At 63.9% G+C, this 57,671-nt stretch carries 49 protein-coding genes and 2 tRNA genes (1 of these 51 running past the window's edge); 25 read left to right on the top strand and 26 right to left on the bottom strand.

Translation table 11 applies throughout. From position 1 onward, the window contains the following. The 6 genes from JNM03_RS08530 to JNM03_RS08505 all read left to right on the top strand — a co-directional run. On the top strand, positions 1-630 hold the 3' portion of the coding sequence (locus JNM03_RS08530; protein WP_294036030.1) for a tetratricopeptide repeat protein. Its footprint begins 357 nt before the window's first position; only the last 630 of its 987 coding nucleotides appear in the window; its start codon lies off the left edge, out of view; its stop codon occupies positions 628-630. Next, complete coding sequence (gene tilS, locus JNM03_RS08525; protein ID WP_294036029.1) at positions 584-1,582, top strand: tRNA lysidine(34) synthetase TilS; 999 nt, start codon at positions 584-586, stop codon at positions 1,580-1,582. Before JNM03_RS08530 ends, tilS begins: the two co-directional genes overlap by 47 nt. 85 nt (positions 1,583-1,667) lie before the next feature. Continuing rightward, a complete protein-coding gene (ftsH, locus tag JNM03_RS08520) occupies positions 1,668-3,611 on the top strand; it encodes an ATP-dependent zinc metalloprotease FtsH (RefSeq protein WP_294036028.1) in 1,944 nt (647 codons plus the stop codon). 40 nt (positions 3,612-3,651) lie between these two features. After that, a complete protein-coding gene (locus JNM03_RS08515; RefSeq protein ID WP_294036027.1) occupies positions 3,652-4,044 on the top strand; it encodes a hypothetical protein in 393 nt (130 codons plus the stop codon). Between the two features lie 25 nt (positions 4,045-4,069). Then, positions 4,070-4,555 (top strand): hypothetical protein, encoded by a 486-nt coding sequence (locus JNM03_RS08510; RefSeq protein ID WP_294036026.1) that lies wholly within the window; start codon positions 4,070-4,072, stop codon positions 4,553-4,555. Positions 4,556-4,577: 22 nt separating this feature from the next. After that, positions 4,578-5,183 (top strand): DUF3800 domain-containing protein, encoded by a 606-nt coding sequence (locus JNM03_RS08505; RefSeq protein ID WP_294036025.1) that lies wholly within the window; start codon positions 4,578-4,580, stop codon positions 5,181-5,183. A gap of 52 nt (positions 5,184-5,235) precedes the next feature. Here JNM03_RS08505 and rpoZ read toward each other — a convergent pair whose 3' ends face one another. Beyond that, positions 5,236-5,580, bottom strand: coding sequence for a DNA-directed RNA polymerase subunit omega (gene rpoZ, locus JNM03_RS08500; RefSeq protein WP_294036024.1), 345 nt, complete (start codon positions 5,578-5,580; stop codon positions 5,236-5,238). A 76-nt stretch (positions 5,581-5,656) separates the two neighbouring features. Between rpoZ and JNM03_RS08495 the strand changes: the two genes are divergently transcribed. Then, on the top strand, positions 5,657-6,910 hold the full coding sequence (locus tag JNM03_RS08495; RefSeq protein WP_294036023.1) for a phosphatidylserine/phosphatidylglycerophosphate/cardiolipin synthase family protein: 1,254 nt from the start codon (positions 5,657-5,659) through the stop codon (positions 6,908-6,910). Here JNM03_RS08495 and JNM03_RS08490 read toward each other — a convergent pair. Beyond that, the gene (locus JNM03_RS08490) at positions 6,907-7,542 is read right to left on the bottom strand and encodes a methyltransferase domain-containing protein (RefSeq protein WP_294036022.1); all 636 of its coding nucleotides are present in this window, start codon (positions 7,540-7,542) and stop codon (positions 6,907-6,909) included. The genes JNM03_RS08495 and JNM03_RS08490 overlap by 4 nt on opposite strands. 154 nt (positions 7,543-7,696) lie before the next feature. Between JNM03_RS08490 and JNM03_RS08485 the strand changes: the two genes are divergently transcribed. Continuing rightward, entirely contained in the window at positions 7,697-8,995 is a 1,299-nt protein-coding gene (locus JNM03_RS08485; RefSeq protein WP_294036021.1) for an MFS transporter, read from the top strand. 10 nt (positions 8,996-9,005) lie between these two features. Here JNM03_RS08485 and JNM03_RS08480 read toward each other — a convergent pair whose 3' ends face one another. Then, the gene (locus tag JNM03_RS08480; RefSeq protein ID WP_294036020.1) at positions 9,006-11,330 is read right to left on the bottom strand and encodes a CDC48 family AAA ATPase; all 2,325 of its coding nucleotides are present in this window, start codon (positions 11,328-11,330) and stop codon (positions 9,006-9,008) included. 173 nt (positions 11,331-11,503) lie between these two features. On the opposite strand from JNM03_RS08480, the gene JNM03_RS08475 reads away from it, so the two are divergent. Next, complete coding sequence (locus JNM03_RS08475; RefSeq protein ID WP_294036019.1) at positions 11,504-12,382, top strand: LysR substrate-binding domain-containing protein; 879 nt, start codon at positions 11,504-11,506, stop codon at positions 12,380-12,382. A gap of 21 nt (positions 12,383-12,403) precedes the next feature. Here JNM03_RS08475 and JNM03_RS08470 read toward each other — a convergent pair whose 3' ends face one another. Further along, positions 12,404-13,498, bottom strand: a complete 1,095-nt coding sequence (locus JNM03_RS08470) for an AI-2E family transporter (protein WP_294036018.1) — start codon at positions 13,496-13,498, stop codon at positions 12,404-12,406. A gap of 92 nt (positions 13,499-13,590) precedes the next feature. After that, a tRNA-Thr gene (locus tag JNM03_RS08465) sits at positions 13,591-13,665 on the bottom strand. On the opposite strand from JNM03_RS08465, the gene JNM03_RS08460 reads away from it, so the two are divergent. Then, positions 13,635-13,910 carry a hypothetical protein gene (locus JNM03_RS08460; RefSeq protein ID WP_294036017.1) on the top strand — a complete coding sequence of 92 codons (276 nt, stop codon included), beginning with the start codon at positions 13,635-13,637 and terminating at the stop codon, positions 13,908-13,910. The two genes, JNM03_RS08465 and JNM03_RS08460, sit on opposite strands and share 31 nt — an antisense overlap. Here JNM03_RS08460 and JNM03_RS08455 read toward each other — a convergent pair. Beyond that, positions 13,900-14,214: a DUF1905 domain-containing protein gene (locus JNM03_RS08455; protein ID WP_294036016.1), complete on the bottom strand. Its 315-nt coding sequence runs from the start codon at positions 14,212-14,214 to the stop codon at positions 13,900-13,902. The two genes, JNM03_RS08460 and JNM03_RS08455, sit on opposite strands and share 11 nt — an antisense overlap. A 6-nt stretch (positions 14,215-14,220) precedes the next feature. Beyond that, on the bottom strand, positions 14,221-15,246 hold the full coding sequence (locus JNM03_RS08450; protein WP_294036015.1) for a peptidylprolyl isomerase: 1,026 nt from the start codon (positions 15,244-15,246) through the stop codon (positions 14,221-14,223). A gap of 73 nt (positions 15,247-15,319) precedes the next feature. Between JNM03_RS08450 and JNM03_RS08445 the strand changes: the two genes are divergently transcribed. Next, positions 15,320-15,410: transfer RNA gene (locus JNM03_RS08445), tRNA-Ser, on the top strand. A gap of 83 nt (positions 15,411-15,493) precedes the next feature. Here JNM03_RS08445 and JNM03_RS08440 read toward each other — a convergent pair. Next, positions 15,494-16,537 carry a rod shape-determining protein gene (locus tag JNM03_RS08440; RefSeq protein ID WP_294036014.1) on the bottom strand — a complete coding sequence of 348 codons (1,044 nt, stop codon included), beginning with the start codon at positions 16,535-16,537 and terminating at the stop codon, positions 15,494-15,496. Positions 16,538-16,693: 156 nt separating this feature from the next. Next, a complete protein-coding gene (locus JNM03_RS08435; RefSeq protein ID WP_294036013.1) occupies positions 16,694-17,920 on the bottom strand; it encodes an alpha/beta fold hydrolase in 1,227 nt (408 codons plus the stop codon). Between the two features lie 277 nt (positions 17,921-18,197). Between JNM03_RS08435 and JNM03_RS08430 the strand changes: the two genes are divergently transcribed. Continuing rightward, a complete protein-coding gene (locus JNM03_RS08430; protein ID WP_294036012.1) occupies positions 18,198-19,370 on the top strand; it encodes an acyl-CoA dehydrogenase family protein in 1,173 nt (390 codons plus the stop codon). Between the two features lie 26 nt (positions 19,371-19,396). Here JNM03_RS08430 and hutC read toward each other — a convergent pair whose 3' ends face one another. Next, on the bottom strand, positions 19,397-20,101 hold the full coding sequence (gene hutC / locus JNM03_RS08425) for a histidine utilization repressor (protein ID WP_294036011.1): 705 nt from the start codon (positions 20,099-20,101) through the stop codon (positions 19,397-19,399). Further along, on the bottom strand, positions 20,098-21,453 hold the full coding sequence (locus tag JNM03_RS08420) for a formimidoylglutamate deiminase (protein ID WP_294036010.1): 1,356 nt from the start codon (positions 21,451-21,453) through the stop codon (positions 20,098-20,100). The genes hutC and JNM03_RS08420 overlap by 4 nt, the downstream gene beginning before the upstream one ends. Before the next feature lie 85 nt (positions 21,454-21,538). Between JNM03_RS08420 and hutI the strand changes: the two genes are divergently transcribed. The 5 genes from hutI to JNM03_RS08395 are packed head-to-tail and all read left to right on the top strand — an operon-like array spanning position 21,539 to position 27,291. Beyond that, a complete protein-coding gene (gene hutI, locus JNM03_RS08415) occupies positions 21,539-22,738 on the top strand; it encodes an imidazolonepropionase (protein WP_294036009.1) in 1,200 nt (399 codons plus the stop codon). Then, positions 22,735-24,264, top strand: coding sequence for a histidine ammonia-lyase (hutH, locus tag JNM03_RS08410; protein ID WP_294036008.1), 1,530 nt, complete (start codon positions 22,735-22,737; stop codon positions 24,262-24,264). The genes hutI and hutH overlap by 4 nt, the downstream gene beginning before the upstream one ends. Then, positions 24,264-25,067, top strand: coding sequence for an N-formylglutamate deformylase (gene hutG / locus JNM03_RS08405; protein ID WP_294036007.1), 804 nt, complete (start codon positions 24,264-24,266; stop codon positions 25,065-25,067). Before hutH ends, hutG begins: the two co-directional genes overlap by 1 nt. Continuing rightward, positions 25,064-26,731 (top strand): urocanate hydratase, encoded by a 1,668-nt coding sequence (gene hutU, locus JNM03_RS08400; protein WP_294036006.1) that lies wholly within the window; start codon positions 25,064-25,066, stop codon positions 26,729-26,731. Before hutG ends, hutU begins: the two co-directional genes overlap by 4 nt. Continuing rightward, complete coding sequence (locus JNM03_RS08395; protein WP_294036005.1) at positions 26,728-27,291, top strand: HutD family protein; 564 nt, start codon at positions 26,728-26,730, stop codon at positions 27,289-27,291. The genes hutU and JNM03_RS08395 overlap by 4 nt, the downstream gene beginning before the upstream one ends. On the opposite strand, the gene JNM03_RS08390 is transcribed toward JNM03_RS08395, so the two are convergent. The 6 genes from JNM03_RS08390 to JNM03_RS08365 form a co-directional block, all read right to left on the bottom strand. Further along, positions 27,276-28,520, bottom strand: coding sequence for a sugar MFS transporter (locus JNM03_RS08390; protein ID WP_294036004.1), 1,245 nt, complete (start codon positions 28,518-28,520; stop codon positions 27,276-27,278). The genes JNM03_RS08395 and JNM03_RS08390 overlap by 16 nt on opposite strands. A 97-nt stretch (positions 28,521-28,617) precedes the next feature. Further along, positions 28,618-30,981 (bottom strand): TonB-dependent siderophore receptor, encoded by a 2,364-nt coding sequence (locus JNM03_RS08385; protein WP_294036003.1) that lies wholly within the window; start codon positions 30,979-30,981, stop codon positions 28,618-28,620. Continuing rightward, a complete protein-coding gene (gene pgmB / locus JNM03_RS08380) occupies positions 30,975-33,905 on the bottom strand; it encodes a beta-phosphoglucomutase (RefSeq protein ID WP_294036002.1) in 2,931 nt (976 codons plus the stop codon). Before pgmB ends, JNM03_RS08385 begins: the two co-directional genes overlap by 7 nt. A 168-nt stretch (positions 33,906-34,073) precedes the next feature. Beyond that, the gene (locus tag JNM03_RS08375; protein WP_294036001.1) at positions 34,074-35,078 is read right to left on the bottom strand and encodes a LacI family DNA-binding transcriptional regulator; all 1,005 of its coding nucleotides are present in this window, start codon (positions 35,076-35,078) and stop codon (positions 34,074-34,076) included. A gap of 40 nt (positions 35,079-35,118) precedes the next feature. Next, positions 35,119-36,765 (bottom strand): sulfatase-like hydrolase/transferase, encoded by a 1,647-nt coding sequence (locus JNM03_RS08370; protein ID WP_294036000.1) that lies wholly within the window; start codon positions 36,763-36,765, stop codon positions 35,119-35,121. Next, positions 36,762-37,421 carry a hypothetical protein gene (locus tag JNM03_RS08365; RefSeq protein WP_294035999.1) on the bottom strand — a complete coding sequence of 220 codons (660 nt, stop codon included), beginning with the start codon at positions 37,419-37,421 and terminating at the stop codon, positions 36,762-36,764. Before JNM03_RS08365 ends, JNM03_RS08370 begins: the two co-directional genes overlap by 4 nt. A gap of 404 nt (positions 37,422-37,825) precedes the next feature. Between JNM03_RS08365 and JNM03_RS08360 the strand changes: the two genes are divergently transcribed. Together JNM03_RS08360 and JNM03_RS08355 are read left to right on the top strand one after the other, a co-directional pair. After that, complete coding sequence (locus JNM03_RS08360; protein WP_294035998.1) at positions 37,826-38,443, top strand: TetR/AcrR family transcriptional regulator; 618 nt, start codon at positions 37,826-37,828, stop codon at positions 38,441-38,443. Then, on the top strand, positions 38,440-39,393 hold the full coding sequence (locus tag JNM03_RS08355; RefSeq protein ID WP_294035997.1) for a formylglycine-generating enzyme family protein: 954 nt from the start codon (positions 38,440-38,442) through the stop codon (positions 39,391-39,393). The genes JNM03_RS08360 and JNM03_RS08355 overlap by 4 nt, the downstream gene beginning before the upstream one ends. Here JNM03_RS08355 and JNM03_RS08350 read toward each other — a convergent pair. Continuing rightward, positions 39,310-41,175 (bottom strand): arylsulfatase, encoded by a 1,866-nt coding sequence (locus JNM03_RS08350; RefSeq protein ID WP_294035996.1) that lies wholly within the window; start codon positions 41,173-41,175, stop codon positions 39,310-39,312. The two genes, JNM03_RS08355 and JNM03_RS08350, sit on opposite strands and share 84 nt — an antisense overlap. 118 nt (positions 41,176-41,293) lie before the next feature. On the opposite strand from JNM03_RS08350, the gene JNM03_RS08345 reads away from it, so the two are divergent. Further along, positions 41,294-42,022, top strand: a complete 729-nt coding sequence (locus tag JNM03_RS08345) for an enoyl-CoA hydratase-related protein (protein ID WP_294035995.1) — start codon at positions 41,294-41,296, stop codon at positions 42,020-42,022. Positions 42,023-42,039: 17 nt separating this feature from the next. Here the strand turns inward: JNM03_RS08345 and JNM03_RS08340 are convergent, their stop codons facing one another. From JNM03_RS08340 to JNM03_RS08330, 3 genes are read right to left on the bottom strand one after another with little or no spacing between them, the layout of a single operon-like run. Next, entirely contained in the window at positions 42,040-42,798 is a 759-nt protein-coding gene (locus JNM03_RS08340) for an N-acyl homoserine lactonase family protein (RefSeq protein ID WP_294035994.1), read from the bottom strand. Further along, entirely contained in the window at positions 42,795-43,586 is a 792-nt protein-coding gene (locus tag JNM03_RS08335) for an enoyl-CoA hydratase-related protein (protein ID WP_294035993.1), read from the bottom strand. The genes JNM03_RS08340 and JNM03_RS08335 overlap by 4 nt, the downstream gene beginning before the upstream one ends. Further along, the gene (locus JNM03_RS08330) at positions 43,583-44,359 is read right to left on the bottom strand and encodes an SDR family NAD(P)-dependent oxidoreductase (protein ID WP_294035992.1); all 777 of its coding nucleotides are present in this window, start codon (positions 44,357-44,359) and stop codon (positions 43,583-43,585) included. The genes JNM03_RS08335 and JNM03_RS08330 overlap by 4 nt, the downstream gene beginning before the upstream one ends. Before the next feature lie 314 nt (positions 44,360-44,673). On the opposite strand from JNM03_RS08330, the gene JNM03_RS08325 reads away from it, so the two are divergent. Then, on the top strand, positions 44,674-46,257 hold the full coding sequence (locus tag JNM03_RS08325; RefSeq protein ID WP_294035991.1) for a Na+/H+ antiporter: 1,584 nt from the start codon (positions 44,674-44,676) through the stop codon (positions 46,255-46,257). A gap of 691 nt (positions 46,258-46,948) precedes the next feature. Continuing rightward, on the top strand, positions 46,949-47,434 hold the full coding sequence (locus JNM03_RS08320) for a hypothetical protein (RefSeq protein WP_234181336.1): 486 nt from the start codon (positions 46,949-46,951) through the stop codon (positions 47,432-47,434). 186 nt (positions 47,435-47,620) lie between these two features. On the opposite strand, the gene JNM03_RS08315 is transcribed toward JNM03_RS08320, so the two are convergent. The 5 genes from JNM03_RS08315 to JNM03_RS08295 form a co-directional block, all read right to left on the bottom strand. Further along, positions 47,621-47,893: a hypothetical protein gene (locus JNM03_RS08315; RefSeq protein WP_234181335.1), complete on the bottom strand. Its 273-nt coding sequence runs from the start codon at positions 47,891-47,893 to the stop codon at positions 47,621-47,623. A gap of 161 nt (positions 47,894-48,054) precedes the next feature. Beyond that, the gene (locus tag JNM03_RS08310; RefSeq protein ID WP_234181333.1) at positions 48,055-48,699 is read right to left on the bottom strand and encodes a MobA/MobL family protein; all 645 of its coding nucleotides are present in this window, start codon (positions 48,697-48,699) and stop codon (positions 48,055-48,057) included. 280 nt (positions 48,700-48,979) lie between these two features. Then, positions 48,980-49,744 carry a hypothetical protein gene (locus tag JNM03_RS08305; protein WP_234181332.1) on the bottom strand — a complete coding sequence of 255 codons (765 nt, stop codon included), beginning with the start codon at positions 49,742-49,744 and terminating at the stop codon, positions 48,980-48,982. Positions 49,745-50,239: 495 nt separating this feature from the next. Further along, positions 50,240-51,358: a DNA N-6-adenine-methyltransferase gene (locus JNM03_RS08300; protein WP_294035990.1), complete on the bottom strand. Its 1,119-nt coding sequence runs from the start codon at positions 51,356-51,358 to the stop codon at positions 50,240-50,242. A 376-nt stretch (positions 51,359-51,734) separates the two neighbouring features. Then, positions 51,735-55,139 (bottom strand): hypothetical protein, encoded by a 3,405-nt coding sequence (locus tag JNM03_RS08295; protein ID WP_294035989.1) that lies wholly within the window; start codon positions 55,137-55,139, stop codon positions 51,735-51,737. 478 nt (positions 55,140-55,617) lie between these two features. Between JNM03_RS08295 and JNM03_RS08290 the strand changes: the two genes are divergently transcribed. The 3 genes from JNM03_RS08290 to JNM03_RS08280 all read left to right on the top strand — a co-directional run. Then, positions 55,618-56,634 carry a hypothetical protein gene (locus tag JNM03_RS08290; protein ID WP_234181435.1) on the top strand — a complete coding sequence of 339 codons (1,017 nt, stop codon included), beginning with the start codon at positions 55,618-55,620 and terminating at the stop codon, positions 56,632-56,634. 75 nt (positions 56,635-56,709) lie between these two features. Then, the gene (locus tag JNM03_RS08285; protein ID WP_234181434.1) at positions 56,710-57,429 is read left to right on the top strand and encodes a hypothetical protein; all 720 of its coding nucleotides are present in this window, start codon (positions 56,710-56,712) and stop codon (positions 57,427-57,429) included. Then, on the top strand, positions 57,429-57,671 hold a 243-nt coding region (locus JNM03_RS08280), incomplete at its 3' end, for a hypothetical protein (RefSeq protein WP_294035988.1). The genes JNM03_RS08285 and JNM03_RS08280, both read left to right, overlap by 1 nt.

Here is a 57,671-nt window from a genome sequence, read left to right as displayed (position 1 = left end):
CAGTTTACTGCCTACAAGGCCGAGATGGAAAAGCGCCTCGCGCCGCCGACGGCCGGACCCGATGCTGTGGCGACGCCCGCGAGCCTGCCTGTCGCGACCACGCCCAAACCTGCCCCGACGCCTGCCCCGACCACGGCATCGGCGACGCCGACGAAGAAGCCGACAGCACCCGCCGCCGCCCCGGGCAAACCCGACGCGGCGCGCCTTGCGCTCGTCAAGAAGGTGGAAATCCCCTCGTCGGGGAACGAAACCAAGGACGCCTATGATTATGGCTACCGCTTGTGGGAAGCGAAGCTCTATCCCGAGGCTCAGGCCCAGTTGAAGCAGGTCGTCACCAAATGGCCTACCAGCAGCCAGGCGAGCTTCGCGCAGAATCTGCTCGGCCGCGCCTATCTCGACGAAGGCAAGCCCAGCCTTGCTGCGGTTGCGTTCTACAACAATTACAAGGATCGTCCGAGCGGCGCGCGAGCGCCGCATAGCCTGATGTACATGGGGGTCGCGCTCGACAAACTCGGGCGCAAAGCCGACGCTTGCAAGGCCTTCCGCGAACTCGAAGAAGTCTATGGGGACAAGGCCCCGCAGGATGTCCGCACCGATGCTGCCGCCGCAAAAGCAAAAGCAGGCTGTTGATACCGACGCCGTCGGGCGGTTAGGGCGCGACCTCGCCGCGCTCGCCGGGCCCGGCTGGCACCGGCTTCACTATGGCGTCGCCGTATCGGGCGGTCCCGACAGCATGGCCTTGCTGTGGCTGATGGCTTCGTTGCTGCCGGGGCAGGTCCGCGCGGCAACGGTCGATCATGGCCTGCGCCGTGGTTCCGACGACGAGGCACGAATGGTCGCGGGCTTTTGCGGACGCGAAATGATCCCGCACCGGACGCTTTGCCCGCCGACGCCGATCACCGGATCGCAACAGGCGGCGGCGCGCGCCGAGCGATACCGGCTTCTTGAGGAATGGCGCCAAAGCGACGAATTGTCGTATATCCTGACCGCACATCACGCCGACGATCAGCTCGAAACGATCGTGATGCGCCTCAATCGGTCGAGCGGCGTCGGCGGCCTCGCCGCGATTCGGGCGACCAACGGCGTCATCCTTCGGCCGCTGCTCCACTGGCGCCGCGCCGATCTGGTACGCCTCGCGCTCGATGAGGATCTACCCTTCGTCGATGACCCTTCGAACAGCGACAGCCGGTTCGACCGCGCGCGCCTTCGTCGCGGCCTTCAATCGCAGACCGTCCTCGACGCAGAGGCCGCGGCGCGCTCTGCGGCCTGGCTCGCCGAGGCGGACGAGGCGATCGACTGGGCGGTCGAGCGGCTGATCGCATCCTGGCCGGATGCCTCCGACATCGCCGTGATCCGTGACGATGCCTATCCACCCGAGATTTTCCGGCGGGTGGTCACCCAGCGACTCCGCGCCAACGACAGCCAGCTCCGGGTGCGCGGCGCCTCGCTCGATGGCGTCATCGCGGCGATGAAAAGCGGGCGCCGCGCGATGGTCGGCGCCCTCCTGATCGATGCCGTTCCCGGTCTGGCACGCACGATCTGGCGCATTTCCGCCGCGCCGCGCCGAAAAGCGGGAAAATAGGGCCTTTTGGCTCATTGTCATTTAACCCAATTATCCTACATTATCGGGATTGAGCGCGATATGCGCGCGTTTTGGAAAGATTCCGATGCAGGATGACAAGGAACCGCAGGGCAATCCCTGGATGAAGAGCGTGATGATCTGGAGCGGCATCTTGCTTGCCATGCTCCTCGTCGCCTCGGTGTTCGGCGGCGCTTCGCAGCCTACCGGCAATTCCCTTGCCTATTCCGAGTTCCGGCAAAAGGTTCAGGAGGGCGCCGTCAAGGACGTCGTTCTTTCGGAAGATCGCGTGACCGGCACATTGTCGAACGGCGACCGCTTCTCCGCCAACGTCGTGCGCGACCCCGAACTGCTCAAGATGCTCAACGACAATGGCGTCAAATATGACGGCAAGGCCGTCGAAACCGGCAATGTCTGGATGTATCTGCTGATTCAGTCGCTTCCCTTCCTGCTGATCCTCGGCATCGCCTTCTTCGTCTTCCGGCAGGTGCAGAAGAACAATGGCTCCGGCGCGATGGGCTTTGGCAAGTCGCGCGCCAAGATGCTCACCGAAAAGCAAGGTCGCGTTACCTTCGACGACGTCGCAGGCATCGATGAAGCGCGCGAGGAACTGGAAGAAATCGTCGAGTTCCTGAAGGATCCCAGCAAATTCTCCAAACTTGGTGGCCAGATTCCGAAGGGCGCGCTGCTCGTCGGCTCGCCGGGCACCGGCAAGACGCTGCTCGCCCGCGCCATCGCGGGTGAGGCGGGCGTGCCCTTTTTCACCATTTCGGGTTCGGACTTCGTCGAAATGTTCGTCGGCGTCGGCGCCTCGCGCGTCCGTGACATGTTCGAACAAGCCAAGCGCAATGCGCCGTGCATCGTCTTCATCGACGAAATCGACGCGGTCGGCCGCCATCGCGGCGCCGGGCTGGGCAATGGCAATGACGAGCGCGAACAGACGCTGAACCAGCTTCTCGTCGAAATGGACGGGTTCGAGGCGAACGAAGGGATCATCATCGTCGCGGCGACCAACCGCCCCGACGTGCTGGACCCTGCACTCCTCCGTCCCGGCCGCTTCGACCGCCAGGTCGTCGTGCCGCGGCCCGACATCGAGGGCCGCCAGAAGATCCTCGAGGTCCACACGCGCAAGAAACCGCTCGCGCCCGACGTCGATCTGCGCCGCGTCGCGCGCGGGACACCGGGTTTCTCGGGCGCCGATCTGGCCAATCTTTGCAACGAGGCAGCCCTGCTCGCCGCGCGCAAAGGCAAGCGCCTGATCGCCAATGGCGAGTTCGAAGAAGCGAAGGACAAGGTCATGATGGGCGCCGAGCGCCGGTCGATGGTCATGACCGAGGACGAGAAGAAGGCGACCGCCTACCACGAAGCCGGCCACGCCCTTGTCTCGCTCCACGTCGAACACAACGATCCATTGCACAAGGTGACGATCATCCCGCGCGGTCGGGCGCTGGGCGTGACCTGGAATCTGCCCGAACGCGATCGCTATTCGCAGAATATGAAGCAGATGAAGGCACGCCTCGCGCTCTGTTTCGGCGGTCGCATCGCCGAACAGCTTATCTATGGCAAGGACGAGCTCAACACCGGCGCGTCGAACGATATTCAGCAGGCGACCGACATGGCCCGCGCCATGGTCATGGAATATGGCATGTCCGAAAAGCTCGGCTGGCTGCGCTATCGCGACAATCAGGATGAGGTATTCCTCGGTCACAGCGTATCGCGCGCGCAAAATATGTCCGAAGAGACCGCCAAGCTGATCGACGCAGAAGTTCGCCGCCTTGTCGAGGAAGGCGAGAATGTCGCGCGCAAGGTGCTCACCGACAACCTCGACGAACTGCATCTGCTCGCCGCCGCACTGCTGGAATATGAAACGCTGTCCGGCGAGGAGGCGAAGCGCGCGATCAAGGGCGAGGATATCGGCCGCGATAACGATCGGGACAAGTCGGGGACGCCGGTTTCCGGCCACGCCGGCGGCCTGCCGCAGATCAAACGCAAACCGCGTCCCTTCAACGATGCGAATCCGCAGGGCGTCTGATTCAGAGCCTGTTCATTGATTTGGAACGATTCCGGTTCGTATGACCAAAAGGGAAATACGAACCGGATCGGCTCTCGCCGCGCTTGGTGCGGGCGTTCTGCTTTGCGGCATGGCGCCGGGCGACATGAACATCGCAGCCTTTCTTCAACGCGCAGGGTCGATCGAGCGATTGGGTCCGCTCGCGATCGCGACCCCCGAAGCGCAGGTGCTGAAAGGCGAAGTGGTCGCAGCGGGCAAACGCTACAAGGCGCGGATCGACGCCGACCGCAAGGCCGGACGCAAAACGACAAGCTGTCCGCCCGAGAACGGCACGCTCACGCCGGACCAATGGCTCGCGCACCTGCGCAGCTATCCCGCCGCATCCCGCAAATCGATTTCCGTCTATTCGGCATTCGACGGGCTGATGCGGAAGCGCTATCCCTGCCCGGCCTGACGCGACGCAAATCAAGGAGTAGGCGATGAGAAGCAAGATTTGCGGCCCGGCATTGCTGGCGGTTGCGCTGATTATCGGCGCCCAATCCGCTGCCGCGCAGAACGACGGGACGCTGACGTCGAAGATCGAACTCGAAAAGCTGACGCCCGGAGCCAATGGGCGACCTCCCGCGGCGAGCTATACCGCCCCCGATGTCGTCGTTCCGGGAGATCGCATCCGCGTAACGCTCAGCTTCACGAACCACGGCGACGCCCCGGCCGCCGGCGTCAACATCGTCAACCCGATCCCGGAAGACCTGGTGTTCGACGGGACCGACGACACGAGCGATTTCACCGTCTCTGCCGATGGCGGCAAGAGTTTCGGCGCGCTGGCGGACCTGACCGTCCCTGTTGCAGGCGCAACGCCCCGGGCAGCGACCACCGCCGACGTCACGCATGTGCGTTGGCTCTGGACCGACGCCGTTGCACCCGGCAGCACTCGATCTGTAGCCTTTTTCGGCAAAGTAAAGTGACGCAAGCCGGGGTCCCGCAGCGATGACGATCTATTGTGACGAATCGGGTGGACTCAACGCCGGGGCGATGACTTTTGCCGCGGCGATGATTTCGCCCGAAGCCGCCGCCGCAGTCCATGCGCGCTTTCGGGCCGTGACGGGCCTGCGCGGCGAGCTCAAGGGAAGCCGGATCAGCCTGACCGAGCGCGCCTATCTATTCGAACTGTTCGATCGGGCGGGCGGCCGCGCTTGGGTCGCCGTTGCGAAGCGGGAAAGGCTCACGCTTCCGCCGGATGGGAAGCCGGCCAGCGATCTGGCGCTCTATGCGGCTTTGCTCGATCTGGCAGTTGGCAGTTGGCTTCCTGAAACTGGCGGCGTGTGCACCGATGTCGTTATCGACGATGGACGCTACGATCCTGTGGTCCTTGGCCATGTCCGCGAGACGATCCAAGCCGGGCTGGCCGGCTGGGGCCGGGCTTCGCTGGCCGACAGCCGTCGTTCCGACGGCGTACAGATCGCCGACGTCATCGCAAACAGCCTGTTCAATATCACCGTCGGCTCGCCGCGCGCGCGCCGGATCGGGGTGATCGTCGAACCACTGATCGCCTCGCGCGCCCTCCGCATCGCCGAACTGACGCGGCTTCCCTGACACAAAAGGGCCGCGGTTTCCCGCGGCCCCCTGGTGATCGAATGCAGGCGACTTATTCGAAGTCGCTGCCGCCGCCGGCCGGGCTGCGCGGCGGGGCCGCAGCGGTCAGGCGAAGCGCTTCGGCCGAACGCGCGATCGAGCTGATTTCGTCCGGCGTATCGTCATCATCGACGACAACCTTCTGCAGCGAGCCGACGAGCGCGTCCTTGAGATCGGTCGGACGAACCGTCTGCTCAGCGATTTCGCGAAGCGCCACGACGGGATTCTTGTCGCGGTCGCGATCGATGGTCAGCTCCGAACCACCCGAAATTTCGCGAGCGCGGTGGGCCGAGACCAGAACCAGGTCGAAGCGGTTGGGAACTTTGTCGACACAATCTTCGACGGTAACGCGGGCCATGTTGTTTCCTTAGCGATAGGAGAGGCCAGCCGGAGGCATGGCGGCAAGCGCTGCGCGCTAGCAGTGGGGCACCCGGATGTCAATCAAACCCATGCCCTTGCAGCCGCTGCGGCGCTCGGCCTATGAGCGGTGGATGACCGACGCCGCCCACCCCGCGAGCAACGTGGAGCCCCTCAAGGCCGACGTCGGGGATCACCGGTTCGAACTGATCTTCAACGGTGCCGAACGGCTCGACAGGCTGCTTGCGCTGATCGGCGGGGCAATCCGCAGCGTCGATATGGTCATGTATATTTTCGAGCATGATGGCGCCGGCAAGAGCATCCTCGATGCCATGATCGGCGCGGCCCGGCGCGGCGTGCGCGTGCGAGCGGTGATCGACAGTTTCGGATCGGGCGACATCTCCGACAACATCTTCACGCCCCTGCGCGACGCGGGCGGAACGGTCATCTTCTTCTCGCGTCGCTGGCGGTCCAGCTATCTCGTCCGCAACCACCAGAAACTGTTGCTGATCGACGGCGAACATGCCGTGACCGGCGGCTTCAACATCGCCGATCCCTATCTCAGCGACCGGCGCGCACATTGCTGGTTCGATCTCGGCATCATCGTCCGCGGGCCCACGGTCGCGCGCATGATGGAATGGTTCGAGGCGATTTACGACTATACCGTCCACAACGACGGCAAGCTGCTCGTCCTGCGGCGGCTGATCCGCGAATGGCCCGTCGATAGCGGCCCGGTGTCGTGGCTGGTCGGCGGCCCCACGCAGCGCCTGTCGCCCTGGGCGCGAGCAGTTCGCGGCGACCTGGAAGGCGCGCGCCAGCTTGATATGGCGATGGCGTATTTCTCGCCGGGCCAGGGCATGCTGCGCCGCCTGGGCCGGGTTGCGCGGCGGGGTCGGGCGCGCTTCGTGATGGCGGCCAAATCGGACAATCCGGCCACCATCGGCGCATCGCGGCTGCTCTATGGCTATCTGCTGCGACAGAAAGCGGCGATATGGGAATATCAGCCGTGCCGGCTGCACATGAAGCTGATCGTCATTGATGATGTCGTCCATGTCGGCACCGCCAATTTCGACATGCGCAGCCTGTTCGTGAATGTCGAGGCGATGCTGCGCATCGAGGACGCAGGTTTCGCCCGGCAGATGCGGGACTTTCTCGACAGGTTGAAACCCGATTGCGAGGTCATGACGACCGAAAGTCACAAGGCGCGCGCGGGCTGGCTGACGCGGCTGCGCTGGACGCTGTCATGGTTCGTTGTCACGGTCGCGGATTACACCGTATCGCGCCGCCTGAACTTCGGCCTCGCCGAGACCGATCCCGATCTGGAGGATTAGTCCTTCCACCCCCAGAAGAGGAAGCACGGCGGGACGTTCACCCATTCGAATGCATTATCGATCCGCTGAAAATGCGCGGCGAGGAAATCGCGGGCGCGGGCGCGGAACTGATAGACGAGGAACGCGCCGCCCGGGCGCAGGACGCGGTGCGTCGCGGCGGCAATGGCGGGCCCGACGCCTACCGGAAGCGTCGAGAAGGGCAGGCCCGACAGCACATAATCGGCGTGCTCGAAACCATGGGCGCGAACGATCTCTTCGACATCCGCAGCCGAGCCGTGAACCGCGATGAAACGACTGTCGCGGATGTCCTTCCGCAGATAGTCGATGAAATCGGGATTGGTATCGATCGCGATCAGCGTCGCGTCGCCCGCCAGATTTTCGAGAACCGGACGACAGAAGGTGCCGACGCCGGGGCCATATTCGACAAAGAGTTTCGTATTCTTCCAGTCGACCGGACGCAGCATGTGCCGGATCAGCGTCGGCGACGACGGAACGATCGATCCCACCATGACCGGATGCTTGATGAATCCGCGAACGAACATCCCCCACGGACCGAAAAAGCGTTTCAGCCTATCGCGAACCCGGTGGGGCCACGCGATCTTCGATTGGGCCTGCGCCCGCGGATTGGTCATGATGGCTTTCGCATTGTTGGGGTTCGAAAGTGCGTGGCAAAATCGGGGCGTTTGCGCAAGGAAAGAGTCTGTCTTGACTCTGGACAGCGAGGCACCCGCGTGTAGGGAGGCGCTACGCTGGCGGCTCGCAACTGTGGAATTCGGGGGGAGATAGATGGCGACGACTTCGCATTCGATTCCCGCCGACCGGATGGCTGTTCTTTTCGCCATCATGCTGGTCGCGGCAGCCGGCAACACCGCGATGCAGTCCATCCTGCCAGCGATCGGCGCCAAGCTGCATATTCCCGACGTATGGGTCAGCCTGGCGTTCAGCTGGTCGGCACTGCTCTGGGTCCTGACCGCGCCGCACTGGGCTCGGCAATCCGACAAGCGCGGTCGAAAAGTGCTGATGGCGCTTGGCGTCATCGGCTTTCTCTCGTCGATGGCGCTTTGTGGCCTGACGCTCTGGGCGGGACTTGAGGGGCTGATCGGCGCCGGGCTGACCTTCATCGTTTTCGCCATATTCCGCAGTCTCTACGGTGGGCTCGGATCGGCTTCCCCGCCAGCGGTGCAGGCCTATGTCGCGTCGCGCACGGACCCCGAGTATCGCACGCAGGCGCTATCGCTTGTGTCCTCGTCTTTTGGCCTTGGAACCGTCATCGGCCCTGCGATCGCGCCTTTTTTCATTCTGCCCTTCGTCGGGCTTGCGGGTCCCCTGCTGGTCTTTGCGCTGATCGGCCTCGTCGTCCTGATCATGCTGCGGTGGCGCCTGCCGAACGACACACCGCGCTTCGCCGCACGCGGCGCGATCGCCCCCTACCCGCTGTCGGCCGGCCCGGCCGAACCCGCCGGCGAGGACGAGGAGGAAGCCGACATACCCGGTCAGGAACCGTTGAGCTGGCGCGACACGCGGGTGCGCCCCTGGCTCCTGGCCGGCTTTATCGGCGGACAGGCCCAGGCCATGATGCTCGGCGTCATCGGGTTCCTGATCCTCGACCGGTTACACCTGCGCCTGCGGCCCGATGAAGGCGCCGCCATGACAGGCATCGTCCTGATGGGTGGCGCCTTTGCGACGCTGCTCGCTCAATGGGGGTTGATTCCGCTGCTGAAGCTGACCCCGCGACCGACGGTCCTCGCCGGTGCGGTTCTGGCGGTTCTCGGGATATTGATGACTGGCCTCGCACAGGATCTGCACGCGATCGTGATCGGATTTGCGTTAGGTTCGCTCGGTTTCGGCCTCTTCCGCCCCGGCTTTACCGCCGGCGCCTCGCTCTCGGTCACCCGCCGTGACCAGGGCGCAGTCGCCGGCATGACGGCATCGATCAACGGTTCAGCCTACATCATATCCCCCGCGATCGGCGTGCTGCTCTACAATTGGCACCCGATGGTCGCCTATGGTCTGATGGCGGGCTTTTGCATCTGGCTGGTCGCGTGGGGCTGGTCCGCTCTGCAACAGGACCAGCCCGCAACCTAGGGTCAGGACCCTAGGCAGCTGGTTCGTCCGGATGCTTCTGCTCGCGAACGGGCTTCAGCGTTCCGGGAGCGAAGAAGCCGATGGGATTGACGCTCATCGCCTGTTGCTTGATCTCTCCCTGGATCTTTTCATAGTCCTTCTCCATCGCCTCGGTGACCGAGGCCCGCGTATCGTTCAGCGCGGCATCGAAATCCTCTCGTGTCACCGTATCGCTGGCGATCGACCGCTTGAGCGCAGCCAGACCCGCCCGCCGCGTCAGGTCTTCCAGATCGGCACCTGTGAAGCGGTCGGTCTTTTCCGCCAACACGGCAAGGTCGACGTCCTTCGCCAGCGGCATCTTGGCAGTCTGAATTTCCAGGATGCGCTGACGGCCGCCCTTGTCGGGCACCGACACATAGATGAGTTCATCGAGCCGACCGGGGCGGAGCAGCGCGGGATCGATCAGGTTCGGACGATTGGTTGCGCCGATCACGACCACCGACTGCATTTCCTCGATCCCGTCCATCTCCGCGAGGATCGTGTTGACAACGCGCTCGGTCACCTGCGGCTCTCCCGACGTCCCGCTGCCGCGCGCGGGCACCAGGCTGTCGAGTTCGTCGATGAAGATGATCGTCGGCGCAACGGCGCGCGCGCGCGCGAACAGCCGGGTAATCTGCTGCTCGCTCTCGCCATACCATTTCGACAACAGGTCCGACGACTTGATCGAAATGAAATTGGCGTCGGATTCGCGGGCAGCCGCCTTCGCGAGCAAGGTCTTGCCGGTTCCCGGCGGGCCATAAAGCAGAAAGCCCTTGGCAGGACGGATACCGAGCCGGCGGAACGCCTCGGGATTCTTGAGCGGTAGCTCGATCCCTTCGATCAGCTTGTCGCGCGCGGCGTCGAGACCGCCGATGTCGCTCCATCGTGTCTTCGGTGCCTGCACCATCACTTCACGCATCGCCGACGGCTGGACGCGCTTCAGCGCATTGTTGAAGTCTTCGCGCGTGACGCGCAACTCGTCGAGAACATCCGGCGGGATCGTCCCTTCCTCGAGGTTCAGTTTGGGCATGATGCGCCGCACCGCCTCGATCGCGGCTTCGCGGGTCAGCGCCGCCATGTCGGCCCCAACGAAGCCGAAGGTTGTGCGCGCCAGTTCGGCAAGATCGACGTCCTCGGCCAGCGGCATGCCGCGCGTATGAATGCCGAGGATTTCCCGGCGACCGCTTTCGTCGGGGACTCCGATCACGATCTCTCGGTCGAACCGGCCGGGACGACGGAGCGCCTCGTCGATCGCGTCGGGTCGGTTCGTCGCGGCGATAACGACCAGATTGGTTCGCGGCTCGAGCCCGTCCATCAGGGTGAGGAGCTGTGCGACAAGGCGCTTTTCCGCTTCGCCCTGCACCTGCCCGCGCTTGGGCGCAATCGAATCGATTTCATCGATGAACAGGATCGACGGCGCCGCCTTCGCCGCTTGCTCGAACACGTCGCGCAGCCGCTTTTCGGATTCGCCATAGGCGCTGCCCATGATCTCCGGACCGTTGATCAGGAAGAACTGCGCATCGCTTTCGTTGGCGACCGCGCGCGCGAGGCGCGTCTTGCCCGTTCCCGGCGGCCCATGGAGCAGCACGCCGCGCGGCGGATCGACGCCGAGCCGTTGAAACAGTTCAGGATAGCGGAGCGGCAGCTCGACCATTTCGCGAAGCTGGTTGATCGTATCGCCAAGCCCGCCAAGATCGTCATAGGTCACATCGGTGCGCCGCGCGTCCTGTGGTTCCTGATATTCAGGAAGCAATTCGACTTCGGTATTCTCGTCGATGAAGACGACGCCCTTCGGGCTCGCAGAGACGACAAGCAGGCGAACCTCGGCCAGCGCATAGGCCGGCGCGTTGAGCATCTGCCGCAGTTGCGGCGGCATATCGCCCGAGGGCAACCGCTGCTGCCCCGCCGTCGCGACCGTGTCGCCGGCCACGAGGGGACGACCGAAAAAGCTGCGCTTCAGCGCCATCGCCGAGCCCTGAAGGCGAAGATTCTCCTGCGCCGGCGCAAACACGACGCGCGTCGCGGCCCGCGTTTCGACGCGGCTCAGCGCCACCATGTCGCCGGCACCGGCGCCTGCGTTGGCGCGCTGCAGGCCGTCGAGGCGAATAACCTCGAGCCCCTCATCTTCGGCATAAGGGGCGACGACGCGCGACGCCGTCTGGCGCTTGCCGCTTATCTGCACGATGTCGCCCTCGGTCACGCCGAGTTCGGCCATCGCCGAGCGCGGAATGCGCGCGATACCGCCGCCGCTTTCTTCGGCGCGGGCATTGGCCACCTGCAGTTTGACCGTTTTTTCCTTTACCGCCGCATCGGCCAAGATGTTTCTCCCGCAAAAAGGTCAGAATGCGGAAGATAGGACGCTCGTTCCCGATTTTCGAGAGTTAAGGTTCCGATGACGGTCGTACGGGCCAAAGAAACGCCTTATACCGCACTGCACAAATTATCTGGCATGTCGGCAAGCCCCATGCCATCATCCTGCCCCAGACGATCATGGCACGCCTTCCTCCCCTCAGCAGCATGGAGGCCTTTCTCGAGGTCGCCCGCCACGGCACCGTCAAGGCGGCCGCGAGCGAGCTTGGCCTGTCGATGCCGGCGCTGTCGCGGCGTATCCAGACGCTGGAGCATGCAGTTGGCCGACCGTTGTTCAACCGCCATCATCACGGGCTGAAGCTGACCGAAGCGGGGCGCGAACTGCAGGATCACCTGGCGCCGATCCTCGACGAACTGCGCGGCGTGTTGGGCCGCGTCGGCAGCCCCGACGCCTCGCTGCGGCTTCACCTCAACGTGCTGCCGCTGTTCGCGCAGCAACGGCTCTTTCCGCGGCTGCCCGAACTGCGGCGTCAGCACTCCGAACTCCACATCGATATCGACACGATGTCGCATGCCGAAGCGCGGCTTGGCGAAGGGATCGACGCCGCGATCGCGCTCGCGCGGTCGATCGACCCGGCGCTCTACGCCGCGCGGCTCGACCAGGACAAGGTATTCCCGATCGCCTCGAAAAGCCTGAAGGACAGCGGGAGACCGATCACGGTGCCCGAACAGCTCCAACGGCTCACGATCCTCGTCCACCGCGAAATGCCCGAAACCTTCACCGAGTGGAAAAAGGCGATCGGCATGCCGTATCTCGAACCCGCGGGCGTCGATTTTTTTGATTCAGGTCCGCTGATGCTGGAAGCGGCGGCACAGGGAATCGGCGTCGCCTTCATGCACGGCCATCACTTCGACGATGCGCACGACCCCCGCCTCATTCGCCTGTTCGATTTCGACGTCGACAGCCCGTACAGCTATTGGTTCGTGTGCCGCCCGCGGGCGCTGAGGCAGCCCGCAGTGAAACTGTTCCACGACTGGCTGCTCGCCGCCCGGATCTAGGGGCAGGACCCTGCCGCCACATCAATCGGACGATAGCGATCCGGTGCGAATGCTCGTCGCGATATCCCAGACCGCAATGAACATCGCAGCAACGACCGGCCCGATGACGATGCCGTGGAAGCCAAAAAGCTGTAAGCCGCCTAACGTGACGATCAACACGACATAATCGGGAATCCGGGTCTCGCGCCCGACCAGGATTGGGCGAAGGACGTTGTCGACCATTCCGATGACAAACAGGCCGCAGAAGACGAGCACAAGCCCCTGCCAGATCGATCCGGTGACGAGCAGATAGAGCGCCATCGGCACCCAGACCAAGCCCGTGCCTACCGCCGGCAACAGCGAAGCCGCCCCCATCAGGACACCCCACAGCAGCGCCGCCTCGATGCCCAGCGCCCACAATATGATGCCGCCAATCAACCCCTGCAGGATCGCAACAACGATGCTGCCCTTGATCGTGGCCCGGACGACAACGATGAAACGGTCTATCAGAAGTTGCAGATGCTCGCCACGCAGTGGCACCGCTGCGCGAATACGCTGCTGCAGGCCTTCGCCGTCGCGGATCAGGAAGAAGGCGAGGTAGAGCATGACCATCAGCTTGATGAGCAGCCCGAACAGGCTCTGCCCAATCGACAGGGCCTGCTCCAGGATCGCGCGAATTCCGGCAGCAGCGGTGCCGCCGAACGTCGTCTTGGCGGCCGCGATGTCACCGACGCCAAGGCGATCGAGCCAGAGGCCGAGCCAGTCCGGCATACCCGACTGGAAACCGGTCCAGATACCGACCGGATCGATCTCACCCGACTGGATACGCTGATAGACGGCGGCGGCTTCGTTCATCAGCGCCACCCCTAGAATAGCCGCCGGCAGAATGACCATTCCCACGATCAGCAACAGCGTCAGCAACGCCGCGCCATTCCGGCGCTTCGGCATATGGCCAAGCAGGCGGCGATAGACGGGCTCGAACAGGATCGCGACAATCACGGCCCAAAGGATTGCGGCAAAGAACGGCAACAGGATCGCAGCAAAGGCGATCGAAACGGCGATCAACAGCACCAGGAACGTCCAGCGATCGCTCGTCCCCGGATTCTGGCTTCCCCTGCCGCCACCACCTGCCGCCATTGCATCCCCCATCACACGCCGACAAAGGCGTGCAGGTCGGTTCTAACCGCGCAGCCAAGGCCCGGTAAAGCTTTGAATCGCGTATGGAGGAATGGTGCTGCTGGACAGGATTGAACTGTCGACCTCGTCATTACCAATGACGCGCTCTACCACTGAGCTACAGCAGCAACCGAAGCGCCCGCAAACACCTGTTCGCAAAGCAGGCGCGGCCTATGACCGGGCGCTCCTCGCCTGTCAAGATGCGAGGCTTGACGACCCGGCGATTTCACCGCATCGCGCCGCTGTGAGCAAGCTGCCCTCCTCCGCCGACATCGAACGCGAACGCCGCCTGGCCGAAGCGCTGCGAGCCAATCTGCGCAAACGCAAGGCAAAGGCGCGCGAAGCGAAAAGCGAAAGTCAGCCTAAAGACTGACGATCACTGTCACGTCGTCGCCTTCGGTCAATCCTTCCGCCTTGCGCACCGCGGCCTTGACCGGAAGCAACCAACCGCCGCTTTCCTTGTGGGGAAAGACGGACGTGTTCCAGTTCGTATCGCCGATCGACGCCCGCACTCTCGCCGAGCCGAACCCCTTGCGACCATCCAGCCATTGCCCGCCGATTGCAGCCATCCGGATTCCGTCGGCGGCCTCGCCCGCGATCGTGACGAAGAACCAGGCGGCCGGCGCCGTTGCCGACTGCCAGCGCCAGAGCGGCGTCGTGACCGTGAACTCCTCCATCGGCGCCTATTTCGCGGCGACCGGACGGATCGGCACGGGGATATTGCAGATGTCTGCACCGCCGGCGGGCTTGATGAAGAAGGGATCGCGACGGTTGGCGCGCGCATCTGCATACCGCGCGAAGCTGTCGCTTTCGGTCGACAGATACTCGAACTTGGGTTGATCAGCGACAGGAAGATCGCTGGCGAGCCGAATCGAGGAAATCTGCACACGCTCACCTTCGCTTTCATAAAAGCCCAGCGCTCCGGTCCCGCGCGGCAGGCTCGACAGATGTTCGATTCCGCTGATCACGCGGCCGACGACCGCTATGTTGCGGTCAAGGTGTCTCGGAGCGTGGCCGATCACGGTATAAAGTTCCGCCCCCGATCCGGTGTCAGGCGACATGTTGCGGCCGACGCCAACGGCGCCATAGCAATGAAGTGGCCATCTGGGCTCGAGCACTTTGCGATCATCGAGACCGATTGGCCAACCCGATTCAAATGCCACCGCAGGTGCGTAAGCATCGGTTCCCGGATTAAAGCCCGCATCGAATATGCTCGTACGGCTCGATTTTTCCCGTCGGGCCAGCAGCCGGTCTGCGGCACTCTTGGACAGTCGCGTCACCACATTACCATTCACGACCGTTTCATAGCTGTCACTGTCCGTAACGACGTATGCACTTTCCGGCACCACCGCCAACCCCTCCGGCAGCGCCTTCTTCTCAGTCGCATCGCCCCATTGTGCGACATAATTGTCCTGCACGCGGTTGACGCTCGTCCCGTCCCACCAGTGCGCGGCGGCGAGCTTGCGGATATTGCCGATCCAGCCCTGGCTGAACGGCGAGGGCATCAACTGGATGACAACGCGACGCGGCTTGCCCTTCACGTCGGGCACGAGGTCCATGACGAGCATATCGGACGGCGCGATCGCGATCCAGTCGCCCGCAGGGGCCGCGGCGGCGATTTCGCCAGGCGACGGGATCGGCGCCGGCTCGTCAGCGTAGGCGGGGAGTACAAGCGAAGCTGCAGCCGCAGCAACAAGCAGATATTTCATGCCGCCTGTCTGCCACGCCCATCCGACTTGCGAAAGCCCCGCCAAGCGATTAGGGCGCGCGTTCCAAGCATGCGGAGCGGTGGCCGAGTGGTCGAAGGCGCTCGCCTGGAAAGTGAGTATACGTCAAAAGCGTATCGAGGGTTCGAATCCCTCCCGCTCCGCCACCTTCGCCGAAGACATGCGCCGATTCCGTCGACACGGCGGACAGAACTTTGAACGCGGAGAGGAACGTTCGGCCTCCGCGCTTTTACGCCGCCATCAGCACGTTGCGATAGACCGCTTCCTCGAACGCCTGTCCTGCCCCCATCGCGACACAGATGAGCGCATTGTCGGCGACGCGGACCGGCAGGCCGGTCGCCGCGGCGATCGCGCGGTCCATGCGGGCGAGCAGCGCGCCGCCGCCGGTCAGTGTGATGCCTTCCTCGATGATGTCGGCCGAAAGCTCGGGCGCTGTCTGTTCGAGCGCGGCGCGAACCGCGCTGATGATCTGCGATACCGGCTCCTGCAGTGCCTCGGCGATTTCCGCCTCGGTGACGCTGACTTCAGAGGGCCGGCCGTTTACCAGATCGCGGCCCTTTACCGCCATGACGCGGCCGTCGCCCTCGGGCGGGATGGCGCAACCGATCGCCAGCTTGACGCGCTCGGCCGTCATTTCGCCGATCATCATATTATGCTTTCGCCGGATGTGCGACGCGATCATGTCGTCCATCTTGTCGCCGCCGACGCGCGTGGAATTGCTGTAGGCGATGCCGCCGAGTGACAGCACCGCGACCTCGGTCGTGCCGCCGCCGACGTCGACGACCATCGCCCCGCGCGGTTCGGTCACGGGAAGGCCGGCACCGATCGCAGCGGCGAGCGGCTCCTCCAGCAACTGGACGCTTGCCGCCCCCGCATTCGACGCGGCATCGCGGATGGCGCGCCGTTCGACGATGGTCGAGGCCGACGGCACACAGACGACGACATTGCTGCGCCGCCGCAGCACGCTGGCCCCGCCGAGCGCCTTGGCGATGAAATGCTTGATCATCTGTTCGGCAACCTCGATGTCGGCGATGACGCCGTCGCGCAGGGGCCGGAGCGCCTCGATATTCGAGGGAGTCTTGCCCATCATCAATTTTGCGTCATTGCCGACGACCTTGACCGAACGGACCCCATTGCGGGTTTCGAGCGCGATTACCGAGGGTTCGTTGAGCACGATGCCCTGGCCCCGGACATAGATGACCGTGTTGACGGTCCCGAGGTCGATCGCGATGTCGTGAGCGCTGGCGGAGGCAAATCGGTGGAATATGTTCATGAGCGAGGGCGGCACCTTGAAGAAGCGGCGCCAAAGACTGCGGCCCCGCCCCCGGTTCCCCCGCCCTCTCCGGCTGATAGGCCGGACATGTGCAACGCCGGGTGGCGCGTCACGCGGCTTGGGTCAGCCCGTTGGATTCGCGCGTCCGCCCGAGCGTCAGGCAAAATGCAATTTGCGATACTTGCCGCGGAAATAGAGCAAGGGGTCGCGGCGCGGCTCGAAGATCGCCTTCAGGACGTGCCCGACGAGGATGAAATGATCGCCCCCTTCGTGCACGGCCTCGCGGGCGCACTCGAAACTGGAAAGCGATCCGGTCAGCACCGGCGTCCCATATTCGCCGATCTCCCACGGCGTCGCGGCAAATCGGTCTTCGCTCTTGCCCGCAAAGCGGTTCGACGTCGGCTGCTGCCCGATCTGGAGAACATTGACCGCAAAGCGATCCGCCTCGCGCAGAAAAGGGGCGCTGCTCGCATTGTTCGCGATACAGACGAGCAGTTGCGGCGGGTCGAGCGAAACCGAGGTAAAACTGTTCGCGGTCAGGCCGACTGGTGTTCCGTCAGGGGAAATGGCGGTCACCACCGTGACGCCGGTCGCGAAGCAGCCGAGCGCATCGCGGAACGTGCGCGCGTCGGAGCCCTCGCGATATTCAGGCGAACCACGCGGCGCGCGGCGTTCCAGAAAGTCGATGAGATAACCGCCAAGCGCGTCGATTCGGTCTTCGCGGACGACGAGCGCAGTGTCTTCGACCTCCGCAAACTCCCCGTCGGGCAGGCGCGCCACGAAAGCCGTGGCGTCGTCGCGCGAAACGATCTCGCTCACCGCGCCCCTCACATAAAGCGTCGGAAGCGCGATCTTCGCCGCCGCCTCGCCCATACGAGCGGCCATCGCGGATGCGTCCAGCGCGCCGATCAGCCGGGTGTCCCATGGTACCTGCCCCGGTGCCAGCCCTGCGATATCGCGCAGCCGCTCGCCGATCCGCCCGGACGCTATCGGATCGACGTCGACGGGAACATCGATGAGCACGAGCCCCGAGGCGAGCATCGCGGCATCCTGTTCAAGCGCCGCGGCCGCGATCCAGCCGCCGAGAGTCGAGGCGACGACGACCGGCCGCGTGCCCAACTGGGCCAGGATCGCACGGAGGTCTCCGACGAAAGCTTCGGGGTCATACCGTCCGTCGTCGGGCCATTCGCTGCCGCCGTGACCGCGCAGGTCCAGGCTGATGACGCGCCGTCCCGCGAGTTCGAGCGCTTCGGCCACGTTGCCCCAGACGGCGCGCGTCTGTCCAGCCCCATGGACGAGCAGGACCGCAGGGTCGTCTTCCGACCCGGTGACCTCCGCTTCGAGCCGGACGCCGGCAAAGCCCCGAAACTCCATCAGGCTCATCGCGCGCCTCCGGCAGCGCCCCATCGGCCGCAGCGGCTGCCCGAAATGCCGCGAGCGCACTGGTTCATCACCATCGAAATCCGCATGTCGCCTTCTTTCATCCGCATCCCGGCGCTCGCCCCGGGAACGTTCCTGCTGCGCCATAGGGGCATTCGGCGCAAGCTCGCAACATAGCGGCGATGTGCGAAAACGGAACTTGCCCTGCCGGTAGCAAAAGCAACAGCCGGACGATGCAAAGTGACTTGATCGCATCGGGCGCGTCGCCCAAAGCCGGGTGATGACCATTTCCGACCGCGCCCTCGCCATCGCCGCCAAGGTTGAAACCTTCGTCCGCGAAACCGTCGTTCCCTATGAAGCCGATCCGCGCCGCGACCATCATGGCGCGCCGACCGACGAACTGGTGCTGGAGATGCGCGAACATGCCCGCCTCGCCGGGGTGTTGACACCGCATATCCTGAAGGACGGCGACCACCTCAACCAACGCGAAACCGCCGTGGTGCTGATCAAGAGCGGACTGTCGCCGCTGGGGCCCCTCGCCTGCAACACGATGGCGCCCGACGAAGGCAATATGTATCTGCTCGGCAAGGAAGGCAGCGCGGACCTCAAGGAGCGTTTTCTGAAGCCGATGGTCGAAGGGCGAGTCCGGTCGGCCTTCTTCATGACCGAACCCGCCGAGGACGGCGGCGCGGGGTCCGACCCGTCGATGATGAAGACCACCTGTCATCTCGACGGCAATCATTGGGTCGTGAACGGTCGCAAGACCTTCATCACCGGCGCGCAGGGTGCCCGCGTCGGCATCGTCATGGCAAAAGCCGAACAGGGCGCGTGCATGTTCCTGGTGGATCTTCCCGATCCCGCGATCCGCATCGACGACGTGCCGAACACGATCGACAGTTCGATGCCCGGCGGCCATGCGACGCTGACCATCGACAATCTGCGCGTTCCGGCCGACCAGATGCTGGGCGAAGCCGGTGAAGGCTTCCGCTATGCGCAGGTCCGCCTCTCCCCCGCGCGCCTGTCGCATTGCATGCGCTGGCTTGGCGCGTGCATCCGCGCACACGAGATCGCAACCGATTATGCGAACCGCCGCGAGGCATTCGGCAAGCCGCTGATCGACCATGAGGGCGTGGGCTTCATGCTCGCCGAGAACATGATCGACCTGAAACAGGCCGAATTGATGATCGACTGGTGCGCATCGGTGCTCGACACCGGATCGCTCGGCACGGTCGAAAGCTCGATGGCGAAGGTTGCCGTGTCGGAAGCATTGATGCGCATCGCCGACCGCTGCGTTCAGGTCATGGGCGGCACCGGCGTGACCGACAAGACCATCGTCGAACAGGTGTTCCGCGAAGTCCGCGCCTTCCGCATCTATGACGGCCCGACCGAGGTCCATAAGTGGAGCCTCGCCAAGAAGATTCGCCGCGACTGGAAGGCCGGGCTGATCGCCTGACCTTTCGGCGGCTTAGGGTCAGGATCTTAGGGACGGAAGCGCGCGACGAGCGCATAGCGGTCGCCGGGATACACCTGCCGCGCATAGGTGATCCGTTCCTCGCCGCGCCAGGTCCAGCGTTCGAGCGCCATGCAGGCGGCACCCGCTGCGATGCCGAGCGCGACAAGCTCCTTCGCGCCGGCGTTGACGGCGGTGATACGATGCTCGGCCTCGGTCCAGGGAACATGGGCGAGCAGCCATGATCCCGGCGGTTCGACCGCGAAGTCGACCCCTGCCGCCTCCGGCACCGCCGCGAGGTTTATCAAGCGCCGCTCCAGCGCAAAGGCGCGCCCGCCGGCATGGTGGCGACATTCGAGCGCGAGGACTTCGCCGTCGTCGATCTGAAGGAGGCGCCGGTCCTCGGCGGTCGCGGCGCGAATATCGCGGCGGTCGAGATCGAGGCGATATTCTTCGCCCTGTCCCGCCACCTCATCGCGAATATCCGGAATTTCCAGCGCCGCGCGCTGGATTCGCGGCCGCGAGACGATCGTCCCGGCGCGGCGCCGGCTTTCGAGCAGCCCCGCATCGATCAGGGCACGCAGCGCCCGGTTCACGGTCATCCGCGAACAGCCATAGCTTGCCATCAATTGATGCTCATAGGGGATGCGCTCGCCCGGTTGCCATTCGCCCGACATGATCCGCGCCTCGATATCGCGGCGGATCTGGGCATGGATGGCGCCGCTTTGCTTCATGCGAAAAGCTTTCGCATCGCGTCCCGATAGCGCGCATCGATCGCGGCGCGCCGGACATGCCTCCCGTCCGCAACCTGCTTTACGCCGCTCCGCCAGACGCAATCGACCAACCGCGCCCCTCCACCGAAAATCCAGCTATCGAGGATTGTATCGCCGCTGCGCCCGGCAAAATAGGGATCGGCCCCCTTCAGGCTGACCAAGTCGGCCGGCTCGCCGACAGCAATCCCGCAAGAGGGTCGGCCGAGCGCCTGTCCACCGCCCGCGAGGGCGCCGCGAAAGAGGTTCGCGCCCGTCGATCGCCCCGCCCCGTCCGACAGCAGATTGCGCCCGCGCTGGTCGAGCCGCTGACCATATTCCAGCAACCGCAGTTCGGCGACGGCGTCGATTTCGACGTTGGAATCGGAGCCGACGCCAAAGCGCCCGCCCTCCTCCACAAACGCGCGCGCGGGAAACAGGCCGTCGCCCAGATTGGCTTCGGTGATCGGGCAAAGACCGACGACCGCCCCGCTTCGAACGATCGCTCGCCGTTCAGCCTCGGTGATGTGCGTGGCGTGGACGAGACACCAGTCGGGCCCGACCTCGGTCCGATCATAGAGCCATTCGACCGGGCGCGCCCCGCTCCACGCGATGCATGCCTCGACCTCGGGCATTTGTTCGGCGATGTGGATATGAACCGGCGCGCCCTTCGCCATAGCAGCGACCGCTGTCAGTTCGTCGGCGGTCGCAGCGCGCAGGCTGTGCGGCGCCACGCCGACCAGAGCGTCGTCCAGACCCGCGACCGCATCGCGCGCACCGTGGAGAAGCGATTGAAAGCGCGCGATGTCGTTGATGAAGCGACGCTGTCCATGGGTCGGCGCCCCGCCGCCAAAACCCGAATGGGCGTAAAAGACGGGAAGCAGCGTCAGCCCGATCCCGGTTTCGTCCGCCGCCGCAGCGATGGCCTGCGCCATGATCGCGACTTCGTTGTAGGGTTGCCCGTCAACGCCATGATGAAGATAGTGAAACTCGCCCACGCGCGTAAAGCCGCTTTCCAGCATCTCGGCATAGGCCAGTGCCGCGATCGCCCGCATCCCGTCGGGATCGAGGCGATCGACAAAGTGATACATGGCCTCGCGCCAGGTCCAGAAGCTGTCATCACCGTCGCCCGCCCGTTCCGCGAGCCCGGCCATGCCGCGCTGGAACGCATGGCTGTGCAGATTGGGCAAACCGGGCAGCAGGATTGCGTGGCGCTCGTCAGTTGGCGCCGGGTGGACTCCGGATTCAATAGCGGAAATTCGCCCCCTATCGACCGAAATCCGAACATTTTCGTGCCAGCCGTCGGCCAGCCATGCCTGTTCGCACCAAAGCGTCATCGATCATCCCTCTGGACATCGCCATATGTCCGCAATTAATGTATATACATTATTGAGTCGGCACCAGCAAGCAGGAGAGGGCTCGATGCAGTGCGATCGCCTGTGGACCAACGCCCGTCTTGCAACGATGCAGGACGGCCTGTCCGGTATTGGCATCATCGAACGCGGCGCCGTCGGCATGGCGGCCGGGACGATCACCTATGTCGGCCCGATGGCCGACGCACCGGCGGCAACCGAGGTGATCGACTGCGCCGAACGCTGGATCACCCCCGGCCTGATCGATCCACATACGCATCTGGTCTTTGCGGGTGATCGCATCGGCGAGTTCGAACTGCGCCAGAAGGGCGCCTCCTACGAGGAGATCGCACGCGCCGGCGGGGGTATCGTGTCGACCGTCCATGCCACACGTAATGCCAGCGAGGCCGAACTGGTCGCCAGCGCGCTGCCTCGCCTCGACGCACTGATCGCCGAGGGCGTCACGACGATTGAAATTAAGTCGGGCTATGGCCTGTCGCTGGGCGATGAATCCAAGATGCTGCGCGCCGCCCGCATCCTTGGCGAGGTGCGGCCGGTGACGGTCCGCACCACCTTCCTTGGCGCCCATGCCCTGCCGGGCGAGTATGCGGGCGAAGCCGACAAATATATCGCCCTCGTCTGCGACGCGATGCTGCCCGCGATCGCGGCGGCCGGGCTGGTCGATGCCGTCGATGCCTTTTGCGAGAATATCGGTTTCAGCCCGGCCCAGACCGAACGGGTATTCGAAGCAGCGACCAGGCATGGCCTGCCGGTCAAGCTTCACGCCGAACAGCTTTCGAACCAGCATGGCGCCGCACTCGCAGCGCGCTACGGTGCCCTGTCGGCCGACCATCTCGAATATCTCGACGATGCCGGGATCGCCGCGATGGCCGAATCCGGGACCGTCGCGACGCTGCTCCCCGGCGCTTTCTATTTCCTCCGCGAAACCAGACTGCCGCCCGTCGCCGCGCTGCGCGCGGCCGGCGTACCGATCGCACTCGCGACCGACTGCAATCCCGGCACTTCACCCCTGACGTCGATCCTGCTGACGATGAACATGGCAGCGGTGCAGTTCGGCCTCACCGTCGATGAATGCCTGCTCGGCGTCACCCGCCACGCCGCAGCGGCACTCGGGCTGGGGACCGACACCGGCACCCTCGCCGTCGGCAAGCATTGCGATCTCGCGATCTGGGATATCGAGCGGCCCGCCGACCTGGTCGGCCGGATCGGCTTCAACCCGCTGCACCAACGAATCTGGATGGGACAATGACCATGGTGACGATCACCCCCGGCGCGATGACGCTCGCTGACTGGAATGCAATCTACGAGGGGGCGGGAGCCACTCTGAACGCGAGCGCGTGGGAGGCCATCGACCGGAGCGCCGCCGCGGTCGCGCGGATCGTCGCGAAGGGCGCGCCCGTATATGGCATCAACACCGGCTTCGGAAAGCTCGCGAGCGTGCGGATCGCCGACGACGAGTTGTCGACGCTCCAGCGCAATATCGTGCTCAGCCACGCCGCGGGCACCGGCGCGCCGTCGCCGACGCCGATCGTCCGGCTGATGATGGCGCTGAAACTCGCGAGCTTCGGCATGGGCGCGTCGGGGGTGCAGCGCGCGACGGTCGCGATGCTCGAGACGATGCTCGCCAAAGGCCTAACCCCGGTCGTGCCGTCGCAGGGATCGGTCGGCGCGAGCGGTGACCTCGCGCCGCTGTCGCATATGGCCGCGGCAATGATCGGCGTCGGTCAGATCGAGGTCGACGGCAAGACATTGCCCGCCGCCGAGGCGCTGGCGGCAGCGGGGCTTTCACCGCTCGATCTCGGCCCCAAGGAAGGGCTCGCGCTGCTCAACGGCACGCAATTCTCGACCGCAAACGCGCTCGCCGGGCTGTTCCGCGCCGAGACCCTGTTCCGGTCGGCCCTCATCACCGGGGCGCTGTCGACCGAAGCCGCCAAGGGCTCCGACGCGCCGTTCGATGCACGCATCCACGCGCTGCGCGGCCACGCCGGGCAGCGCGAGGTCGGCGACGCGCTGCGCGGCCTGATGGCGGGATCGGCGATCCGCGCGTCGCACGCGATCGACGATCCGCGCGTGCAGGACCCCTATTGTCTCCGCTGCCAGCCGCAGGTGATGGGCGCCGCGCTCGACCTGCTCCGGCAGGCGGGAACGACGCTGGGCATCGAGGCGAACGGTGTGTCCGACAATCCGCTGATCTTTGCGGATACCGACGAGGCGCTGTCGGGCGGCAATTTTCATGCCGAGCCCGTCGCCTTCGCCGCCGACATGATCGGACTGGCGCTGTGCGAGATCGGCTCGATCTCGGAACGCCGGATCGCGATGCTCGTCGATCCGGCGCTGTCGGGGCTCCCCGCCTTCCTGACCCCGCGTCCCGGACTCAACTCGGGCTTCATGATCCCGCAGGTCACCGCCGCCGCGCTGGTCAGCGAGAACAAGCAGCGCGCCTATCCCGCGAGCGTCGACTCGATCCCGACCAGCGCCAATCAGGAGGACCATGTGTCGATGGCCGCGCACGGCGCGCGGCGCCTGCTCGACATGGCGGACAATGCCAGCGCGGTGATCGGCATCGAACTGCTCGCGGCGTGCCAGGGCATCGACTTTCACGCGCCGCTCAAATCGAGCGACGCGCTCGAAGCCGCCCACAAGCATTTGCGCGCCGCCGTGCCGACACTCGAAGACGACCGCCATTTCCACCCCGATATGGAGGCCGCGACCGCGCTGATCCGCACCGGCAGCCTCATCGCCGCGGTGCCCGCCGGCCTGCCGGGCATCGCCTGATGGACTGGCTGCGTGTCCATCGCGGCGACGCGCCGCTGGTCATCGCCTTCCCGCACGGTGGGACGGACCTTGCGGGGTTCGACGAACAATTCGTCTCGCCCTGGCACGCGCAGATCGACACCGACTGGTGGATCGCAGAGCTTTACACTTTCGCCGCCGGTCTCGGCGCAACGCTGATCGCGACCGACATTTCGCGCAGCGTGATCGACATGAACCGCGATCCGTCGGGCGCCTCGCTCTATCCGGGGCAGGCGACGACCGAGCTTTGCCCGACGACGACCTTCGACGGCGAGCCGCTCTATCGCTTCGGCGAGCCCGACGAGGCGGAGATCACGCGGAGACTGAATCTCTATCACCGGCCCTATCACGACTCACTGACCGAAGAGCTTGACCGGTTGAAAGCGGCGCACGGCAAAGTTGTTCTCTACGACGCGCACTCGATCCGAAGCCGCGTCCCGAGGCTATTCGACGGCGAGCTGCCGCAGTTCAACATCGGAACCAACGGCGGTGCGACCTCCGCCCCCGAACTTGAGACGATCGTCGCCAACATCTGCGCCGCGAGCGGCCACAGTCATGTCGTCAACGGCCGCTTCAAGGGCGGCTGGACGACGCGCCACTATGGCCGCCCCGACGACGGCATCCATGCGATCCAGATGGAGCTCGCCCAGCGCGGCTATATGGCGGAGCCCGACACGATCACTCACGCCAACTGGCCATCCCCCCTCGATCCCAATCCCGCGATCCGACCCGTCCTCGAACAGGTCATCGCCGCGACCCTCGATTTTGCGAAAGGACGTTCATGACCCGTCTCGATAACAGCCGCGTGATCCGCCCCGCCACCGGCGCAGAAATCAGCGCGAAAAGCTGGCTTACCGAAGCGCCGATGCGGATGCTGATGAACAACCTCCACCCCGACGTCGCCGAGCGTCCCGAGGAACTGGTCGTCTATGGCGGCATCGGCCGCGCCGCACGCGACTGGGAAAGCTATGACCGGATCGTCGAGACGCTGAAGCGGCTGGAAGGTGACGAGACGCTGTTGATCCAGTCGGGCAAGCCGGTCGGCGTGTTTCGCACCCACGAAAATGCCCCGCGCGTGTTGCTGGCGAACTCCAACCTCGTCCCCGAATGGGCGAATTGGGATCATTTCCACGAACTCGATAAGAAGGGCCTGATGATGTACGGCCAGATGACGGCCGGAAGCTGGATCTATATCGGCAGCCAGGGCATCGTTCAGGGAACTTACGAAACCTTCGTCGAAATGGGGCGCCAGCATTATGGCGGCGACCTCAAGGGCCGCTGGCTGCTGACCGCCGGGCTCGGCGGCATGGGCGGCGCGCAGCCGCTCGCCGCGGTGATGGCCGGTGCAAGCTGTCTCGCGATCGAATGCCAGCCGAGCCGCATCGAAATGCGCCTGCGCACCGGTTATCTCGACAAGCAGGCGAACGACATCGACGAAGCCATCGCGATGATCGAGGCAAGTCATGCCGAAGGCAAACCCGTGTCGGTCGGCCTGCTTGGCAACGCCGCCGACATATTGCCCGATATGGTCCGCCGCGGCATCCGCCCCGACCTGCTCACCGATCAGACCTCGGCGCACGATCCGGTCAACGGCTATCTTCCCGCCGGCTGGACGCTCGACGAGTGGTTCGCGAAGCGCGAGAGCGATCCGGCGGCGGTCGCCAAGGCCGCGAAGGCGTCGATGGCGGTGCATGTGCAGGCGATGCTCGACCTGCAGGCGGCGGGCGTGCCGACGACCGATTATGGAAACAATATCCGCCAGATGGCGAAGGACGAAGGGGTCGAGAATGCGTTCGATTTCCCCGGATTCGTCCCGGCCTATGTCCGCCCGCTCTTTTGCCGCGGCATCGGGCCCTTTCGCTGGGCGGCGTTGTCGGGCGATCCCGAGGATATCTACAAGACCGACGCCAAGGTGAAGGAGTTGCTGCCCGACAACGCCCATCTCCACAACTGGCTCGACATGGCGCGCGAGAAGATCCACTTTCAGGGGCTGCCGGCGCGCATCTGCTGGGTCGGGCTTGGCGACCGCCATCGGCTTGGCCTCGCGTTCAACGAAATGGTGGCATCGGGCGAGCTCAAGGCACCCGTAGTCATCGGCCGCGATCATCTGGATTCGGGATCGGTCGCCTCGCCCAACCGCGAGACCGAAGCCATGCGCGACGGCAGCGATGCGGTGTCGGACTGGCCGCTGCTGAATGCCCTGCTCAACACCGCATCGGGCGCAACCTGGGTCTCGCTCCACCACGGCGGCGGCGTTGGCATGGGCTATTCGCAGCACAGCGGCATGGTGATCGTCGCCGACGGCACGCCCGAAGCAGCAAAGCGGCTCGAGCGCGTGCTGTGGAACGACCCCGGCACCGGGGTGATGCGCCACGCCGACGCGGGTTACGACATCGCGCTCGATTGTGCGCGCGAGAAGGGGCTCGACCTCCCCGGCATATTGGGTTGAGCGGTACGCGCCTGCTCCGCGCGGCGGATCGCGCAGCGCGGCCGTGGAAGAATGGCGGCGGCGTCACGCGCGATGTCGCCGTTTTTCCAGAGGGCGCGAGCGACGCGGATTTCCTCTGGCGTGCGAGCATTGCGACGATCGCACAGGCCGGCCCCTTTTCGTCTTTTCCGGGCGTCGATCGCGCATTCCTGCTCCTGCGCGGTGAGCTGGCGATCACGGTTGGCGATCAGGAGGAACGGCGTCTCCGGCCCAGCGCGCCCACGCTCGTCTTCGCCGGCGAAGATCGGGTCGAGGCTCGCCCCGTGGGTGAGAACTGCACCGCGCTCAATATCATGACGCGCCGAGGCCGGGTGTCCATGAGGGTCGGCCACCGGGTAACCGCAGAGGGAGCGAAGGCCATCGCCCTGCTAGTGTTCGCGCTGGAATCCACGGCGCTGGAACTGCGCGAAGCCCGGGTCGATCTCGCCCCCGGCGACGCGCTCCTGATCGACCGCCCCGCCGACCTCGTGGCGATCCAAGGGGCAGCGATAGCGGCTGAATTCTTTTACGCGGCTGCCTGAACCGACGCGCCGATCGCGATCTGTCGGCGGAGCAGGTACAGCCCGCCCGCGAGGATGACCGTCGGCACGAGCGCCAGCATGAACGCCGTCTGCCCATCCAGACGGGCGAAGAGCTGTCCCGTGATCAGCGACCCGGTTGTCCCGCCAAGCGCCGAGAACACGACCACGAGCCCCATCAGCGGGGGGTGCTGGCGATTTGGCATCGCGCTCAGCATGACCGAGATGATGGTCGGATAGACCGGCGCGAGAGCGATCCCGATCAGCGGGAACAGGAACGCGGCAATCGGCGCATCGCCCCAGCCATGGATCGCGCCCGGCGCAAGGCCATCGGCAAGCGGCAGCACCAGAATGATCAGCGCCGCGAGGACGGCAAGGCAGATGTTCAGCACCGGATACCAGTCGAAGCGCGCCATCACGGCGCCCGCCCCAAAGCGCCCAATCGCCAGGCAGGCGGCGAACAGGCTGGCGGCCTGTACGCTCATCTGCGCGGGCAGATGCAGCACCTCGTTGTTGAAGGTCGGCAGCCAGCTTTGGATCCCCTGCTCGATCAGGACGAACAGAAAGGCGCAGGCGACGAAAATCAGCACGAGCGGCAGGGCGGCGAGCTTCAGCATCCGGGAGAAGGCCGGTCCCCCTCCGGCATCAGCCTCCTCGCCTTCGTGCGTGCGATGTTCGTCGACCGACGCGGTCAGCAGCAGCGCGAGTGCCAGCGCGGTGATCACCCCGAGCACCCAATAGGCATTGAGCCAGCGCAGGCCGACCGGATCGATGAATGCGCTGAACACCCAATAGGAGGACAATACGCCGACCATGAACATGCCCTCGATCAGGCTGGTCAGGCTGGCATGTTGGCGCGGGCTGTCGGTGACGAGCCCGATCATCGAATAGACGACGACCTTCGCAATCGCGAACGCCGCGCCGACCATGGCAAAATGAAGCCGCGCGACATTGAAACTGCCGAAAAGGGGCATGACGAGGCAGCCCGCGACCGCCAGCACCAGCGCACCGATCAGCGCATTCTTGAGGCCGATGCGGGGAAGATAGCTTGCCGTCACGAACGACACGATCGCGATCGTGATGTCCTTGAACCCTTCGAGCGTGCTCGCCTGCGGCTTGGTGACATCGAAGCTGGAAATCGACTGGAGGATGACCGTCCCGACGCTGTTGAGCAGCATCGCGAACGCGACATAGGTCAGGATGAGAGCGGCGATCAGCCGTGTACGCGCCATATCTGTCCCCCGGACGATAAAAGAAGGGGTGGCCGCGAAGAGGCCGCGACCACCCAGTAGGAGAGTTACGAAGGGAGGTCGATGCTCTCCACGCCTCTTAGAACTTGTATGCCGCGCTGAACCGGAACGACCGGCCGAGGATCGGACGCGCATTGACGACTTCGCCCCCGGTCTGGCCCAGCGTACGCGGATCACCTTCGGTCAGCCCGGCCTTGTCGGTCAGGTTGTCGGCCGTGACGGCAAAGCTCAGCGCCTTGTTCACGTCGAAGCTGACGCCCGCATCGATCTTGAAATAATGCGGAAGGCTCTGTGTGTTCGCGGTGTCGGAGAAGCGATCGCCGACATAGCTGAAGGTCGAGAAGAGCGAGACCTTGCTGTCGTTGCCGAACTCGATGTCGTACGACGGGGTCACGCGCCACTGCCACTTCGGCTGCCTTTGCACACGGTTACCGCTGAGGTCGATCGTGCCGCCGCCCGCAAAGAAGTTGCGATACTTCGCATCGAGCCAGGTGCCCGAGAAAGCGACAGTGAAATTGTCGACCGGACGGATTTGGCCTTCGAGCTCGATACCCGTGCTGCGCGCGCCGCCGATGTCCGCGACCGGCCCGCTGCTCTGGATCACCGTGGTCACCAGTCCGGTGAACTTGGTATGGAACAGCGTCGCATAGAGCGACACGAGGTCGGTGCGAACCTTCACGCCACCTTCGAAATTGTCCACGCGCGGCGAGACGAAGATTCCATCGCGCAGATTGTCGAAGAAGGGATTGGTGTTGCCGCGATTGTACCGGATATAGGCGCCGACCGACGACGAGAAGTCGTAGTTAAGGCCCGCCGTCCACGACCAGGCGCCCTTCTTGTAGGCGATGTTGCGGAAGGTGCCGTTCAGCACCGCCGTTCCATTGTTGTAGAGCGTATCGGGATTGTTGTCGGTATCGACCGAACTGTTGTTCTCGATCGAACCCGTCGCCTTGTAATTCTGATATCGGATGCCCGCGTCGAGACGCAATTCAGGCGTGATCTGATATTCGTCGACCGCGTAGAAGGCATATTCGCGGCCGTCATAGGCGGCGTTGACGTTGAAGAACGATCCCTGCGTATAGCCGTTGTTCGTCGCGATCTGACCGTTCGCGAGCGTCAGGTTCAGCAAACGCGCGTTATTCTCGGCAGTCAGCAGGTGGATATTGCCGAGGTTCCACTGGTCGTTCGACGAGAAGTCGGAATAATAGCCGCCGAGCGTGAACTTGTTGTTCCCGCTTTCCCATTCGACACCAAGGTCGCTGGTAAAATCCTCGATCTGCTTGCGCACGATCCAGGTACCGGCCCGGATCACCTGCTGGGTACCCGCGACGGCCTGTCCGCCGTTGACGTAGGTCAGGCTGCCCACCGCGCTTTGCAGCGACGCGGCATAGGCGTCCGCCGTCATCGCCGTGCTCGCAGGCACCAGGCCCGTCGTGTCGGCGTCGCCGTTGAGATAGCTCGCGCGATAACGCAGTTGCAGCCCCTCGCCGACCTCGTAATCGAAATTGGTGCCGAGATTGATCAGCTTCGCCCCGCGACCGTCGGCCAGATCGGTGCGCGTGCCGTCGGGCAGCACCGAAAGCCGCGTCTCGGGACCGGCAAGGACGCCCGTACCGAGATCGATGTTACCGAACTGGCGCACCTTGCTGCCGTCGCGGACCACCGGAATCGGCAGCAGCCACTGGCCATGATCGTTGAGGTAGCGCACGAAGACGAGCAGCGATCCCTTTTCGAAATCATGCCGGATGTTGCCGGTGATCTGACCACCCTTTTCAGCGGTGAAGCGCGGGTCGCGAATGCCGTTGCCGCTCGAATAATAGCCGCCGACCATGAAGGTCGTGCTGTCGCCAAGCGGTCCGGACAGGCGCATGTCGCCCCGGATGTCACCATAATCGGTGATGCTCGCCTTCACGAGGCCTTCGAAATCGCGGCCGCCTTCCTTCTGGACGAAGTTGACGGTCAGACCGGGCTGGCCGTTGCCGAACAGCGCGCCGGTGCCGCCGCGAACGGCCTCGACACGGTCGATCGTCTCGTCGATCCGGATGAGCTGCGTGTTTTCGAGAAACGACAGCGTGGGGGGCGAGAAGAAGGGGACGCCCTGCACCGTCAGCGTGACGAATTCGGCGTCGCCGCCCGAGGGGTAACCGCGCACGAAGATGTTCGCGCCGTTCTGGCCGCCCGAGCTTTCGGCCGACACGCCCGGAATGACCTTGAACAGGTCGGCGGTGCTGTTCGGCGCGGCCTTGTCGATCGCGTCCGACGTGATGTTGGTGATGGCGAAGGCCGCGGCCTGACGGTTGATCCCGCCGCCGGCGGTGCCGGTGACGATGATCTCGTCGTTCGCAGCGGCCGCATCGTCGGTTTGAGGCGCTTCCTGGGCGAATGCCGTCGTCGGCAGCGCAAGAAGCGCGATCGACGCCAGCAGGTGGGTCCGGTTCAACATGAAATATCCTCCACTTTGTCTTGTCTGGTTGAAAGGCCTGCGGGCGGGGCCGCGTCCCGTTCTGATGACAGGATCATGGCGACCGTAAGCTGGCCGATGGCGGGAACATTGAGGTCGGCGTCGGGCAGCGCCTCTTCTGACCCGATGCCGATGGCCACCATGCCCGCCGCATGGATGGCCGAGATTCCGGCCCGTGCATCTTCGACGCCGATGCACTGGTCGGGGGACAGGCCCATGCCGGCGGCACAGGCCAGGAAAATGTCGGGCGCGGGTTTGGTGTTGGCGACGGCGCCCGCGTCGGCGATGAAATCGAACTGGTCGGCGATGCCCAGCAGACGCACGACATCGCCGGCATTGCGGCTCGCCGATGCGAGGCCGATGCGCAGGCCCGCAGCGCGCAGGCCATCGAACAACGGGAGAACGCCCGGAAAGAGGTTCGCGGGTGAATAGGCGGACAGCCGCGCCCGATAGAGGTCGTTCTTCTCCACCAGCATCGCCTCGAACCGCTCCGGATCGACCACCGCGCCCGCATGCTCGAGGATCAGCCGCAGCGAGCCTGCGCGATCGACCCCCTTGAGCCGATGGTTCGCCTCGCGATCGAAGCCAAGACCGTGCGCATCGGCGAGCGCCTGCCAGGCCTGATAATGATCCTCGGCCGTATCGGTCAGGACGCCGTCGAGGTCGAAGATCACGCCTTTCAGCCCCGGCCGATGCAGCACGACCGGGTCACGACCGACGAGCAGCGGGCGACCATGATCGAGGATGTCGAGCGGCGCGCCGGACAGCAGGCGATAGCTACAGCCGCCGGCATCGGCCGCGACCTCGATCACGCTGCCCCGCCATTCGAGGCGAAAGCGATAGCCGCTCCACGCCGCGGGACAACGGGGCCTGAACGCCGGCACCGCGCCGTCGAGGCGAAGGCCGCCCCAACCCTGCGCCAGGATGAGCCAACTTCCCGCGAGCGCCGCCATATGGAGGCCGTGCGAGGTGTTACCGTGCCGGTTTTCCAGATCGACGAACGCGCATTCGCGGTGAAAGTCGAGTGCGGCCGCATCGTTCCCCAGCCGCGCCGCGGCAATCGCGAACGACACCGACGACAGCGTCGAATCATGCGTGGTGACGCGACTGTAATAGTCAAAATTCCGCCGCTGGCGCGAGAGAGGCGTTTCGACCAGATCCATCGCCATCGCCTGTATGACGTTGCCCTGCTTCGCGACCTGATGGCGAAACAGGATCATCGGGTGATATCGCATCAGCAACGGACCGTCTCCGCGGAACGCGTCCGCCAGGCCCGGAAGTTCGGGGCGCCCCAGAAAGGCGTCGTCCTGCGGATTGATGTCGAGCGCGGGGTCGACCGACAGCCACATCGCCTCCGCCGCCTTACGCCAGCTTGCCACTTCGGCGTCGTCGAGGCCGACCGCCGCAACCGCTGCACCGAATTCGGGGTGACCGCGCAGCCAGTCGGCGGTGTCGGCGGCATAGGCCAGATGCCGGCGCGCTATCGCGTTGGTATAGAAATCATTGTCGACCAGCGCCGAATATTCGTCCGGGCCGGTCACGCCATGGATACAGAACGCGCCGCCGCGCCGGGCATCGAAGGCGCCGATTTCCATCCACATGCGGGCGGTTTCGAACAGCATCGCCGCCGCCTCGGCGCGGAACGCCTCGTCGCCGGTCGCGGCGACATAGAGGGCAAGCGCATAGGCGATGTCGCCGTTGATATGATATTGCGCGGAGCCGGTTGGATAGTGCGACGAACATTCATCGCCAGCAATCGTTCGCCACGGGTAAAGCGCGCCACGCGCGTGCCCCATCGCCCTTGCATGAGCCAACGCGCGGTCGAGCTTGCCGATACGATAGGCGAGCAGGATGCGCGCGCTGCCCGGCGCCTGCAATACCAGCGCCGGCAGCATGAAGGTTTCGGCATCCCAGAAATAATGGCCTTCATACCCCTCGCCGGTCAGACCTTTGGCGCCGATGCCGTGGTTCGGATCGCGGCTCGCCGACTGATGGAGCTGGAACAGGTCAAAGCGAAGTGCGGCGGTGAGGGTTTCGTCTCCATCGACCGCGAAGGCCGCGCGATCCCACAGCGCACGAACCGTCGCACTCTGGCTTTCCGCGATCGCGTCGAAGCCGACAACTGTATCACTCAGCGCAGCAAGGTCGACCGGGCGGCCGCGGGCGCAAGCCAGCGCGACCACCCGGTCGATCGTCAGGATGCCGCCAACGCCCAGTTCGCTGCGCACGACATGTCCCGCATGCACCGCCGCGACCTGGGCAGTGGGACAGGCGACGTGCTGACGATAGGCGAGTTCGACGGCATCCTGCGCGAACCGGGTGACGGAAGGGGTGTCACCCGGCAGGGGGGGCATGATCGTCCACCGGGACCGCAGCCGGCCCGAGATGCGGGGGTCGTCATCGTTGGCGCCCGCGATGGACACATTGGCGCCAAAGGTCAGCCAGGCCTGGAAGCTGCCGGCAAAATCGATCGGGCGAATGCGGAGGCGCGAGGCAACGCAGGCGTCGTCCGAAAGCGGGACGATACGATCCGCCGCCATTTCGAGCGTTCGGCCGTCGGCAAGCCGCCAACGCGAAACCCGTTGCAGCTGGCCGCTCGCCAAATCGAGCGTGCTTTCGGTATCGACGAGTTCGGCGGTATCGAAGTCCACGGGCTGGCCGTCGATGTGCAGGCGCAGCAGCACCGGGCTAGGGCAAGCGATCCGCGTGTCTGTCGCGGCCGCATAACCCGGAAAACTTTCATGATAGGTGATCGGCCGGCTGACATAAGCGTCGGGCAGGTAGGCGCCGGGTCCCGAGGCCATCTCGTCAATTGTTCCTTCGACACCGACCAGGCCGTTCGCCAGCGCGAAGAGCGCCGCCGCCTGATCGCCGACCGCGTCGGCGCCGCGCCGGACGAGCCGCATCGTTTCTGGGGAACAATCGGAAATCGCCACCTAAATCCTCACCCATGGCCGCAGGCTCTTTGACCCGGGGCTCCGCGAGGCTATCTCCCGCATAATGGTATCGATGTCAAGATATCGATACCATTTACAGAAAAGCAGCCGTTTCCGAAGGCTTCCAGGCAGCCTGAATCAGCTCTCGCGGATGATCAGTTCGACCGGCATGACGCGCGACACGACCGTATGTCCGGCAACGAGGTCGAGCACTTTCTGCGCCAGCAGTTCGCCGCCGACAGGCCAATCCTGCCGAATACTCGACAATTTGGGCGAAAAGATCGAGGCGCCGGGCGAATCGTCGAAGCCAACGACGGAGACATCGGCGGGAACCGCCAGTCCGTGGGCTTCCACCGCCTCGATCGCGCCCATGGCGATCGCATCGTTCGCCGCGAAGATGCCGTCGAACATCCTTCCCTGATCGAGAAGGCGCGACACCGCCTCGCGGCCTGCGGCGGCCGTAAAGGCACAGGCAATCCGGTTGACGATTCCGGCGTCGCTTCCCGTCAGCCCTGCCTCGAAACCGGCGAGCCGGTCTTCCACTTCCCCATGCTGCGTCTCACCCAGGAACAGCAGCTTCGTCCTGCCACGGCCCAGCAGATAGTCCGCCGCGAGCCGTCCGCCCGCGCGATTGTCGCTGCCGACGACGATGCGCTCGGGCGGCCCATGCGCCGCCCCCCAGACCACATAGGGCAGCCCCATTGCCTCGATCGCCGCGGCGGCATCGTCGTGGACACCCTGTCCCAGCAGGATTACCCCATCGGTCGACGGCGGATGTTCGGCGAACAGGTCGATCGTCGTCAGCACCATATTCTGACCCGCCCCGGTCAGTTTCTGCATGATCCCGCCGAGCAGCGAGAGCGGATAGGGTTCGCTCATCAGGCGGTCGTGCGACGGCGCCATTTCGATGACGACGGCGATCGTGCGCGTGCGCTGCTGCCGCAAGTTGCGGGCCGAAACATTCAGGCGATAGCCCATACGCTCGGCGGTTTCGCGGATCAGCTTGCGCGTGCTGTCCTTGACCGTCGAATGGCTCGACAGCGCGCGCGATACGGTGATCTTTGCGACGCCCAGTTCTTTTGCGATGTCCGCCATCGTCGGGCGCGCGTTGCCGCCGCCGTGGGGACCGGTGCCACTTGCCATGGCCGTCCCATAACGCGCCCCGGCGCCGTTTCACAAGCCGTCAGTTGGTCCAGTAGATAAAGTCCTGTCCGTCCTTCCAGGGCGTGTTGAGCGGCACGTCGATGCGCACCGGCCCTTCGATCAGCCCCGGCCAGATCGGTTTCGCCATCCCCTTGTTCTGCGCCTCGATCATGGCGCGAAGCGCCGCAACGCGCCGAGGATCGCTTGCGGCGAGGTCGTGATGCTCGGTCGGATCGACGGCGAGATTGTACAGCCGCGCCTTCTCCGGCCGCTTTGTTACCTGCAACTTCCAGTCGCCCATGCGCACCGCGCGATAGTCGCCCGACCGCCAATAGAGCGCCTGCCGTTTCGCCGGCCCGGCGAGAATATCCTCGCTATCGATGGTCCGGTCGGTTGGGACCGCCGCCCCCGCCACGGCAGCAATGGTCGAAAAGATGTCGATATGCCCGGTCATGTCGGCGCGCGTCGACCCCGGTGCGATATGCCCCGGCCAGCGCATGAAGAAGGGGGTGCGGATGCCGCCTTCGAAGAAGGTCGCTTTCCAGCCGCGATACGGCGCGTTGAGGTTCGCGATGCCATTGTACCAGGCGCCGCCATTGTCGCTGGTGAAGATGACGAGCGTGTTGTCGTCGATACCCGCCTCTTTCAGCTTCGCCATCACATCGCCGATCCGCCGGTCGAGTTGCGCGATCATCGCGCCGTAAACGCGCGTCTTGTGATCCTTGATCTGCGGAAGCTTTGCATAATCCTCCTTCGTCGCCTGCAACGGCGTGTGCGGCGCATTGAAGGCAAGGTACAGGAAGAAGGGCCGGTTCTTGTTCGCCTCGATCGCCTGTATCGCCTCGTCGGCGAAATAGTCGGTCATATGGCCTTTGGGATGAAAGCGCTTGCTGCCGTTGAAGGTCACGGCATGACGCAGATTCGCCCAGATGAACCGATCGATCGGATCCCACGGCAGCTTGGCGTTGACCGTGTCGGGATCATCTTCGGACAGGAACATCGCGCCGCCTGCCAGGATCGCGAGGCTTTCGTCGAATCCCTGCGCCTGTGGCTGCAGCTTCGGTGCTTCGCCGAGATGCCATTTGCCGATGTGCAGCGTATGATAGCCCGCCGCCTTTACCGCTTCGGCGATGGTCACCTCACTGGCCGGTACACCCATGTCGGGATAGTCCGGAATGTCGTCGGTGATCAGTTCCTTGTGGAACACGGTTTTCAACGGTCCGATGCCCGCGCCATGCGCCAGATTTTCGGCGAACTGCACCGGTACGGCCGTATATTCGAACCCGAAGCGGGTCGGGTACCGTCCCGTCATCATCGCCGCGCGCGAAGGGGAGCAGGTCGCATTCGCGGCATAAGCGGTCGTGAAATTGACCCCCTCGCGTGCGATGGCATCGATATTCGGGGTCTTCACTATCCCGTTGGCAACCCCTCCGCCGTTGAGGCTGATGTCGTTGAAACCCATGTCGTCGGCGACGATCAGGATGATGTTCGGCGGCCGCTTGCCGGCCAGCGCACCGGTGGGCGCCTGCGTCGGCCCCTGCTGCCAGACGACCGGCCGATTGTCCTGCACCGGGTCGCGCCAGTCCTGGAGCAGCCCCGGGATCCGGTACTTATTTTCCTGAAAGCCCCAATAGCCCGCCGCGCCGACGGCCGCGAGCAATCCCAGCGCCATCCATCTCTTCTTCATGCCGCCCCTCCCCATCCGAACGTCACTATCATGATATGCCCCATTGCCGCCGCCAGCGCGAGCGCCAACCCGATCGTTACGCGCGGACTGGCGTAGAACGCGATCTCGCGCTGCGTCGGAAACGAAAAAGTCGTCTCGATCCCCAGCGATTTGGCGGGATGTGCTGTCCGGAAAGCAGGGTCGCCCGCCATCGCGACAAGGTCGCGGCGGCTGCGATATCGCATCGTGCCGACCAGCGACCAGCCCGGATCCTCGGGCGTGTTCCACGCATCGATATAGCCGCCGACCTTGCGTCCTACGAATAGCGGATGCCCGCCGCGTCGCATCAACGTCCGCAAGAACGGGTCCGAATAGCGACGAAGCCATTCGCGGCCATCGAGCGTCTCGCCGCTCGCCGGGTCGGTCACCGCGCCGGGGCGGGTACGCACCAGATTGACCATCACGAACTCGCGGCCGTCGTCAGCCTCCAGAAAGGCGCGGAGCCGCGCCGCATCATTTCCCGTTTCGACCATGCGCGGGCCCAGCGTCGCGAGAAAGGCCTCTATCTCGGGCTCGCGCAGAGGCCGCCGCCGGCCGTCATAGAATGCCAGAAACCCGAGCCAGAGCAGCAATGCGCCCGCCCATGTTACCGCCAGATACGCTGTCTGATCGACCACCCTGCCCCCCTTTGGCCGTTGCCATCCATATTATGGCACTATATGTGTCATTATATGGATGGCGGCGCAAGATGGTTAGGGTCAGGACCCATTCATTCCACGATCGAGGTTTGAAGCGATTTTGTTCAGGGCGAGGAGAAAAGGCGCAGGAATATGGGCGATATTTCCAGACTTTTTGACGAAGCCATGGGCAAAATCGATCAAATCCCGCAGGGACGCCGAAATGGCTTCGATCTCGAACCTGCGCGGCCTTGCGGGTAGCGATGCTACCCGCTGCATCCGAACAGGCCCGATATCTTCGCCATTTCGACGCCTCGAACGCGGAATGAATGGGTCCTGACCCTAAGGCCAGGATCCCAGTTCGGGCATTGACGTTCTTGCAAAGCTGGGCCAGCGGAGACGCTATGGTGGGGAAGGCAAAAGCAGCGGCCGACGAAAGCCCGAACGCGCGGCCTGACGGGCGGCGCGAGCGTAGCCGGTCGAGCCATAAGCGCATCGTCGAGGCGATGATGGGCCTGATTGAAGGCGGGGACCTGAGCCCAAGCGCGGCGCGCGTCGCCGAGGAAGCGGGCGTCGGCCTGCGCACGGTATTTCGCCACTTTGACGATATGGACGCGCTCTATCGCGAGATTTCGAAGATCATCGGCGAACGCATCTGGCCGATCGTCACTGCACCCTACCCCGACAATGACTGGCGCGCCAACCTGCGCGATCTGACGCGGCGGCGCGTGCGTGTGTTCGAAACCATGCTGCCCTTTCGCCTCGCCGCCAATATCAAGCGCTATCAGTCGCCCTATCTGATGGGCCAATATGCGCAGGTGGTGACGCTGGAGCGCGAGTTCGTGCTGCGGCTCCTTCCCGCAAGCGTCGGCGGCGACCGATATTTCGCCGAAGCGCTTTGCGCCACGCTCTCGTTCCAGAACTGGCGCGCGATACGCCAGGATCAGGGACTGTCGGTCGAGGATGCGAGCGCGGTCGTCGCGCATATGGTCGAAGCGCTGGTCGCAGCCGCAAAGCCATGATCTCCCGCGCCGCGGCTCCCGCTCTGATGCTGCTCGGCGTGCTGGCCGCATGTGGCCCGGCCCCAGCCGAAAAGGTCGCCGAAGCAAAGCCGCCCGAATGCCCGGCCATGCCCGTCGAGGACTACGTCTGGATCCCCGGCGCGACCTTTGCGTTCGGCGCCGACGCGCATCTGCCCGAGGAAGGGCCGCCGCGCACCGTCACCGTCCCCGGCTTCTGGATGGCGACGCACGAAGTGACGAATGCCGAGTTCGCCGAATTCGTGAAGGCCACGGGGTACAGGACCCTCGCCGAACAGGATCCGCCAAAGCTGCCCGGCGCACCGCCCGAGATGCTGGTTCCCGGATCGGCGGTATTCACCGCCCCGACCGATGGCAATCCGAACTGGTGGCGCTGGGTGGTCGGCGCCGAATGGCGTCACCCCGCCGGGCCGCAGACGACCATCACCGGCCGCAGCCGCGATCCGGTGGTCCAGGTCGGCTATGACGATGCGCTCGCCTTTGCCAAATGGAAGGGCAAGACGCTGCCGAGCGAGGAACAGTGGGAACTGGCAGCCTCGACCGGCGGTGCCGATCGCAACGTCCCCGTCGGCAAAGACGGGCCCCCCCGCGCGAACTATTATCAGGGTGTCTTTCCTGTCCGCGACCTTGGCACGGACGGTTTTACGAGCCGCGCGCCAGTCGCCTGCTTTCCCGCCGACAATCACGGCGTGCACGATCTGATCGGCAATGTGTGGGAATGGACGGCCAGCGCGGCAGCCCCGTCCGCGACCGAGGAACGCAATGTCATCAAAGGCGGGAGCTTCCTTTGCGCCGCCAATTATTGCGCCCGCTATCGCCCCGCCGCGCGGCAGTTCCAGGAGCGCGGCCTAGGCACCGACCACATCGGCTTTCGCCTGATCGACACGGCGCGCCCGGCGCCTGCGAATCCAGCGCCAGACAATCGCCGATAGAAGCAGAAGACCCCCGCCGACAATCAGTGCCGCCTTGATCGCGCGCGGCCTGCCCTGCCGTTCCCACGCATATTGGTTGATCTGTTCGTCGGCGGTGTAACCCGCCGGCATGTCGAGCACGCCGTTCGCTTTGGCATAGGCGGCATAATCGGCCTGCATCGCGGCGAACCGGTCGGGCATCGCCCGCGACAGATCGCGCGTTTCGCCGGGATCGGCCTTGAGGTCATAGAGCCGCCATTTTCCGTCGCCGGTCGGAGCCAGATTGCGCACCAGCTTGTAGTCGCCGCGGAACAACGCCGCGTTGCCCGAAAGCTCATAGCCGATCGGTGCGTCGCCGTGGACGCTGCCTTCGGCCCCCTCGAGCATGGGAACAAGGCTGCGCCCGGTCACCGGTTCGACCGCCCGGCCTTCCCACGACGACCCATGACCCGGCACCGCGGCCAGGTCCGTCAGAGTCGGCAGGATATCCGTCACATGTGCGAGACCGTCGTTGATCGCGCCCGCGCGCAGCTTGGGATTGCCCGGCCAGGCGATGATCAGCGGCACGCGCAAGCCGCCTTCGGTCGCACTGAACTTGTATCCCGACAGCGGCGAGGCCGCCGCGCTCGCCCAGCCGGGGCCGATCGCGCTAAAGCTGCCGCGTCGCCCGATATTCGCCGTCGACGTGTCATATTGCCACCCCAGAAACAGGCGGTTTCGCGTACTGCTATAGGGGTTCGTCGGCTCGGCGCCATTGTCGGACAGAAATACGAAGATGGTATTATCGTAATCGCCGGTTGCTTTCAGGTGCGCGACGAGGCGGCCGATCTCGCGGTCCATGGCGGTCGCCATCCCGCCATAGGCCTGCATCACGCGGATCGCCGCCGCGCGTTCTTCGGCATCGAGCGTGCCCCAGTCGGGCGTCGTGCCCATCGTGACGATCGGGACTCCGGCGGGCATGATGCCCAGCGCCGCGGCGCGTTTCGCCCGCGCCTCGCGAAGCGCGGTCCACCCGTCCTTGTACATCGCCGCATAGCGCGCAATGTCGCTGTCCGGCGCCTGCACCGGAATATGGTTGGCGAGGAAATTGACCGACGCCAGGAACGGCTTCCCGCTCGCACGGTCCGCCTCGATATAATCGATCATCTTCTGGACGACGAAGTGCGAGGAATAATAGTCCTTCGGCAGTGTCGCCGGCTTGCCGTTTTCGGTCCATGCCGCGGTCGAATACATGCCCTCGATCGGCCGTTGCTCGAAATTGTCGGCGCCCGCGTCGGCCAGGCTATAGGCGCGATCATATCCCCGCGCGTGCGGCAACCGCTTCGCATCGCTGCCGAGGTGCCATTTCCCGGTAAGATAGGTGCGATAACCCGCCGCTTTCAGAAGCTGCGCGATCGTGACGACGCGAAAATTCATCACCGTATCGTACCCCGGCTTGCCGCGATGCGCGTCGGGGATGGTCTCGGGCATGTTGCCGAGGCCGTTGCGATGATTCATGACGCCCGTCTGGAGCATGGCGCGCGTCGGCGAGCACGACCCCGCGACATGGAAATTCGAAAAGCGCATGCCGGCGCGCGCCAGCGCATCGATGTTCGGCGTCGCGATTTCGCTGCCGAACGAACCCACATCGCTGAAACCCCAGTCATCGGCGAGCAGGATCACGATATTGGGGTGACGCGGCGACGCCGGGTTGGCCTGAGCCATCGCCGGCGCCGCCGCCAGCAGGGTCAACGAGGCGACGATGGCAACGCGGTGCCGGCCCATACGACCCGGCCCCTTACCGGCTCCACCGCGCGCTTTCATCGGCTCTCCCCTGCGATTCTTTTGGCATTTGATATGCCAATAGAGATGCGAGTCAATGCCCGCTCTTGGCATGCATCATTATCCATGCTGTGCAGGGAACGAAACAAGGGAGACGGCGATGAGCGGACTGGTCCTGTATGATGAGGCGGGCGGCATCGCGACGCTGACGCTGAACCGCCCCGACAAGCGGAACGCGCTGAATCTGGCGCTGTGGGGCGAACTCGACGCACACGCCGATCGGATCGCAGCGGCGGGCGACGCGATCGGCGCGGTGATCCTGCGCGCCGCCGGGCCGGTCTTCTGCGCCGGCAACGACCTCAAGGAGCGCGGACTGGACACGCCGCGCCCGCATTACCAGGCGTCGATCGTGACCAAGCTGGCCGAACTGCCCCAGCCGTTGATCGTCGCGGTTCAGGGCGGCTGTTTCACGGGCGGTCTCGAACTGGCGCTGGCCGGGGATATCATTATCGCCGGGGAGGGTGCGCGCTTTGCAGACACGCACGGAAAATTCGGCCTGGTGCCGATCTGGGGTATGAGCCAACGGTTGCCGCGCCGCGTCGGACCATGGAAAGCGCGCGAGATCAGCTTCACCGGATTGCCGGTCAGCGGCGCCGAGGCCGCGCGGATCGGGCTTGCCAATCAATGCGTCGCCGATGCCGACCTGGATACGGCAACCCGAAACCTTGCCGACGCGATCGCCGTGCAGTCGCGGCACAGCGTCTTCGCCTATAAACGGCTCTATCGCGAGCAGGCGGACTTGCCGCTCGACGCCGGACTTGCGCATGAAGTCTTCAATAGCGCCGGTGTCGCCCCCGACTTCGCCGAGCGCGTGGCGAAGCAATTTTAGCGCGGAAAGCCCGAACGTCAGCCGATCGGTTTGCCTTCTTCGACACCCGCCCATTGGCGGCCGTCGTGCCCGAAGAGAATGTGCGCGCCGGCCCGCCTCTGCCGCGCCAGATATTCCATCGTGCTGAGGCCCGCCTCGCGATCGACGACCGCCTTTTGCAGGATCATCAGGTCAAGATTGCGCTCGGTGTAACAGCAGTCGGCGGCGAGCAGGACCTCCCGCCCGCCGGACAATCTGGCGATGACGCTCTGATGCCCGGGCGTGTGCCCATAGGTCGGCACGATCCGTACACTGCCGTCGCCGAACAGGTCGAGTTCGCCATCGATCGCCCTGACCGGCTGGCCGGTCGCATAGTCCACCGCTTCATAGAGCCCGGCTTCTTCGGTCGCCTGCGCCGCCGCCAGCTCGCGCGACTGGACGATCATCGTGGCATTGGGCAGGCTGGCATTGCCGCCGCAATGGTCGATGTGCAGGTGCGAATTGATCACCCAGTCTATGCTGCCGGGATCGACGTCGATACTCCGCAGCCGCGCAGCGATTTCCTGCCCCTCGAAATATTGCAGCCCGAACTTGTTCGGCGGCAGCGCGTCGGCAAGCGTGCGGCGATACCGCACGCCCATACCGGTGTCGAAAAGTGCGCGCCCCTTCGGATGGTCGATCAGGTAAGAGGGCACCGGCCCTTTCAGATAATCGCCCTCCTCGCCCTCGATGAAATAGCCCGGGCGGCACTGGAACCAGCCGGTGTTGAAGGCGAAGAGCCGAAGCCTGTCGGTCATGTCTCGCGATACTCGGGTGGCCGCTTGCCCAGAAAGGCGGCCAGTGCCTCACGGTGATCCTCGGTCGCCGACAGGATGACCTGCTGGCGATCCTCGATCGCCATCGCCGCATCAAGGCTTTGTGCATCGATGTTGAGGTTCAGCGCCTGTTTCGAAAGGCGAAGGCCCCATGGGCTCGTCGCGAGCATCTCATCGGCGAGTGCGAGGCCTCGATCGAGCAGGTCCTCCGCCGCGACGATCTCGCTGACCAGCCCGGCCCGCAGCGCGCGCTCGGCGTCGATGAAGCGCCCCGTCAGGATCATCTCCGACGCCAGGCTCGCCCCGACGAGACGCGGCAGGAAATAGCTCGACGCCATGTCGCAGCCGCCAAGTCCAATGCGGATATAGGCGGCATTGCATCGGAAATCCGGCGACGCATAGCGCACGTCGGACGCCAGCAGCAGCGACAGCCCACCTCCCGCAGCGGCGCCATGGCCCAATGCGATGATCGGTTGGGGGCAGGCCCGCATCTTGCGATAGATGTTGCCGATGTTCGTCTGGGTACGAAGCGTACGCAGCACCGGCGTTTCGTCCGACGACCGGTCCTCCTGAATATCGAGGCCGGCGCAAAAGCCGCGGCCAGCTCCGCGCAGGATGACGACACGAACCTCCTTGCGATCGGCGAGTCCGCCGAAATAGGCGCTCAGTTCGTCGACCATCCCCTCGTTCAGCGCATTCAGTCGTTGGGGGCGGTTGAGGGTCGCAATCTCGACCTGCCCGCGCGCTTCGATCAGCAGTTCGCCGCTCACAACGTCTGCCCGTCGTCGACCGTGATCACGCTGCCCGTAATCCCCTGCGCCGCATCCGAACAAAGCAGCAGCAACGGCGCGTGAAGGTCGGTCGCGGGCCGCATTCGCTGGCGCGGGAAGCTTTTGACCATCTGCACTCCAACGTCGCTTTCGAACAGGACGGCCGTCATTTCGGATTCGAAATATCCCGGCTGGATGACGTTGACGCTGATTCCCCGCCGGGCCCATTCACGCGCCAGCGCCTTGCCAAGATGGCGCACCGCCGCTTTGGTCGCGCCGTAGACCGAGGTCGCGGGAAAGACCTTTTCCGCGGTGATCGATCCGATCAGGACGATCCGCCCGTTCTGCTTTTCGCGGCTGCCCGAGGCGTCGAGCCGCTTCGCCCCTTCGGTCGCCGTCAGAAACACGCCGCGGACATTGGCCGCAAACAGGAAGTCGACCTCGTCGACGCTCAGGCTCATCGCCATCTTCTCGGTCGCGACGCCGGCATTCGCGACGATCGTGTCGACCGTCCCGAACGCCGCCTCGGCGGCGTCATAGGCCGCTTTCGTCGAGGCCTCGTCGGTCACGTCCATCGACACCGCGACCGCTTCGCCGCCCGCAGCCCGGATTTGCGCGACCTGTTCGGCAAGCTTGTCGGCGCGGCGCGCGGCAAGCACGACCTTTGCGCCCGCCGCCGCCAAAGCCCTGGCGAAGCCAGCACCGAGCCCCGAAGAAGCCCCGGTGACGAGCGCGACGCGCCCCGAAAGGTCGAAGGTCGGCTGTTGCACCATGTGTCGTCTCCATTTTTGCTGTCAGCAGTTCTGGAGATGATTGACGTTAACGTCAACCTGGCCGCGGCAGTTCAGGGGGTTGACGGATCAAGTTTGTTCATCTAATGTTCTCATCGTGCACAAACAACCTGTTCCCCCGTCGCGGCCGCCAAGGGCGGCGGGCGGGGGATAAAGGGTTGCCCGGCTTTCGTCTCGAAGAGGCCCCGGCATTGATCGCGGCGACAAACCGCGTCAGAGATGGCTTCGCCGGATCTGACGGGAGAGGCTTCGATATGCCAGTGTTTTTCAACGCCGTTTCAGGTCGGACCTGACCCATGCACGCGGTAGAAGCCTTCGAGCTTGTTCTCGGACTGTTGGCGCTGGTCATCGCGCTCCACTGGCTGGCGCTGAAGCTGCGATGGCCGCCCGCTACAGCCCTGCTGGTCGGCGGCGGAGGGCTCGCTTTCATTCCTGGGCTGCCGGCCATTTCGCTTGACCCCGAACTGGCGCTGGTTCTGTTCCTGCCGCCGCTCCTGATGGACGGCGCCTATTTCACCGCACTCGGCCGTTTCCGGCGCCATCTTCCGGGCATATTGTCACTCGCGGTCGGCGCCGTGGTCTTCACCACCCTCGTCGTCGGGGTCGTCGTACACTGGATCGTTCCGGCCCTGCCGTGGGCGGCCTGCTTCGCACTCGGCGCGATCGTCTCGCCGCCCGACGCGGTGTCGGCCCGCGCCGTGCTGAAAGGCGTCCACCTGCCACGTCGGCTCGAAGCGCTGCTGGAGGGTGAAAGCCTGCTCAACGATGCGACCGGCCTGATCCTCTTTCGCTTTGCGGTCGCGGCGACCCTCAGCGGGGTGTTCCACACCGGCGAAGCGATCCGGAGCTTCGCGTTCGTCGCGATCGGCGGCGTGATCGTCGGCGCCATTGTTGCGGCTGGTTGGGTGTTCCTCGCCAGACGTCTGCGCGACCCGATGCTGGTCATGCTCATTACGATCCTGCTCTGCTGGGCGGCTTATCTCGCCGGCGAAGCGGTGCATGTCTCGGGCGTGATCGCGACCGTCACCGCGGGCCTCGCCCTCGGCTGGTATCAGCATGAGATACTGCCCGCGGACGTCCGCCTTCGCGCCAATTCGGGCTGGTTCATCATGGTCTTCATCCTCGAAGCGCTGGTGTTCATCCTGATCGGCTTTTCCCTGCGCGGCGCGATCGAGCGGATCGGCGGAATCGGAGCGATCCCTGCATCGACGATCATCGTCGTGGCCGCGGTCGTGATCACCGTCACCATTGCGCGTTTCGTCTGGATCTTTGCGTCGGAAGCCATTCTCGAGACCGCGCGCAAGATCGGGCTGAAACGCGCGCGCCCGCTCGGCTGGCGGCAGGCAACCGTTTTGAGCTGGGCGGGGATGCGAGGTGTCGTGACGCTGGCGGTTCCATTGACCCTGCCCATCGACATGCCCGGTCGCGACCTGATGCTGATCTGCGCCTTTGCGGTGATCTTTGTAACCGTGGTCGCGCAGGGTTCCAGCCTCGGCATGCTCATTCGCCGCGTGCAGCCGGTCGACACCGATCCGCCGGCGAAAATGGCGATGCCCGCGGCCGAGGCCGCAATGGCGCGCGCACGTTTCGCGGTTATCGAAAGACTGTCCTATGACGAAGATGGCACGCTGATCCATCCGATGATGCTGGAGGAGCATCGCAAGCGGATGAATTTCATGGAGCGTTACGAAGCCGATGCGAGCACCGCGATGGATGGGCTGCGTTCGCATTTCGACGTGCTGCTCCAGGCAATCGCTGCCGGCCGGGCCGAACTGATCCGACTGCATCGCGCGGGGCTGATCGAGGACGAGGTTCTCCACGAACTGGAACGCGACCTCGACGTCGAGGAATTGGCGATGACACTCCAGCGCGGCGATTAGCGGCGGGAACGCCGACGACTTTCACCAGATATCAAGGAAAACACCGGCTGGCTGGGGCGGCAGGAACCTCACCTAAGGAAAAGCTGCACCCCAAAAAGCCCTGTTTTCGGCCAATTTCGCGTGGCACCAGTTGCGACTGGCTACACTCACTGGCTACAGTTAGTGGCATCACAGACCAACCGCAATAGAACATCGGTGCGGCGTTCCCATGCAGGCGCTCAGGGTCTTTTGCTGCGCGCTGTGACAGCCGTGCGGTAGCCGTAATTCGGACGTGGCACGTCGCCTGATCTCGCTCGAATGAAGGCATTTTCCCCGTAGCTACCCCGCCTCGCACGCCCTGTCCTACCACAGAGATCGCCCATCGCTCCGCGTCCACTAGGTTAATCCTTAAACAAACGGCTGCCTGTGCGGCGACTGCACCTCAATCAGCGGCGCCAACTTACCTTAGCAACGACCAAGCACGTCCATTCACCTAGGCAGCAGCGCCGCGATGATGATCCCAGAATCTAAGTGGGGTCAACCTTGGTGCGGTCGGGCGCCCATTACGTTGCGCCCAGATCTATCGAAATTCGAATAAATGAAAAAAAAATTCTGAGTAGCTTGGGAGCAGCTTTCGACGATCCTATAACTCAGGGTCGGCGGAATAATCTCGTCCGACGAGCTTTGAACATTAGCTCCAAGGAGAATGAGAATGAAGACCAGTTTTAATCGAGAAATTGCGATGGATTTCCTGATTTGTCTCGGCAGGATGATAACCCTTAGACGAGAAGTAGACGGGATCCCTTTCAGAGAGGCTGCATTCACTGTTGCTGAAGCAGGGAATGAGCATGGTTTTGAGCAGGCGGTAAAAGAAGCCAACAAAGACCTGATTGTGCTTGCCTTCAAGCCCGGGAAGGAACGCCGTGGACCCGCCAATATCGCGGTTTATGAGACCTATGACGGTAAAGTGAAGACGTGGCCTCGATGCTCGGTATGGGTTCTTTCCAGGGAAGGACCGGCTCTGATAGTTCCCAAGGGCGCGGATTTCGGCTTCGCTTATCACGATGCGGCACTTTGTCGGGTATTGGAAATCCCGTTGGACCATCGGGCTGATCGGATCAAAATGGCGCGTAAGATCCTGTCACTGATGCCGCAGATCATGGCATGCGATCCCAATCCTTATGTCAGGGTTCATTGATCTCCCTGGGCGCAACGAGAGGTCGCTGGCAAGGCCGCGCTCCCGATTGGAGACGAAATAAGTATCATGGCGCGAGCGAACACCTGCCATCTGATGAACCCCTGATATGGGGCTCGCATAATGACATATCCGGCTGGCCCAGGCGTCGGCAATTCGATTGCCGACGCCTGGGCTCAGCAGATTCCCTTAGCGATTAGTCGGATAGAGCGAACGAAACGTCGCCATACGCATCGTCGAGCGCATGCCGGCGCGCAACAACTTCCGATCTTCCGACGCCGCGGTCCAATTCGCTGGGACTTGGCGACCGCTAACCGCTTCCACGATCTGAGTGTGCCTAGCTGCCGACAGCCGGTCGGCGATCCGGACGATGAGCAATGCAAACAGGCGCGGCATTTCGCGCATAACGAGGGCCGTGACATACGCGGCAATGACTACAGCAGTTAGTTCAACGATAAACATTCTATTTTCTCCTCCGATCTTCAGATCACCCTCTCCGCTCAATTTCTCTCCTGTTCTGGCTTGAAGGCCTCGCTATCCGCTCCTTCAGAAGCCAGAACAGGCAATGCGATATTCAGGGTGGTCGGCACCGGGCGTTACCGGTGCTCGGTGCCGACACGATCTCAGCGGGATTTTTGCGCTGTCGCTGCCATGACATATTCGGGCGGGACGATTCCGGTACGGTCCCACCAACGCTCGGCCAGGCGCTTGCGAGAGTTGTCCGTCCGCAGCCAGTTCTGCCGGACCTTGCCGTAATCGCGGTGCTCGGGGTCATATCCTCGCAAGGTGATGAGGAGATGGACGTGCGGCGCAATTTCGGGCTGATCGTCGCCTTCCGCTTGATGATGGATCGCCCAGTCTACAACCATGCCGCGGGCCACGAGATAATCCTCGGCAAAGCCTTCGATCAGATTGCGCCAGAAGGCGAGGTCCTCATGGCGCGGCAAGCTGCCAACGCAATGCGCGATTGTCGGCTCGTCGGGCCGATACCGGAGCGCATTCTCGTCCGCTTGTGCCCAGAGCGCGATCCCCGACAGCTTGGGTCCGGCGGCGCGGGCAGGAGCACATCGGCCCGCCGCCGCAAGGTCGGAGCGCGACGCCCAGTTCGGCGTCGGACCCCATTCATCAACGCTATTCTGGCGGTTGATGTAGGCATAGCTCGCCTGCGCCGTGCGGTGCGTGCGCAAGAGTTCGGGCGTGTAGCGGCTTGAGCGTTCCCGGATTACATATCGAGTGTTGAACGGGCGGATGTTATGGATGGTCGTCATTTGGTACGTCTTTCTACAAAGGACAAAGGGACCGCATCGCAGCGGTCCGCTTGCTGATTTGGGTTTGATGGTGGGACGGAGAGACGGCGCCGCAGTGGCTGCTGGACGTCGATTCACCGGATATTTAAAGCTGGTCGCTAGACCGTGCCCTGACGGGCATGACAGCGGCCCGTCGCATGCGAAGCGTTGTGCATATGCACGCTCGCAGGCCTCGCTGCTCGCGCGACCCGAGCAGCGAGGCCATTTTTTCATCGATAGTGAGTTTACGCGTTAGGCGCGCTCAGGCGTGGAACAGGCCGTCCTCGAAGCTGACCCATCTCGCGGTTTCGTCGCCCGCAGCAAGGCGTTGTCGATAGTCGCGATAATGATGCGCGAAAGAGTCTGCACGGCGGATTGGGCGTGAGTTCCCGATATCGGCGAGCGCGGCCTTGAGATACTCGCTGGCATCGATCCAGTCGCGCAGGGCCAGCATGATCTCGAAGAAGGGTTCCGGTCGCGCGATGCGGAACGCCTCGACATGCGCCCACAGCATCAAGCGTGCGGTCGCGACGCGCAGCGCATGGTCTTCGGCTGCCGCAGGCGCCGAGCGCGACCAGGCAAGCTCGATGTCCGCATCGCCGATCTCGGGCATCGGGATCGAGAAACGACGGCACGCTGTTCGCTCATCGAACCCATGGTCACCCATCGCGGCGGGATCGATAGCCGTCTCGCCAAAGCAGAGTTCTGCAAGAGCCGGCTCGACGAAGAAGCGCCGGCTCATCGCGTCCATCGCCAGCGTCATGCGATCGGCCATGGACGCGATCTGGACCACGCCGGGCAACAGTGTCTTGTCGAGCAAGTGCGGCAATGGGATTTCCGACTTGCGCGCGTCGGAGACGCAGATCGTGTTGATCCAGCGATGACCATCATCTTGATCGACCATCGTCAGGACCGCCGCCGCAACCGGCCTGCGTGCCAGCGCCGGATGCTGGTCTGGTATGTCGTTGACGGGAATGCATGCCAGACCGATCACCTGCAGGCATTTGGGAAGTTGATACTCGTTCACGATATTCTCCTTTCGGAGGATCAGGGATCCGAGACAGAACTCCTGCCTCTTTTCCTTTCACCCTGTTCCTCGCTTCCCGCGTCAGCGTCTCCACCGCTTGGCGGGCGCGCAGCCGCGTCCCGCTTTTCCATCCGGCGGACATGCGAGGCCGTTCTGCGGTTTCACCGAATGGGTGATTTTGATTTTGAGCAGCAGGCCTTTCTGACACTTAGACAATCAATTCTAAGCCCGTTGAACTCGCCGCCCGCTTCCCAACAGCGAACTGGGAACGCCACTTCGACTATTTTGGTCGTTAGAGCCTAGGAGCCAATGGGCTCAGACTGAGCGAGACTGCCCCGAACGCAGCGCCCCCGTTCACTTGCTCAAGAACGCGAGCTCTACAAGAAACCCCATCATCAGCGCATGCGACCCGGCGAGGGTATCGATGGCGGCATACCGCACGTTATCGAGACCCTCGCCGGGTTTAAGCTCCGTTTCGAGGTTTACGCCTTCCCGCTAGAGGTCAGTGTCATTTGGCTGACGCCTTCGCGACCAGAATCCGGCTGCTAATTGCGCAAAGCGAGCTCGCTGTTCTGCGTTTGCTCCAAGGGTTAACACCATAAGGCTGAAGGGCGTTTGCTGCGCCGCCCCGTCCGGTTTCAGGAATTTGACGCGCCCTTTAAGAAAGAAGATATCGGCGTCCAAGCTCAAAACCTCGTGGAAAAATGCCGAATCTGTTCTGACCGGAACGAGGCACACAACGGTGGCAACGTGGCCAGCTGACCATTGCTCATGAGCTCGCCGTAGCCACTGCAGGGCACATGAGTACGGCGGATTGACGAAAGCGAGACGCCCTGACCATGTCTGGCTAAGTCCGTCGCCGCCCCTACTGGCCAATATCTTACGGCGCGCCAGGACAGGGCTGAGTTCGTGAGCGCATGGATCGAGATCTATTTCGCCAAACGCTTTATAAATATTGTCCATGAAATCTGGCGGGGTGAAGCGGGAATCACGATCTTCCTTCTGACCCAGCGCCCAATACGCTCGAGCGGGAGCTTGACGCCGAGCTCTCGGCGCAAGCGCTGCCAGCAGGCGCAGCAAGTCTTCAACTGATCCCGCACCATTTTCGAGGTCGAGGATGGCCGTGTGCGACAGTCCGGTTCGCCTAACCAAATTCTCCAGCGACTTTCCATGTTTGATACGGGTGTTGCGGAGCTTTTCGAACAGCGTCTTACCGGCACTCAGACCTGTCAGCATGAAATTGGTTGAGTCCATTACCGCCACAAGCGTTGACACGGTGCCGACACCCTTTTCGAGCCGCGTAATTGTCTGGGGCGACACTCCGACATGCTTGGCCATGACCTTTCGCGACCAACCCTTTGATACGCGCGCTTCGCGCAATTCAACAATTAGGTTAGCACAACTTTCGCCTCCAGGCTCCGGGCGGACTGACGATCCGGCCGAACCGCTACTAACCTTCGAACCGATGCAATTCGACGATTTGCCGCCGAACGGCAATTTTGCCGCTGACAGCCCGGAAGGAGAAGCGTTTGCCCAGACATCCGAACCGCGGGGGAGTGCGGGGGATGTAAGGGATAATTTATTCGACGGCTTTGTGTTCTGTGCATTTCCCATGGCTATGGTTTCCTCGCTCGGCGAGCGAAGCCATGGCTGCTTGGCAGCAATGTTTAGGCTGGTTCATTCATGACCTCGAACGCCATTCAAGCCCGCATCAGCAGATGCGGAGCTCGAAAATTGGCGCGAATCACAAATTCATAGGTCACCGACTTGGGATGCTATCCCCGCCGCATGTTCGCAACTGTGCCGGGCATATAGACCCTAAAGATGAATAAATCTTTAATATAGCTGCGAAGTTTCTCTGGGTAATCGGAATCCTCTGTGCGAGCGCGCCATCTCGGCCAAACAGAATTACGAGAACGCGCGACTGTGTTCGCGTCGTCTTGGGGGTGAGAGTCGATACAAGGAGCATGATTTCCTGACAATGAGGCCTTCAGCGTCCGCGCCCGCTGGGCTCTCGGCCGGGCAGCCCGCGATCGTAGGGATGACGGCCCTTAGATGGCTTCGACCGTTTCGCATTTTGTTTCGCTGTTCGCCGCTTGATCCCGAACGCCATGATCGCCGCGGCAGCCGCCATATCCTCGCTGGATCGAGCCGATGCCAACGCGCGCTTCAACCGATCCGCCTCCTTCGGCGGATCGAACCGCACCGAACCGCGCTTGACCAGCAGCCACTCTTCGTCGAGCAGCAGATCGCCCATGTGCCGAAAGCGGTCCGCTTCGTTTGCACGCAGCGGCGCGGCTGGCAGCAAGCCGGAATCGACCATAAGATCATGCAGGATATCGCTCCGCGTCTCCTGCTGGACGAACCAGGCGGCGCGGGTGCGGGCGCGTATGTCGGGCCGTGTCAGCCACGCGGCGCGAGGTCCGAGGGCGTGGCGCAGCGTCTTCACCGTGTCCGGTGCCTCGGCATCCGCACGCCGCGCGAACAGGAAAGGGACAGGCGCACGGCGCCACAGGGCGGCAGGGTCGGTTTCCTGATATGTGTCCATCAATTCGGCAGGCACCGGCGCGACGTGCGTGGCAGGTCGATCAAGCCAAGATGCCCGTCGCTTCTGTTCCACGTCCCAAGCCGTTGGCCGGCGCGCCGGATCGATATCGGGCAGGTTCCTGAACATCTGCACACGCTTATCGACGATCGAGGACAACAGGTCCTGACCCGCGGTGCCCCGGATATACGGAGTATCGAACCAGTCGCGAGGGTCGTCGCGCACATCGATCTGCAGCGCGCCGCGCCAGCGCGCGATGCGAACAGGATAAGTTTCGATCACCGATCGAAGCGCCTGAAGCTGGTCATTGGTCGGTCTGTCGGGAAATGGCCCATTGATTGAGGTGTCGGCAAGCCGCTCATACAGATCAGCAAACTGTTCCCGCCCGTTGTGATGGATAGGACGATAGTCATCACGGCGAACATCGCGCAAAGTCGTCGCCTGCTTCGCCGCGACGGGGACAGTTTCGTGAGCGGAAATATCATATTCTCGCGGCAGTTCTGCGCGCGGTGAGAGCCATGCGGGCACCGGCTGTGGTTCGCGGCCAGGTGTGATCTCGCCCAGCCCCACCATATCGAGTCCGCGTGCGCCGAGCGATGCAATGGTCGGTAAGGGCTGATCGAGCGCGCGAGGCGGCGACAGTGCAAACTCCTGGTCGGCCTCCCGTTTGCGGCCTGACGCGACTTTACGGACTGCCTTAATGCGGAGATCGCGCAATTTGATCCGCCGCCCCATCTCGGGAGTGTCGCGCCAGCGCCTCACCGCCTTTTGCAGCCAGGCGCTTTTGTCGACGAGATTATCATCATCCAAACCTGCCGGCCCGCGCTTGGTCAGCAACGCGCCGACTTGGGCGAGTTCCTTCTGCTGGGCATCGCGGATCGCCGGAAGCCGCTTTCGATAGGGCGCGGCATTCAGATCGACGCCGTGGATCAAATCCTGAGGATCGTCGGCCGGGAGGACCACGAGGTGTCCGTCGACGTCGCTGAGCAGGAGCGGCGTCTCGGCGATGCGCTGCATCACCGCATTGGGGTCGAGGATGGTTTGAGTGCGGGGCTCACGTGACAAAATTGCGTCGATCACGCGGGTCGGCTCTGCATTCTGGACCGCAAGACCCAGGTCTTGCTCGAGGCGCTCGCGAAGATCGGCAGCGCTGCGTTCAAGAAGCATCGCCTGCTCGCGACGCTCGGCCATCGCGGCCTGTTCAACGACCAACTCCCGTTCGAGTTCATCGAGATAGGCTTCGGCCTCGTTACCCCGCCGGGTCCACGCGTGCGACAGGTAGGTATCGTGTCCGTCCTTCCGCGCCTTGTCTGCATAGCCCGGAGCAAATTGCGCAACGATACGCGGATGGCTGCGCGCCATAGCGCACAGCGTTTCGATCTCGGCGGCCTCAGCGCGCAGCCGGATCGCGGCATGCTCGCGATCGCGAAGCTCGCGCGCGAGCCGGTCCAGCCGGTCACGCTCATCCGAAGTGCGGACTTCGCGCACGCGCGCTTCGCGAAATTCGAAAGCGGTATCAGCATTCGCCAAATCCGCCTCGCGCTTCGCCACGTGCTGCGCAAGCACGCGCGCCCAGCCGATCGCTGCATTGTCGAGCGACACATCCGGCGTATCTCCCGCGCGTTCGAGTACGGTGGCCTTGCCGCCGACCTTACGCATGGTTTGCGCGTCGAGCCCCATCTTCGCATAGGTTTCTGGCGAGAGCCGATAGTCAGCGTCAGTGGCCTTCAGTTCGACGTTGACGAGTCGCGCGATCTCGCAGCGGAACGGCTTCATGAAGCTGGTCGCGATTTGCGGCACGACGTGGGCGTCGAACGCCAGTTCACCGTCGCCATCGATGGACACCGCACGCTTACCGACCTGGAAGTGCAGGTGCCAGTTCGTCAGGTTATTGAGCGCGTCGGGTTCATGCCGCACGAACAGGGCGGGCACGACCCGATTTGCGTCAGCATCGCCGCTTTCGGATTTGGCGAGCGATTGCACCCAGGCGTTCGCACCGACGAGAATGCGTTCGTGCGCCGCGCCGTCGAGATCGGCGGGCAGCTCCGCCTCGCCCGCAATGACCGCATAGCTGCCGCGACCTTCGCTGAGCTTCACCGGCGGATCCGCATCCGGCCAGCCGGGCAGCGCCGCGAGCCACTTCAGCGCGGCAGGCGCCTCCGGATCGATCCACGGCACACCAACCGACTGGCGCTTTTTGCCGAGCGCCTTGCCGCCATCCACCCGCCTCTGCTCGGCGTTGAGAATGTGACGCAGACCTTCGGGACAATCGGCGCGAAGCGCAGCGCCCGCCAGAAACGCAGGCGCGATTTCATATCTGATGTTGAGACGCGGCGGTCCGGCGGATTTATTCTTGCGCCGACCGAACTCATGCGCTTCGACCGCGTCCCACTGCCTGGCTCGCTTGACCGGATCCGGATCGAGCGTCGTGACGAGGACCTGGCGATCGTCATGGCCATGATCCTGCGTGTAGCGGTCGAACGTCGCAGCGGGCCGCTCCTCTGCCGCCATTTCCGGCTCCGCATTCGCATCGCCGATCTTACCGGTCGCATAATCATCGAAGGCGGCCGCCGCTCGCTCGCGGGTGACGTTGCGCGCCAGGTGGAAGCTGCGCTCCCCCGCCACGCTCGTCAGCCGCGATATGTCCGGCACGCTCGGAATGCCGAACCAGGCGCGCCGGGCAGGAGCCGCCTTCCCGCGCTCCCAGCGCTGCGCGGAATCGAGGCTCGCTCGGACCTTGCCGCGCAGGAGCCCCAACGGATCATCGAGTTCGGTCTCCGCCAGGTCGAGCGGCAAGTCGCGGATGATCCGCTTTGCTGCGCGCCTGCGAAAAGTTCCGATCGGATCCATGATCTCCAGTCCACGCTTCCAGGGCGGGCTGCGCCCCTCCCACCAGCCCGCGGCAGGCGCCCGCTCGGGAAGTCCCGAGCGAAACCGACCTTCCTAATCCGAAGGATATCATGTTGCTGCTAACTTCCACAATCGAAGAATGGGAGGTTAGCCTATTGCGCAAAACAAGTAAGCCCGCATCGAATATAGCTTACATCTTCGGGGATCTCAAAATCTCCTGTGCTGGAAACTCTATCGATAATGTAAGGGGATTTTCGTTTCACCATACACGAAAATGGCGGATGTAAGGTGAAACAACGGTCTCTTACACCGAGCTATCCGTGACAAATGGACCACCATCCTGCGATATTTCCACATGCGAAAATAACGGTTATTGTGGATATCGCTTTGACATTACCATAAATGGTAGCCCGCCCGATTCGTCAGGCCTCCGCGAGATTGTTTGCGAGGCCCGGTCTTCTCGGTGCGGGAGGACGATTTGGATTACCTTGACGACGCTGTTGATGCCATTGGTAATCTATTGTGTGAAGCGGCGTTCGCCGGTTTCGACGCCGCGGTGGATCAGCATCAGGCATCGCGAGCGACGGGCGCTGAACTGCGCGATGGCGCTGTGGCGCACGCGCTGCTCGGCCCGTGTATAAACAGGCTATTACAAGAAATCACCGGTAAAGCGATCCGCAAGACGGTCCCGCGTTTCAACGCCTGGCGGCTCCATCCGCGGTATCGCCATGACGCGCTCGTGTTTGAACTCGAGGACGCTGAGAAATCTTTCCATGATGCGATCCTCAACTCGTCCGGCCTAGTCTGGCCGTCCCGCATCTTCAACATCGTGGTCGCTATTATCCGGATCCGCGCCGTCACAATAGCGATTGGGCCTGAATGCATTGCCGAACCGGCACCGCCGGGTCAGCAAAAGAAAAGCGCACCCTCGCTCCGCCGCCGCAAGATTACTGCGGCCGATATTCCAGACGAGATTGCTGAGATCCTCCTGAATTCGACGAACGGGCCAGAGCAGTGGGCCGCGGCGATCACCAATCTCGCGGCCATGCGCGGCACCGCTCTCGACGTCGGCGCGATCGCGACAAAGCTATCGGCCCTCGCCGAACTTGATGATGGACCTGAGATATTCAATCAAATCATCACGCGTCTGCTCTCAGCGGGCTACTCACGCAAGGCGCACTTCGCCGTCGCCGATCGATACACGCTCCACACAGGGTCGCAGCAGTTCCCCGAGCCGCCGCCTGCTCCCTTGCCACCTACCGGTCCGCCGCCCACTGTCCCCTCGCGGCAACAGCCCGTTACAACGGCGCAACACGCGGACAAGGCAACATACAGCCCTTCGACGCGGTCTCCGCAAAGGACGGCGAACGAAGCCGCAGCGCCGGGTCGTGGGGCGAATCTCGCCGCGAGATTTGCCGGGCGAGCACGATCGCAGGGCGACGCCCGGCAACGTCTTGCCGAGGCGCACGCCAAGCACGGCAGGCCCAAATCATGACCGCACATTTCACGCGGGTAGCCGCACCCCTGCGGCCAGGCGACCAAACTATTCAACGCAGAAAGGAAGTGACCCATGTCGACCAAAGAACAGGTTGAGGAGCACCGGCGCAAGCGCCTCATGCTTTACGAGAAGGAGAAGGGCGGCGTCGGCAGCACCGGCACGCTGGCAACATTTGCACATTCGCTCATGCACCGCGGCATTCCCGTCATCTTCATCGAAGCGAGCCTGTCGCAGCGCGACATCGAACATGCCTATGGCAATCGACATCGCGTCGAGCCGATCGACCTGGGTGACGAATCCGATCAGGAGAAGCTCATCACGATCATCGATGACGCGCCCGATGACGCGTACATCCTCGTCAACGTTCCCGGCGGGCGATTTGAGGATCTTGATCGGGTCCACGAGTTCATCCGCTTCGCGATCGAGGATGAAGAAGACGCGCTCGATATCGACGTCGATATCATCTGGACCATGGGCCTCGATCAGGCGTCACGCGCGACGCTCGATGCCATGCTCGCCGGCGATCCGCCAGGCCGCGTGCTGCTCAACCTCCCAGCCTGGCACGGGCCGCCCCAAAAGTTCGTGCTCGTCGACGCCGAGCTTCTCGAAGCAGTCGCGAAGACTGGGGGCGATGTCTTCTGCTGTCCGGCGCTGCCCGAGCACATCTACGACAAGTTTCGCACCGATAACATGGGTCTCGATCAGATCGATGCGGGCCTATCCCGAGGAACCCGCGCGCGCTTTCGTATGTGGCAGCGCGATGTCGAAGACGCGTTGGGGGGGCTGTTCTGATGAGTAAGATCTCGAACGTCGTCCGGCTCTACCAAGCGATATACCACCGGAACCCGCCCCCGCAAACGCTGCTCCATCTGCAAACTATGGAAGCTATATTCGGGCTGCAGGACGACGAGCTTCTAACGCAAATTGTCGTATGCAATTTGGGTATCGCCGACCAGGTGGAAGCCGTGCTCAAGAAGCGCAGCGTCGAAGAGCAGGCGTTCATTGCGGAGCTTGCCGCGCACCGCGAAGAACTT

It is taken from the genome of Sphingopyxis sp. (assembly GCF_016793825.1).
Taxonomy (GTDB): domain Bacteria; phylum Pseudomonadota; class Alphaproteobacteria; order Sphingomonadales; family Sphingomonadaceae; genus Sphingopyxis.
The sequence above is the reverse complement of the archived record's forward strand: the minus strand, read 5'-3'. Positions and strand labels throughout refer to the sequence as shown.

What these genes read in the sequence shown, in the direction of transcription:
- JNM03_RS08515 (WP_294036027.1), top strand. Translation starts at nt 3,652, where the DNA reads ATGACCAAAAGGGAAATACGAACCGGATCGGCTCTCGCCGCGCTTGGT.
- hutG (WP_294036007.1), top strand. Translation starts at nt 24,264, where the DNA reads ATGGACTGGCTGCGTGTCCATCGCGGCGACGCGCCGCTGGTCATCGCC.
- JNM03_RS08320 (WP_234181336.1), top strand. Translation starts at nt 46,949, where the DNA reads ATGAAGACCAGTTTTAATCGAGAAATTGCGATGGATTTCCTGATTTGT.
- JNM03_RS08360 (WP_294035998.1), top strand. Translation starts at nt 37,826, where the DNA reads ATGGTGGGGAAGGCAAAAGCAGCGGCCGACGAAAGCCCGAACGCGCGG.
- JNM03_RS08375 (WP_294036001.1), bottom strand. Translation starts at nt 35,078, where the DNA reads ATGGCAAGTGGCACCGGTCCCCACGGCGGCGGCAACGCGCGCCCGACG.
- pgmB (WP_294036002.1), bottom strand. Translation starts at nt 33,905, where the DNA reads ATGCGGCTCGTCCGGCGCGGCGCCGACGCGGTCGGCGATCAGGCGGCG.
- JNM03_RS08345 (WP_294035995.1), top strand. Translation starts at nt 41,294, where the DNA reads ATGAGCGGACTGGTCCTGTATGATGAGGCGGGCGGCATCGCGACGCTG.
- hutI (WP_294036009.1), top strand. Translation starts at nt 21,539, where the DNA reads ATGCAGTGCGATCGCCTGTGGACCAACGCCCGTCTTGCAACGATGCAG.
- JNM03_RS08430 (WP_294036012.1), top strand. Translation starts at nt 18,198, where the DNA reads ATGACCATTTCCGACCGCGCCCTCGCCATCGCCGCCAAGGTTGAAACC.
- JNM03_RS08470 (WP_294036018.1), bottom strand. Translation starts at nt 13,498, where the DNA reads ATGGCGGCAGGTGGTGGCGGCAGGGGAAGCCAGAATCCGGGGACGAGC.
- JNM03_RS08330 (WP_294035992.1), bottom strand. Translation starts at nt 44,359, where the DNA reads ATGGTGCAACAGCCGACCTTCGACCTTTCGGGGCGCGTCGCGCTCGTC.
- JNM03_RS08350 (WP_294035996.1), bottom strand. Translation starts at nt 41,175, where the DNA reads ATGAAAGCGCGCGGTGGAGCCGGTAAGGGGCCGGGTCGTATGGGCCGG.
- ftsH (WP_294036028.1), top strand. Translation starts at nt 1,668, where the DNA reads ATGCAGGATGACAAGGAACCGCAGGGCAATCCCTGGATGAAGAGCGTG.
- JNM03_RS08455 (WP_294036016.1), bottom strand. Translation starts at nt 14,214, where the DNA reads ATGGAGGAGTTCACGGTCACGACGCCGCTCTGGCGCTGGCAGTCGGCA.
- JNM03_RS08475 (WP_294036019.1), top strand. Translation starts at nt 11,504, where the DNA reads ATGGCACGCCTTCCTCCCCTCAGCAGCATGGAGGCCTTTCTCGAGGTC.
- JNM03_RS08485 (WP_294036021.1), top strand. Translation starts at nt 7,697, where the DNA reads ATGGCGACGACTTCGCATTCGATTCCCGCCGACCGGATGGCTGTTCTT.
- JNM03_RS08385 (WP_294036003.1), bottom strand. Translation starts at nt 30,981, where the DNA reads ATGTTGAACCGGACCCACCTGCTGGCGTCGATCGCGCTTCTTGCGCTG.
- JNM03_RS08460 (WP_294036017.1), top strand. Translation starts at nt 13,635, where the DNA reads ATGACGCGCTCTACCACTGAGCTACAGCAGCAACCGAAGCGCCCGCAA.
- hutH (WP_294036008.1), top strand. Translation starts at nt 22,735, where the DNA reads ATGACCATGGTGACGATCACCCCCGGCGCGATGACGCTCGCTGACTGG.
- JNM03_RS08420 (WP_294036010.1), bottom strand. Translation starts at nt 21,453, where the DNA reads ATGACGCTTTGGTGCGAACAGGCATGGCTGGCCGACGGCTGGCACGAA.
- JNM03_RS08310 (WP_234181333.1), bottom strand. Translation starts at nt 48,699, where the DNA reads ATGACGACCATCCATAACATCCGCCCGTTCAACACTCGATATGTAATC.
- JNM03_RS08355 (WP_294035997.1), top strand. Translation starts at nt 38,440, where the DNA reads ATGATCTCCCGCGCCGCGGCTCCCGCTCTGATGCTGCTCGGCGTGCTG.
- JNM03_RS08440 (WP_294036014.1), bottom strand. Translation starts at nt 16,537, where the DNA reads ATGAACATATTCCACCGATTTGCCTCCGCCAGCGCTCACGACATCGCG.
- JNM03_RS08505 (WP_294036025.1), top strand. Translation starts at nt 4,578, where the DNA reads ATGACGATCTATTGTGACGAATCGGGTGGACTCAACGCCGGGGCGATG.
- JNM03_RS08340 (WP_294035994.1), bottom strand. Translation starts at nt 42,798, where the DNA reads ATGACCGACAGGCTTCGGCTCTTCGCCTTCAACACCGGCTGGTTCCAG.
- JNM03_RS08300 (WP_294035990.1), bottom strand. Translation starts at nt 51,358, where the DNA reads ATGGGAAATGCACAGAACACAAAGCCGTCGAATAAATTATCCCTTACA.
- tilS (WP_294036029.1), top strand. Translation starts at nt 584, where the DNA reads ATGTCCGCACCGATGCTGCCGCCGCAAAAGCAAAAGCAGGCTGTTGAT.
- JNM03_RS08295 (WP_294035989.1), bottom strand. Translation starts at nt 55,139, where the DNA reads ATGGATCCGATCGGAACTTTTCGCAGGCGCGCAGCAAAGCGGATCATC.
- JNM03_RS08435 (WP_294036013.1), bottom strand. Translation starts at nt 17,920, where the DNA reads ATGAGCCTGATGGAGTTTCGGGGCTTTGCCGGCGTCCGGCTCGAAGCG.
- JNM03_RS08285 (WP_234181434.1), top strand. Translation starts at nt 56,710, where the DNA reads ATGTCGACCAAAGAACAGGTTGAGGAGCACCGGCGCAAGCGCCTCATG.
- JNM03_RS08490 (WP_294036022.1), bottom strand. Translation starts at nt 7,542, where the DNA reads ATGACCAATCCGCGGGCGCAGGCCCAATCGAAGATCGCGTGGCCCCAC.
- JNM03_RS08450 (WP_294036015.1), bottom strand. Translation starts at nt 15,246, where the DNA reads ATGAAATATCTGCTTGTTGCTGCGGCTGCAGCTTCGCTTGTACTCCCC.
- JNM03_RS08325 (WP_294035991.1), top strand. Translation starts at nt 44,674, where the DNA reads ATGCACGCGGTAGAAGCCTTCGAGCTTGTTCTCGGACTGTTGGCGCTG.
- JNM03_RS08315 (WP_234181335.1), bottom strand. Translation starts at nt 47,893, where the DNA reads ATGTTTATCGTTGAACTAACTGCTGTAGTCATTGCCGCGTATGTCACG.
- JNM03_RS08495 (WP_294036023.1), top strand. Translation starts at nt 5,657, where the DNA reads ATGTCAATCAAACCCATGCCCTTGCAGCCGCTGCGGCGCTCGGCCTAT.
- hutC (WP_294036011.1), bottom strand. Translation starts at nt 20,101, where the DNA reads ATGAAGCAAAGCGGCGCCATCCATGCCCAGATCCGCCGCGATATCGAG.
- hutU (WP_294036006.1), top strand. Translation starts at nt 25,064, where the DNA reads ATGACCCGTCTCGATAACAGCCGCGTGATCCGCCCCGCCACCGGCGCA.
- rpoZ (WP_294036024.1), bottom strand. Translation starts at nt 5,580, where the DNA reads ATGGCCCGCGTTACCGTCGAAGATTGTGTCGACAAAGTTCCCAACCGC.
- JNM03_RS08370 (WP_294036000.1), bottom strand. Translation starts at nt 36,765, where the DNA reads ATGAAGAAGAGATGGATGGCGCTGGGATTGCTCGCGGCCGTCGGCGCG.
- JNM03_RS08390 (WP_294036004.1), bottom strand. Translation starts at nt 28,520, where the DNA reads ATGGCGCGTACACGGCTGATCGCCGCTCTCATCCTGACCTATGTCGCG.
- JNM03_RS08510 (WP_294036026.1), top strand. Translation starts at nt 4,070, where the DNA reads ATGAGAAGCAAGATTTGCGGCCCGGCATTGCTGGCGGTTGCGCTGATT.